The following is a 55,482-nucleotide window of genomic DNA, read 5'->3' on the forward strand; positions in this document are numbered from 1 at the left end:
TCAATTTAACTTGCATGCGCGGGCGACGGCTCGGCGCAGTGGTTATATTGTTTACCTGAAAGAAGCCGAAAAAATTTCGGACTTTTTACGGGTGATTGGCGCCACGTCAGCAATGTTAAAGTTTGAAGATATTCGCATTGTGCGCGATATGCGGAACTCAGTTAATCGTTTAGTCAACTGTGAAAATGCCAATATTAATAAGACGATTAAGGCGGCGAGTCAGCAAGTTGAAAATATTAAATTTTGGCAAGATAATTTTGGCTTAGAAACGTTACCCCCGAAGCTTAAGGAAATTGCGGAATTACGTTTAGCTAACCCAGAGATGTCTCTAACCGAATTAGGACAGCTAGTACCCAGTGGCTCAATTTCTAAGTCCGGAATTAATCACCGCTTACGCAAACTTAATGATTTGATTAAAAGTAAAAGAACTGCTGGATTAGAAGTTTAAGGAGATAAATTAATGCGTGTTTTAGTGGTAGGAGCTCATGGTCAAATTGGACGATTAGTAGTTCAACAATTACAGTCAGAACCACAAATTCAGGTTGTGGCAGGTTTAAGACAGTCTGCGCAAATCGCTGCTTATCAGGCTCAAGGTGTGGCTACGCAATTCATTGATTTGGCCGGTGAGTTAAATCAATTGGTGCAAGCAACCCACAATATTGATGCAGTGGTGTTTGCCGCGGGTTCTGGTGGCAAAACTGGGGCGGATCAAACCATGATGATTGACTTAGATGGGGCGATTAAAATGATTCAAGCTGCTCAGTTAGCGCAGGCCAAACGTTTCGTGATGGTTAGTGCTCTCCAAGCTGACAATCGTGGATTATGGTCTTATCAACGGCAGGCGTTATCAACGGGAAATTATTATTACGCTGCTAAATATTATGCTGATCAATGGCTACTGCACAGCGGCTTGGATTATACGATTATTCGCCCGGCAGTTTTAACTAATGCTGTTGGGCAAGGACGTATCCAACTAGCACCACGGTTGAGTTTACAAACTGATGCGGGCTTGCGCTCTATTGCCCGCGCTGATGTAGCGGCAACCATTGTGGCTTGTTTAAAAAATCCGCTCACGATTAAGCAAGCATTTGACCTCAGTAGTGGGGAACAACCAATTGAGCAAGCAATCGCCAGTTTTTAAGCAAAATTATTAATTGAAAAATTACAGCTAGGATCAAAGTTGTCTAACCATTAGACACTAGAGGTCCTAGCTTTTTTAGTAATTTAAGCAGTAATTGTGCCAAAAAATATTGCGAAAAGGTTTGAAATTGATTAAGTGTCAGTTTATTTTATGGTTCAATTAAAAATATTTTGTATTTTAAGTAATACTTTCGTTTTTGAATTTGTTCACATATGTTATTATTAAACTAAAATAAAGTTTTTGTGTATTTTTTAATTAATGAATTGAAGGGATAATTTTTGAAAAAAGACAAATTAATTTATTTAATTCAAGCAGAAATCAGTAGCCTTAACCAAAGTATCAATGAAAATAATCTATCAACTATTGTGGTGCGGATGCAGGAACAATTAAATATTTTATCAGCCATTGATAAAGCTACTTTTTTGGATGCTGACGTGCCTCTATCGGCACGGGATTTGCCAGCAGAATTATCAGCTGGCGGTCCTAAAGCACAGGAGGTAACGGGATATTTTAAACAATTATTACGCGGAGGAATGCTTGATCTAACTCAACCTGTTCCAGTTCCGGAAGCAGTTGTCCGACAATTAAATTTACGTTCAGGAGATCTTGTCCGCGCCACTTTGACATCAGAAACTGTTAATGTGCAAAACACTTTAGAATCACCATATCAGTTTGAAGTTTTGGATCGTAGTCGTGAAGTCGAGTTGGCTGTGCGAGAAGTTAAGTCGCAATTATTAGTGCAACAGCAATCTGATTCTGATCAATTGTATATTGAATTTAATGATGATTCTGGAACGCAAAAGATTATTTTATTAACTGATGAAGATATTGAACCTTTTCAATTGGCAGCAGGAGATGTGGTTGATTATGCCCACGAAATTAATAATCCAGCATCTGGCAAAATCATTTGGAAATATTCAAATACTGAAAATATCACTAGGCCCGTGCTCGAAGCGAACACTGCTAAACATAAACGGCGCAAGTTTAAGCCCCTTTTTAAGGGATTAAAGATTTTAACTATTGGTAGTAAATTGGCGGAAACGAAAGATACAATTACTTTAAGAGCTGGCGATTATCGCTCCTTAACTGGTCAGGAAGCACCGCAAGTTTTAGCAGAGCAGATTCAGGATGCAGATTTAATTGTGGTCTTTAATAAGAATCTTAGTTCCACTGAATTAAAAACTGTGCGGCAAATTTGTAAAGAATATCAGAAAGTGACGACTTATACCAAAGACTTAACCGGAACGCCCTTAGCCACCCGATTATCATTAATGAAAAAGCAGCTGAATAAATAAAGTTGAGATATTTTTTGGTTTTAAATAATTAAAATCTAATCAAATGATTATAAATAGATTAAAATGATTTTGATTATGGGCGAAAAGTAAGCGTTAATAAAATATTGCTGACTAATTTAATTCTTGGACTATAATATCAGTTATAAGGGAGGTATTTATTATGTTGAAGAATTTATCAGATACAGAATTACAAAAAGTTACCGGTGGTGCACAAGCTTCTACGTTTACAATGGCAAGTGAGCCTAAGCCTAGTATGGGTAGTTGGATTTGGCATTTAATTCATCATAAATAATGAATGTTAGTTGTTAGCTTATGGGCAGACTTTTTTAATAATTTTTTGATGGTTTATTGTACCTTAAATTTAAATCACTATTTTAAAAAAATATATTTTATAAAGTATTTATTCTTAGATATCTTCCTTTCTTTATTGTTAAGTTTTATGGGAAGTCTGATAGGAAATTTTTACTTTGTATTATGGGTAGTTAGTATTTTATTATTATCTTTTTTTAGCAAAAAAAGTCTGGATATTTACTATACAAAATGTTCAATTGAAATTTTCTGCATCATTTTGGTTATATTTATTGATGTATTGTCTTATTTCATTTTAAAGCCATTTAGATCATTCTTTTATAATAATGATTTGTTATCTATAGGTTTAGATTTTTTGATGCTGGTGTTATTGCTCATACTCATATTTATAGATTATAAATTAGGTTTTAAACTAGAAGAATTTTTAAAACTTATTAATGGTCTGAATTTATCCAAATACTTTTTTATCTTTGTTCTGACGCTTTTTGCCATTGTAGAGGTTATCTTAGTTACTACTGAGAGAATCAAGTCCACTTATACTGCATTATCATTAATTTTGTTATTATTTGTGGTCTTTGCGACATGGACAATAGTTTACGCTTGGCTATTTTTTAAGGCTTATGTAGCGCGGCAACAGGCCGAGCAGAGGGTTAGAGAAGATCGCCATCTGCGTGCTGATTTAGCTAGTATTGAACAGCAATATTCAGAGTTACGCAAATTTAAGCATGACTACCAAAATATGTTATTGGGTTTAGAAGGTTTTGTCAAAAATGGTAATAATCAACAATTAACTGATTATTATCAAGAACTACTAAAGCAACAACCGATTAAGCAAGATTTGAAGCAGATGACCATTGCGAATATTGATTATTTAAAAAATGATCCAATTCGTGGCTTAGTTATCCAAAAGTTTTTAACAGCTCAACATGTTGGCGTTCAATTACGGCTTGAATTAACTCAAGAAATTCGATTACAACAAGTTAATATTTTGACAGTTGTTAGAGTTCTGGGAATTTTATTAGATAATGCGATTGAACAAGCACAAAAAGAAAAAGATCAAGTGATTGGCTGTTCGTTTGTGGCATCTACTGGTCAAGTCGAGATTGTGGTTGATAATGCAGCATCGAATATTAAAAATGTGCATCAATTATTTGAACCCGGGTATACAACGAAAGCTGCTCATCAAGGTTTGGGATTAACTAATGTCCGGCAGTTAATTAGAGATGATGAACAACTTTGGTTAGATACGCAACTAGGTGAGAACCACTTATGTATTACATTAATAATTACAGAGGAGGGATAGTGATGCTCCCAGTATATTTGCTTGAAGATAATCAAGAACAGCAAATACAGTACGCTAAGATTATTCGTAGTGCAATTAGTGATAATCATATGGACATGGAGTTGATTTGTCAGACACTATCGCCACTGGAATTATTATCAATGGCTCAAGAAAGCGATAGCAATTACGGCTTATTTTTCTTAGATATGGAAATTAATAACAATACGCATGCTGGTCTGCAATTGGCGGTAGAAATTCGTCACTTATTACCACAAGCTAAGATTGTTTTTATTTCTATCCATGATGAATTAGCCGTGATGACTATTGAACGGCGAGTAGCACCATTAGATTTTATTGATAAAGATCATGGTTTGGATAGCGTTGAAACCAAAATACGCGAAGATTTACATTTAGCCATTTTGGACTATCAAGCGATAGAACAACCACAACAGCGAATGTTTTCTTACCGAATTGGTAGTCGTTATTTCACGGTTCCGTTAGATCAGGTATTATATCTGACGACGGCAGAAGTTGCTGCTGGTCATGTCTTGTTGCATACCAAAACGCGGGAAACTGAATTTTTAGGTAGTTTGAATAATTTGGCACATCGTTATCAAGAGCTGTTTCGGAGTGATAAGAGTTATTTAGTCAATTTGCAACAACCTTGTAAGTATGATAACAAAACTAAACAATTAAGGTTTCAAGATGGTAGTAGCGCATATGTTTCTTTGCGTCGGGCGCGAGAATTGATTAAATATTTGCGTTAATTAGTGAAGAATTGCAGTAATAAAAAATGTTCGTGTAATCTGTTAAGATTTGCGAACATTTTTTGTGTAATTATTGCTTAATTACAATGATCTACTAAAATAAAAGTTATTAAATTGGAAAGGGTGAAGTTAGATGTTCTGGCCTTGGTTACATTTAATTGTCGTACTAATTTTAATAATTGCAGTCATTAGTGGTTTACGAAAAAATGGGCAACATCCCAAATTATGGGCAATGATTGCGCGGCTAGGTTATTTAGTATTGTTAATCAGTGGAGTAGTCATGTTACCTTATCCGTGGCATGAACATCCATTATTAACAATTATCAAACTTTTGGCAGCGTTGGTCTTAATCGGAATTATTGAAATGGCTTTTGCGAAAAAGCAGCAACATAAATTAACTAGTAACTGGTTATGGCTGATGCTATTGGGAGCTGTCATTGTCATTACCTTAGGCTTTTGGCTCACTAGTGGTTTTCCATTATTTTAAAAAGTGAGGATTATTTTGTATGAAAGTAACTAGAAGTAGCCAACGAAATGTACGGCACATTGCAGTTTTAGTTGGTTATTTTTTATTGTATTCGTTGGCGCAAACGCCTATTGCTATCCCCTTATTGCAACGACAAGTGTCAAGCTTAGAATTGATCCTACTGCTTGTCTTATTGTTCATCTTGATGGGAGCATTGATTGCTGCATTGTGGAATAAATACCGCCACTTACCAGCTTTGCGAACAACTTGGCCACCTGTCAAACATGCGGGGCTTACTTTTGTCGGCTTATTTATTATAATGTTCTTGATTGGTCTTTTAAGTAATTTGTTTCCGACCTCTGCTAATCAACAAGAACTGGATTTATTGGCTAAAAAATCGCCAATTATGTTGAACTTGTTTACGATTATTTTTGGTCCCATTATCGAAGAATTCATTTTTCGTGGATTATTTTTTAAATATTTTTTTCCAAAGTTAAAAAATAATGGACAAACGGTCTTAGCAATTGTTTTGTCAGGTGCAATCTTTGGGGTGATGCATGCTCCGGCTTTTAGTTTAGTAGTCATTCCCTATATTTTAGCTGGTTGTTTGTTAGCGACCACGTATGTTTTGTATCAAGGCGATATGCGCTATAACATTGCTCTACATTTTTTGAATAATTTAATTGCATCATTGTAAGGAGAATCGTATGAAAATTTTACCAATTGGCTCAGTAGTAACCTTAAAGGGTGATCAGGAAACGCCCTTAATGATCGTGAACCGTGCAGCACTGTTTGAAGAAAAGAAAAATCAAATTGGTTATTTTGATTATTCGGGTGTTTTGTATCCCAATGGTGTCGATGAAACCGAAGATTTTTGCTTTTTTAATCAAGAAGATATCAAAGAGGTACTTTTTGAAGGGTATCGTAACCAAGAGGAACAAGAATTTGTTCAGCAGTACGATCAATTGGTGGCGCAAAGTGGCTATCCTAAGTTAAAGAGTACGTTATAGTTATGACGGCAATTGAGCAGCAGAAGGCGCAGTTACGTCAAGAACTTTTAAAACGGCGGTCGCAGCTATCACCGAGCTATCGAAAACAAGCAACCAAAGCTATCACGAACTTGTTAATTAATTTGCCACAGTTTCAAATGAGTCATACAATTTTTACTTATTGGTCCGTGGGTTCAGAATTGGCGACGCAGCCTTTGGTTAAGGTGGCGCAAAGTGAGCAGAAGGTGATAGCCTTACCGCGAGTTTATGCACAACATCAGATACAAGCGCAACTGTTTCAAGGACAACAAGCACTACAAAAAAGTTTTTTAGGAGTTTTAGAGCCACCAATCACAGCGCCTATTATTGCTCCAGCAGAATTAGATTTAGTGATTGTACCGTGTTTAACTTGCTCCTTAGCGGGCAAACGTTTGGGTTATGGTGGCGGTTATTATGATCGTTATTTACAACAACAGTCGTTAACAGCAACGACAGTGGCATTATGCTTTGCGCAGTTGCAAAGCGCACAAGTACCAGTAACGCCGCTAGATTATCCTGTTGATTTTGTGATTACTGAACAAGGTGTTAGTAAAGTGATTGAATAAAAAAAACACGGCCATCAGGTCGTGTTTTTTATAATGATTAATTTGCCCAATTATTTATTTGAATTGTTAGTCATAATATCATCAATCAAACCATAATCTTTAGCTTCTTGAGCGGTTAAATAGTTATCACGTTCAGTATCGCGTTCAATGGTTTCGATATCTTGGCCAGAATTATCTGCTAAGATTTTATTTAAACGTTTGCGGGTTTTTAAAATCTCTTCAGCCACAATTTCAATTTCGGTTTGTTGACCTTGAGCGCCGCCAGAAGGTTGGTGAATTAAGACCGTGGAGTTTGGTAAAGCAAAGCGTTTGCCCTTAGCACCAGAAGATAATAAGACACTAGCCATTGAAGCAGCCATTCCCATAGCAATGGTTTGCACATCGGCTTTGACAAAATTCATAGTATCCATAATTGCTAAGCCGGCGGTTACAGAGCCACCAGGAGAGTTGATGTACATATAAATATCTTTTTCAGAATCTTGAGCATCCAAGAATAACAGTTGGGCAATGACCGTATTAGCTAAATCATCAGTAACTTCGCCCGATAACATAATGATGCGGTCTTTTAATAAACGAGAATAAATATCGTAGGCACGTTCACCACGTGAATTTTGTTCAATAACTGTAGGAACTAACATAAAAAAGCCTCCTATTGCTTATTAGCACTCTATACATTACTCTGCTAATTTATCATATATTTAAAAAAAGTCAACTCTCATGACTTCATTTTCAGATTGCTTAATAGTAATAAATTGATTATTAAAAAAAGGACTCTAAGAGTCCTTCATGTGCGAACTTGAAAAAAGTTCTGATTGAATATCTTAATACCGATTGATCAATTCAACAAATGCATCAACAATGGATTGTAAGAATTGCTTTGTATTGTCATTATTAACTTGACCATTGTCATCTAAGTAATTCATTACATTGCCTAGGTAAGCTTCAGGCTGTTGCAAAATTGGCATGTTTAAGAAGACTAATGATTGGCGTAAGTGGTGATTAGCACCAAAAGCACCAGGGGCACCAGGTGAAACACTAACAACTGCAGCAGGCTTCTTATCCCAAACGCTTTGTCCATAAGGACGAGAACCGACATCAAGGGCGTTCTTTAAAACAGCAGGCGTGCTGCGGTTATATTCTGGGGTAACGAATAAAATAGCATCCATGTCTTTAACATCATTACGGAAACGGCTGTAACTAGCTGGCTCTTCTAATTCACCATCTTCAAAATCTTGGTTGAAGATTGGCAAGTCACTGATATCGATTAATTGTGCATCGTAGCCTTCAGGAAACATTTCTTTCATTGCATTAGCGATTGCCTTGGAAAAAGATTGCTTACGTAAACTACCGACGATAACTCCAATTTTTTTAGTCATAATTTTTCCTCCCAAATTTTATTACAAGAACATAGTATACATAACATTATTGGAAAAGAAAGTTTTTTGCTTCAAGAAAAAGAACGATTAGATACCATTGCAAAGCTAAAAATACCGTCATTAATGGATTTGTCCACCATTTTTAGTACTTGAAATTTATTTTCCAAAATCACTTGAAACTAATCAATAGATTTAAGTAGTAAGCACCCAAAATGAAACTTATCATTTTACTATGAGGTAAGATCTGCAGTTAAAATGTTGAAAATAATTAATAAAAAATCTATTTAGGTATTGCCAAATGTTCTTTCGTCGTGTAATATATTTCATGTATTGCGCCGCTAGTGTAATGGATAGCACACAAGATTCCGGTTCTTGGGATCTGGGTTCGACTCCCAGGTGGCGCATGGTTGGTGGTTCGTTACAATTTTGTAATGAACCACTTTTTTTCTGTAAAAAAATAGTTTTGTTTATTGCAAATTAAAAATTAAGTTGTTATAATCTTGTTGTGAGTTGGAAATGATACTCACATATATTTTTTGATTGGATGGGTCTTAATATGCCACACAGGGACAAAATTAGTCCCGCGGCAAATGCATCGTCAGTCAACGATGAACTTGGTTGGATCGAAGCCATTGCACCAGATTTTTTAAGTACCTTGCGAAAGCGTTATCGAATTTTGCAGGAAATTCGCTGGATGCAACCAATTGGTCGGCGGATCTTGGCAAGTGAGTTGGATCTTTCAGAACGAGTTTTGCGGCGGGAAACAGATTTGTTTAAAACTAGTGGCTTAATTAGCTCCTCTAAATCAGGGATGATGTTAACCGAAAAAGGCGAAGAGATTGTTGCTCACCTCGATGTGGTTATTGGTAAGTTAAATGATACTTCCGTTATTGCAACGCGTTTAGCTTCCTTTTTAGGAATTGAACAAGTTATAATCATACCGGGTGATAGTGAACATCATCGACGGGTCTTGGAACTAATGGGTCAAGAGTTAAATCAGATGATGGATCATTTTTTGCCTAGCGGACGTTCAACCATCGCGGTAATGGGTGGTACAACAATGGCTGCTGTGGCGCAGGCATTGACTCCTAAGTTGTCACAGGAACGGAATTTATTGTTTGTACCTGCCCGTGGTGGTTTGGGAGAAGGAGTTTCAATTCAGGCCAACACGGTCTGTGCTGAAATGGCACATCATGCTAAGGGACATTATCGTGCACTCTATGTTCCTGAAGATATCAGTGCTAAAAGTGTGGCCCCTTTACTGGAAGAACCTGTAGTTAAGTCGGTTTTGGATTTGATTAACCAAAGCGATGTGGTAATTCACAGTATTGGTCGTGCCAAAACGATGGCCAATCGGCGCAACATGTCGTCGAAAGAAATTGAGTTATTGGAAAACAAACAAGCTGTTTCAGAAGCTTTTGGTGTTTTTCTGGATGCTCAAGGTAACGTCGTCTATAAGATACCGAAAATTGGTTTACAGGTTTCGGATCTAATTAATGTTTCACATGTGCTAGCAATTGCTGGTGGTGCTAGTAAAGCTGCTGCAATTTGCTCATATATGAAAATTGCTCCTCAGCAGACGGTTTTAATTACTGATGAGGCAGCCTCAGAAGCGATTTTAAGGGATAAAAACCTTTAAAATAAAATATTTTATTTTTCCTGAAGGAGGAAATCTTACATGACTACAAAAGTAGGTATTAATGGTTTCGGACGCATTGGACGTTTAGCTTTACGTCGTATTTATGAAGTTGCAAATGATGACTTGGAAGTTGTTGCAATTAACGACTTGACATCACCAGATATGTTGGCTCATTTATTAAAGTATGATACAGCTCATGGTAACTTCAAACATGAAGTTTCAGCTACTGATGATGCAATCGTAATCGATGGTAAGAAGATTCCTGTTTACGCAGAATCAGATGCCCGCAACATTCCTTGGGTTAAGAATGACGGCGTTGAATTAGTACTTGAAAGTACTGGTTTCTACACATCAAAAGAAAAGTCACAAGCTCATATTGATGCCGGTGCTAAGAAAGTTTTGATTTCTGCTCCTGCTGGTGATTTAAAGACTGTTGTTTATGGTGTAAATGACGACACAATCACTAAAGATGATCAAATTATTTCTGCTGCTTCATGTACTACAAACTGCTTGGCACCACTTGCTAAAGCAATGAACGATGCTTTTGGTATCCAAACTGGTACAATGACAACAATCCATGCTTACACAGCTACTCAAAAGTTACAAGATGGTCCTGATCGTGGTGGTAACAAGCGTAATGCCCGTGCTGCTGCTCAAAACATCATTACTCACTCAACAGGTGCTGCTAAAGCTATTGGTTTAGTTATTCCTGAATTAAAGGGTAAGCTTGATGGCCATGCACAACGTGTGCCAGTTATTACAGGTTCTTTAACTGAATTAGTTGCTATCTTGGATAAGAAAGTTACAGCTGATGAAATTAATGATGCTATGAAGAAAGCTACTGATGGTAACGAATCATTTGGTTACAATGGTGACGAAATTGTTTCTTCCGATATCATTGGTACAGAATTTGGTTCTGTCTTTGACCCAACTCAAACACAAGTTGTTGAAGGTTCAAACGGCGAACAAATCGTTAAGACTGTTGCTTGGTACGATAATGAATCAGGCTTTACAGCTCAAATGATCCGTACTTTGCAAAAATTTGCAAGTATGTTGTAATACCTTAGCTCATAGTAGATGAATTACTGAAGAAGGCGGAGGGAGGATTTCTCCTTCTGCCTTTTTTGATTGAAATGATGCAATCGTAATTAAAAATATAATTTGAGATAAAATCCTTAATAGTTTGAATTGTTGAAGAGAGCATTTTTCTAAGTAAATTAGGAGGCCAATTATGGCAAAATTAATTGTTTCTGATGTTGATGTCAAAGACAAAAAGGTCTTAATGCGGGCAGATTTTAATGTTCCGTTAAAAGACGGTAAAATTACTAATGATAACCGGATTGTGGCAGCTTTGCCAACAATCAAGTATATCTTAGACAATGGTGGTAAGTTGATTCTATTGTCTCACTTAGGTCGTATTAAGAGTGACGCTGATAAAAAAGAATTAAGCTTACGTCCAGTTGCCGAACGTTTAAGCGAATTATTAAAGAAAGATGTCAAGTTTGTTCCTGAAAACGAAGGTCAAGCTGTTGAAGATGCTATTGCTGCAATGCAAGATGGCGATGTAATCTTGCTAGAAAACACACGTTTCCAAGACATTGATAATGATTTTGGCAAGCGTGAAAGCAAGAATGATCCTAAGTTAGGTGAATATTGGGCTTCTTTGGGCGATGTATTTGTTAACGACGCTTTTGGTACAGCTCACCGTTCGCATGCTTCTAACGTCGGGATTGCTACTGCTATGAAAGCAGCCAACAAACCGGTTGCTGCTGGTTTCTTGATGGAAAAGGAAATTAAGTTCTTAGGTAATGCCGTAGAAAATCCAGTTCATCCATTTGTGACAATTTTGGGTGGTGCTAAGGTTTCTGATAAAATTGCTGTGATCGAAAACTTAATTCCAAAATCCGACCATATTATTGTTGGCGGTGGCATGGCTTATACTTTCTTAGCTGCTCAGGGTCATAAAATTGGTAAGTCATTATTTGAAGAAGACCGTGTGCCAATGGCTAAAGAATTATTAGCTAAAGCTGGCGATAAGATTGTCTTGCCAGTTGACCATGTTGTTGCTACTGAATTTTCTAATGAGGCACCGCATGAAGTTACTGAAGGTGTCGATATTCCCGATGATATGATGGCTTTGGATATTGGTCCGAAGACTATTAAGTTATTTGAAGATACTTTAAAAGGTGCTAAGACTGTGGTTTGGAATGGACCAATGGGTGCTTTTGAAATGAGTAACTTTGCTAATGGTACTCTGCAAATTGGTCGGGCTTTAGGCGACTTGCAAGATGCTACAACAATCGTTGGTGGGGGCGATTCAACTGCTGCTGCCCAACAATTAGGAATTGCTGATAAGTTAAGCCATATTTCTACTGGTGGTGGTGCTTCCTTGGAATACTTGGAAGGTAAAGAATTACCAGGTATTGCTGCTATTTCTGATAAATAATTTAAAATTAAGGGAGAATTTAGTTATGCGGACACCAATTATCGCGGGTAACTGGAAAATGAATAATGCTCCAGCAGATACCACGAAGTTTGTTAATGCAGTTAAGGATCAATTACCTGATTCTAGTAAAGTTGAATCAGTCATTGCTGCTCCTGCTGTTGATTTACCAGCTTTATTAGCAGCTGCTAAAGGTAGTAATTTAAAGACTGCTGCTGAAAATTGTTACTTTGAAAATTCCGGTGCTTTCACCGGTGAAACTAGTCCTCAAGTTTTGGCTGAAATGGGCATTGATTATGTTATTATTGGTCATTCTGAACGTCGGGATTATTTCCATGAAACTGATGCAGAAATTAATAAGAAAGCACACGCAATCTTTGCTAACAAGATGTTACCAATCATTTGCTGTGGTGAAACTTTAGAAACTCGTGAAGCTGGTCAAGCAGAAGAATGGGTTAAAAACCAGGTTACAGCTGCGTTGAAAGATTTATCAGCACAACAAGTATCCCAATTAGTGATTGCTTATGAACCAATCTGGGCGATTGGCACGGGTAAGACGGCTACTTCTGATCAAGCTCAAGAAATTTGTCACGTTATTCGCCAAACTGTTGCTGATTTATATGATGAAACAACAGCTGAAAACGTCCGGATTCAATATGGTGGTTCAGTAAAGCCTGCTAACGTGAAAGAATTAATGGCTAAACCTGATATTGATGGTGGTTTAGTTGGTGGCGCCAGCTTAGATCCAGAATCTTATTTACAATTAGTTAATTATCAAGATTAAGCAGTTTAATTAATTTAGTTTAAATGTTAAAATTAAGTGTGTTGATCATTTAACAAAAGGAGAATATTAAATGTCTGTTATTACTGATGTTTTAGCTCGTGAAATTTTAGATTCACGTGGCAACCCAACTGTTGAAGTTGAAATGTATACTGAATTAGGTGGCTTTGGTCGCGCTAGTGTTCCTTCTGGTGCTTCTACCGGTGAACACGAAGCTGTTGAATTACGTGATGGCGACAAGTCCCGTTTTATGGGCAAGGGCGTTTTGAAAGCTGTTAAAAATGTTAACGACGTAATTGCCAAAGAAGTTATTGGTATGGACGTTACTGATCAACGCGCTATTGATCAAAAAATGATTGAATTAGATGGTACTCCAAACAAGGGTAAGTTAGGTGCTAATGCTATTTTAGGTGTTTCTTTAGCTGCTGCTCATGCTGCTGCTGATGAATTAGGTTTACCTTTGTACGAATATTTAGGTGGACCAAATGGCCATGTTTTGCCAACACCAATGATGAATGTTATTAATGGTGGTAAGCATGCTAACAACAATGTTGACTTCCAAGAATTCATGATTATGCCTGTTGGTGCTAAGAGCATCCATGAAGCTATTCGGATGGGTTCTGAAACTTTCCATAACTTAGCTTCTATTTTAAAGGAACGTGGCGACTCTACAGCTGTTGGTGATGAAGGTGGTTTTGCACCAAACAACATGAAGAACAATGAGGAACCATTCCAAGTTTTAGTTGAAGCTATTGAACGCGCTGGTTACAAGCCTGGTGAAGATATTGCCATTGCTTTTGACTGTGCTTCATCTGAATACTACAATACCGAAACTGGTAAGTATGATATGAAGGGTGACGGCAAGTCTTATACGGCTGAAGAAATTGCTGACTTGTTATCAGACTTAGTTGACAAGTACCCAATCGTTTCCATTGAAGATCCTTTGGATGAAAACAACTGGGAAGATTGGCAAATGTTGACCAAGAAGTTGGGCGACAAAGTCCAAATCGTTGGTGATGACTTATTTGTAACCAATACCGATTACTTGAAGAAGGGTATTGATATGGGTGTTGCTAACTCTATCTTAATCAAGGTTAACCAAATTGGTACTTTGACCGAAACCTTTGAAGCAATCGAAATGGCTAAAGAAGCTGGCTACACAGCGATTGTTTCTCACCGTTCTGGTGAAACTGAAGATACCACGATTGCTGACTTAGTTGTTGCTACAAATGCGGGTCAAATCAAGACTGGTTCTATGAGCCGGACAGATCGGATTGCTAAATACAATCAATTAATGCGGATTGAAGAACAATTAGGTTCCGCTGCTGAATATAAAGGTGCTAAGAGTTTCTACAGCATCAACAAATAATCAGTAAAAAATAAAAGCAGTGTTGGTGCGTTCACGTACCGGCACTGTTTTTTTGTATAAAAAAACTTAATTTTCAACTTACCGTCGAAAATTAAGCTACATAATCATACAATTTTTCTATTGCTAAATCTTTAAGGGTACAAAAACACTTTTGGCTTCATTGAATTTATATTACAAGTTTTTCTATTGCTAAATCTTTAAGGGTACAAAAACACTTTTGGCTTCATTGAATTTATATTACAAGTTTTTCTATTGCTAAATCTTTAAGGGTACAAAAACTTGCTTGTGTGATATGGGCTAGTGGTCTGAGTTTTTCTATTGCTAAATCTTTAAGGGTACAAAAACACAGGAAGGAGAGGCGATTACATTTAGTGAGTTTTTCTATTGCTAAATCTTTAAGGGTACAAAAACTTTTGCATTTTTAATTCTCCTCAGGTTCATGTTTTTCTATTGCTAAATCTTTAAGGGTACAAAAACCAAACCTCCACGTCCATATAACTATCTTCTGTTTTTCTATTGCTAAATCTTTAAGGGTACAAAAACTTGACTTAACCGAGTCAAAGGCCCCTTGACGTTTTTCTATTGCTAAATCTTTAAGGGTACAAAAACACTTTTAAGCGTCATATTTTGCAATGCTAAGTTTTTCTATTGCTAAATCTTTAAGGGTACAAAAACCCAGTAGGGGTTGCCGGCTGATTGTCTGAAGTTTTTCTATTGCTAAATCTTTAAGGGTACAAAAACACCCAAAACTCACATCCGTTTATAATTTATGTTTTTCTATTGCTAAATCTTTAAGGGTACAAAAACGCACACGCTGTATAGCTCAATTTGTAATGTGTTTTTCTATTGCTAAATCTTTAAGGGTACAAAAACAAAATTCGGACGGCAAAGGCTGCCATTAGAGTTTTTCTATTGCTAAATCTTTAAGGGTACAAAAACCTAGTAAGGCTGGAATAGCAAATTCTACTAGTTTTTCTATTGCTAAATCTTTAAGGGTACAAAAACACCCAACCAAATAGTGAACCCACAACAAAAGTTTTTCTATTGCTAAATCTTTAAGGGTACAAAAACCGAAATATCAGTCTGAAATAAAGCCGACTAGTTTTTCTATTGCTAAATCTTTAAGGGTACAAAAACGGATAACTTGCCACCCATCCAGCACTACTAGTTTTTCTATTGCTAAATCTTTAAGGGTACAAAAACCCTTGCTGGCGTAATCAGTGTTAAAGCCGTGTTTTTCTATTGCTAAATCTTTAAGGGTACAAAAACGGCAACGCTGGTGCAACCATAGGAAGTTCTGTTTTTCTATTGCTAAATCTTTAAGGGTACAAAAACCTCAAATTTGCTCTGAGATTTTAGATACCCTGTATTTGAATTATAACATAGCAAGTAAAAGATCTTTAATACAATTTTATCTTGCGAAAATTTATTATTTTGATTATAATGAAAACGTTAAAAAATATAAGCAAGGGGTGCCAATTTGGGCTGAGACAGATTTTTAATCTGAACTCTTTGAACCTGTAAGTTAGAACTTGCGTAGGGATGTGCTATTAAAATTAAGACTATTGATTAATAGGCGTCTCAATTGAGGCGTCTTTTTTAATTGCATTTTTACGAGAGCAATTAATTTAGAAGTTCTGTGCATATTAGGAGGAATTTTAGATGAAGTTATCATTGTTAGATGATTTACGTAAACAGAATCCGGTTGTATTGAACATTTCTAATTTCGTGACTGTTCAAGATGTGGCCAATGGTTTGAATGCATTGGGAGCATCACCAATTATGTCAGAGGAAATTGCAGAAACCAAAGAAATGGTGGGAATCAGTAATGCTGTTTCTTTGAATTTAGGTGCTTTTACTCAAGAACAAATTGAACACTTAAAGACGATGGGCCAAGCGGCTAACGCTGCTCAAAAGCCCGTTATTTTGGATCCAGTGGCAGTCGGTGCTATTAATTATCGTAAGCAAGTCGCTTTAAAGTTGTTACAAGATTTTCAGGTATCGGTTATTCGAGGTAATGCTGGGGAGATTGCAGCCTTGGCAGATTTTGATTGGCAAGCTAAAGGGATTGATGCAGGTGCTGGAACTGGCGATGTGATTGAAATTGCCAAAACTGCTGCACAAAAGTTTCATTGTGTTGTTTTGATGAGTGGTGCAACGGACTATATTACCGATGGTCAGCAGGTAGTGGCTGTACACAATGGTACGCCACTATTTGCGGCCCATGTTGGCTCGGGAGATATGTTGACTAGTATCGTTGGCGCTTTTTGTGCAATTAGTTCAGATAATTATTTTGAAGCAGCACAAACGGCGGCATTAGTTTTTGCAGCAATTGGTGAATTAGCAGTCGGTAATCAAAAAGTTGGTCCCGGTAGCTTTACTGTAAATTTATTAGATCAATTAGCTTGGGCGACAACTGATCAAATTAATTCAATCGCTCAATATGAGGAATTATAATATGATTGAAAAAATTAATTCTTTTCCACAAACATTAACGATTGCTGGAACAGATTCTGGTGGTGGTGCTGGGATGATGGCTGATTTTAAAACGATGCAAGCATGCCATGTTTTTGCCACAGGTGTCGTAGTGGCTGTCACAGCTCAAAATACTTTAGGCGTACAACAATCGTTTATGTTGCCTGAAGAAATGGTCAATGCCCAGTTTGCTTCGTTGGCCGCGGATTTTCAAATTCGTGCTTGTAAAACAGGGATGTTAGGTGACGCTAACCATGTAGAATATGTTGTGAATAATTTAAAAAAATATGATTTTGGGCCGTTGATTGTTGATCCGGTCATGATTGCTAAAGGTGGAGCTGCCTTATTGACTGATGATGCGATTGAGGTTGTTAAGCAACAGTTATTACCGTTAGCAACAGTAGCTACACCTAATTTGCTGGAAGCGCAACGGCTAGTTGGACATGAAATCAAAACTTCAGCTGATTTTCAACAGGCCGCTTTAGAAATTCAGGCTATGGGCACCAAAAATGTGCTGATTAAAGGCGGTCATGCTCAAGGTGATGCAGTGCGGGATTATTGGTTATTTCAAGATGGAACGGATTTGTGGTTAAGTGCCCCCCGTATTGCAACCAAGCGAACTCACGGAACCGGTGATACTTTATCATCATGTTTATGTGCCGAGTTAGCAAAACAAAGACCGCTCAAACAAGCAGCAAAAATTGCTAAAGACTTTACGCAAACTGCAATTAAGAATACTATTCAAGTCGGTCATGGACATGGTCCGCTGAATCACTGGGCGTATCAGGAGGAAAAACAAAATGACTAATTTTCAAGCAAGTATTTTAAAAGCATATTTTATTTGTGGAACGCAAGATCTTTTGCCTACTAAAACTTTACCTGAAGTAGTCGAACAAGCTTTAAAATCTGGCATTACTGCATATCAATTTCGCGATAAAGGTCCGCAAGCTATTAGTGATAAGCAACAACGTTTGTTAATGGCTCAACAATTGCGTCAACTATGTAGTCAATATCAAGTCCCCTTCATCGTTGACGATGATGTTGAATTGGCACAAGAAGTTCAAGCTGACGGTATTCATGTCGGTCAAAGTGATGAAAGAATTCAACAGGTTATCAAAGAAGTTGGTGGTCAGATGATTGTGGGACTATCTTGTTCGAATGAACAAGAAATAACATTGGCTAATCAAATTCAGGGAATTGATTACTACGGCTGTGGTCCAGTATTTGCTACAAACTCTAAGGCTGATGCTTCACCCGTGATCGGAATAAAAGGCTTAATTCAATTGAATCAACTGGCGCAACGACCGATTGTCGCCATTGGCGGCATTGCGGCAGATAATGTACGGGAAGTAGCTCAAACTGGAGTGGCAGGTAGCTCTGTTATTTCAATGATTGCTCAAAGTCAAGATATTGCAGCAAGTGTGCAATTATTAAAGGCAAATTAGCGTAAAAATCAACCATAGTAATTACTGATAATTTGACGGATAACAACCAATCAATTATGTAAGGGACAGTAATGAAAAAGATTTTTTGAGAATCTGGAAGAAATTGACTAAAAGTTGATTATGCCAAAGCAAATGCTTGTTTCCAATTAATCATTGGATAGGTATTTGCTTTTTTATTTGGTAATTATTTAAAAATAATTGACGAATGAATTAGGCTAGTTAGGTTGCAACTAGTAAATGCTAAATCTTTATGTTATGCTATCAGTAGTGCCATAACGGAGGTTATAAACGTGTACAGTTTACTAACAAATATTTTAGTTATTGATTCTATTTTGATTGTTATTGCCGTTATGATGCAACCACAAAAACAGCAAGACGCGTTGAATGCTTTATCTGGCGGAGCAGGTGATTTGTTTAACACGCAGAAGAAACGTGGCTTTGAAGCATTTATGGAAAAAGTTACGACAATCTTAGCAATTATTTTCTTTGTTTGTGCGCTTGCATTGGCTTTTATGTCATCAAAATAAACTTAAATCCTCCTGTTTTTACAGTGGGATTTTTTTATTGAGTTTGCGAGGTGTAAAGATGAAGCGAGTTCCTCCCAAAACGTTGTTTGTTGATCAAGGTGAACGAACGGTTATTTTTTTACATTCATATACAGGTAGTCCCAATGATTTTTTGTCATTGACTCGGGTTTTAGCCAAACAAAATATCAGTTCTTACTTACCGCTATTTACAGGTCATGGAACTTTAAATGCGGTCGATATTTTACAACAAGGTAATCCAACAGCTTGGTGGGCGGATACTAAAGCTGCCATTGATTTTGTCCGTCAAACAAAGCGAGGTCCTATTAGTATTGTTGGGTTATCATTGGGGAGTTTGTTTGCCCTGAAGGCGTTAGCAACGATGCCAGATTTAAAAAGTGGTGCGGTGTTAGGTTGTCCGATTTTTAATAATGATTTAACTAATGTCTCAGCTGGATTTTATCAATATGAAACCTATTTAGAACAACAACAAGAATTAAGCGTTGGCCAAAGAGCCATGCGCAAACGCCAAGTGGAACAATTACTACCGCAGGCGTTGGCAGGAATTAAGCAAACTGCTTTGACAGTCCGCCAACAATTAGACAAAATTAAGCAGCCTTTATTTATTGGTCATGGTCAAAAGGACCAAATGGTTGATATTCAGTCAGCCAAACGTTTAGCAGCTGTTTTGCCACCAAAACAAGTAGTGACACACTTTTATCAAAACGCCGGCCATGTCATTACAGTTAATCAAGCACGGCCCCAGTTAGAACAAGATTTAGAAAACTTTTTATTGGTAAATTAGGAGTAAAAATTGAATGGCTTTAGAAAAAAATAAATTAATTTCAGATGTTTTAGAAGTGTTTCGCAATTATCCGGATCGTAAATATACTGCTCAAGATATAGTAGATTTATTGAGATTACACGGTTCTGAATCTTATAATCACGTTTTAAAAGCGTTAGCTGTGTTAGAGGGTGAAGATAAGATCACTGCTCATGATCGTAACCAATTTAAGATGACACCCATTGATCAAAAAGTTAGTGGGACTTTTCGGGCTAATGACCGCGGCTTTGGTTTTGTTCGGTATGACGATGAAGAACCAGATATCTTTATTGCGCGAACCAATACCTTGAATGCGATCAATGATGACGAAGTTGAAGTCCAGATTTTAAAACCTGCTAATCCTTGGGGAGATAATGGAGCTGAAGGCAAGATTACTCAGATTTTAGATCACGGCCTGAAACAAATCGTTGGTGAATTTATGCCTTATAGCGATGTGCAAGTTAAAAAGACCGGGTTAGTCGGTTATGTCAAGAGTCATGAAAAAAAGATGGCCAATAATCCGGTTTTCATCAAACAAACGGGAATCACGCCCCAAATGGGCGACATGGTACAAGTAGAGATTACTAATTATCCAAGTGCCGACTTTCCACGCAGTATGGCAGGCATTGCACTGAAAACTTTGGGTAATAAAAATGCTCCCGGTGTCGATGAATTGTCCATTGTTTATCAAAATGATGTGAAAGATGAATTTCCAGAAGCAGTTTTGGCAGCTGCTCAACAAGTTCCAGATCACCTAACCGAAGCGGATTGGCAAGGTCGAGTAGATAATACTGAGCAAGTAACTGTAACGATTGATGGCGATGATTCGAAAGACTTTGACGATGCCGTCACTTTATGGAAATTGGAAAATGGCAATTTTCATTTAGGAGTACACATTGCTGATGTAACCCATTATGTTAAGCCCGGCAGTCCTTTAGATCAAGAAGCTTACGAACGTGGGACAAGTACGTATCTCGTCGATCGGGTTATTCCAATGCTGCCATTTCGTTTGTCGAATGGTATTTGCTCTTTAAATCCGGGTGAAGATCGTTGTGTTTTGACCTGTGACATGGAGATTAATCCGCAGGGAGAAATTATCAATCATAAAATTTATCCTAGTGTTATTCGCTCACATGCGCGTTTGACGTACAATAATGTGAATAAAATTTTAAATGGGGATGCTCAAATCCGCGCCCAATATGCCGATTTGGTACCAATGCTGGAAGAAATGGCGCAATTACATGAGATTTTATTTGCTATGCGACATCAGCGTGGGGCAATTGATTTTGAAGAAACAGAAGCCAAAATCATCGTTGATGATCAGGGACATCCTACAGATATTAAACTACTGGAACGTGGTACAGCGGAAAAAATGATTGAATCCTTTATGCTGGCAGCCAACGAAACAGTTGCAGAACATTTTAATAAGTTACACGTTCCGTTTTTGTATCGGGTGCATGAACAACCGGATCCGGAAAAGGTAAAGAATTTCTTTGAAATTGCTAGTTCGTTTGGTTTATCAGTTCCGGGTGATGCTAAGCATGTTACCCCCAAGATGTTTCAAACCGTTTTAGAAAAAGTAGCTGGTAAACCCCAAGAAGCAGTAATTACCACGATGTTATTACGGAGTTTACAACAAGCTAAGTATTCTCCGGATCCATTAGGCCACTTTGGCTTAGCGGCCACTTATTATACGCATTTTACGTCCCCAATTAGACGTTATCCTGATCTAATGGTACACCGGATGATTCATAGTTATGCTGACGAGGGTACCAGCGAAGATATTCAAAACCAATGGGCAGAACAATTACCAGAGGTTGGTGTTCACACTTCAGCTTGTGAGCGAAAATCGATTGATGTAGAACGAGCAGTTGATGATTTGAAAAAAGCTGAGTTTATGGCTGATAAAGTGGGACAAGAATTTGAAGGTGTCATTAGTGGTGTTACCAGTTTTGGCATGTTTGTTAGCTTAGAAAATACGGTAGAAGGTTTGATTCATATTTCTAATATGCTAGATGATTATTATGAATATAATGAAAAAGCCTTATCCATGATTGGCAAACGCACCCATAAAGTGTACACAATGGGTGATAGTATCAAGGTAAAATTGATTCGTGCAGATGCTCAGCAACGCCAAGTGGACTTTGAGCCAGTGCTAAGTCCAGAGGAACAAGAACGGGCCGATGCAGAAAAAAAACGCCGTGAACAGGAACATCAAAAATTCTTGCAACGGCATAAAAATTCAGGACGACGTTCTCAAAAAAATACTAAACAGCGCTCGGGCAAATACGAACGAAATAATCAAAAGTCCCGTCATTAGGGGGATTGATAGTTATGAAGAAGCATCATCAAAAAGCAGCGAATGAAGTTGCTAACAACAAAAAAGCGCGTCATGATTATAATATTTTATCCACGTATGAAGCTGGGATTGCTCTAACAGGTACCGAAATTAAGTCAGTGCGCGCTAGTCGGGTTAATTTACGGGATGGATTTGTGCAATTTCGACGAGGAGAATTGTGGTTAGCTAATGTTCATATCAGTACTTATGACCAAGGTAACCAGTTTAATCATGATCCCTTACGCGATCGTAAATTATTACTACACAAAAAAGAAATTAAAAAAATTAGTGGTGAATTGTCTAAAAAGGGAATTACAGTAGTTCCACTAAAAATGTATCTCAAACACGGTTTCGCTAAAGTTTTAATTGGTGTGGCTGAAGGTAAAAAACAATACGATAAACGAGAAACTATTAAACGCCGTGATCAAGATCGAGAAATGCGGCGCAATTTAAAAAATGTTTTACGATAAAAGATGATATATAAATAAATTTATTCGAGGAGTTAATGATGAAACGTGCAGTAACCATTCATTATTTAATCCAGCATTTGGAAGAATTGCTCAAAGCAAAAGCGACTAATGTTTTGACCGTTAGTGACTTAACTAATAATTTGTCGATTAGTCGCAGTACTTTTTATCGTTATTTTCCGAATGGAACTGCTTCTATTTACCAATCACTGATTCAAGAGCACTTGGCAAAATTGCAGCAGCGAACTTTTAGTGATTGGCATCAACTGGTGAGTTACTGCGTATTTTATTTAAATAATCATCAAACAAGTTGTCGTTTAATTTATCGGGTGCTGTGCCAGCAAAATTTATTAAATTGGTTTTATCATGAAATTTTAAATTTTTTAAATACGTATTCGACGGATAATTTAGCTATTTTGGAAGTTTTACAAAATAATTGGGATGAATTAGAGTTAATAACTAGCGCAATTTTTCACCAATTAAATAGCTGGTTGGAAACAGATTTTCAAATTGAAGTAACTATGGTGTTAAAAAGGTTAGATGTGGTCGGCTATCTGTTAACATGTCAAGCCATTAATGAAGCAATGTGATCTAAATGTATCAAAGTAAGGCGTTTAGGGTAAATTGTTTCTTTTTTTATCATTTATTCTTTTGTATATTATATTTATATCATGATATAAATAAAAAAATCAGGAGGAATGGATTTTTAAAGAATTCAATTTAAAATAGAGTTTGGACGAAAGTTTCGGTCAATTAGAAAAAACGAATAACCTCTGAGAGGAAGATGGGAATTTTTTCTAGCCAGAACTTCTAACAACAATAAGAGGCAGACACCAGCTTGGTAAAGTTTTGGAGAAAACCTACTTGTTGGTCCAAACTCTATTTTTTTGGAATTGGGTACTTGACATTTAATTTTTAGGATTTATAATTTCACTATATGTTAATATTTTTTAATCTAAAAGATGAGTAAATTAGATTATTCTTACAGAGAGACATTGGTAGGTGTGAAATGTTAGGTAATCTAGTTGAATATGGTCTTTGATTAAGATTAATTGCCGAGTTCAAGGAATAAGGTAATTATGGTGATGGCCATTAGCACATAATGAAGAATAATAACCTAATCGTTTCGAGGTTGTGTACAGACCAAGGTTATTGTTATTCATAAGCGGTTTTATTTTTAAGATCGAAAACCAGGTGGTACCACGTCTTTGTCGTCCTGCAAGTCAATAATTGACTTGCAGTTTTTTAGTTTGGAGGAAAAATTAATGACTCATCAATGGAAAAGTTTTTGGGGAATCTTGCTCTGTACTTTGGCTTTAGGAACACAGGCTAATTTACAGATAGCGCAAGCTAAAACCAAAAACACGTTGAATTGGACAGAAAGTTCTGAATTGGCTACTGCAGATATTTCGCAAGCTTCTGACACCTTAAGCTTTGACGTTTTGTTGAATACGCAAGAAGGTTTATATCGTTTGGATGCTCATGGCAAGGCGCAACCAGCTTTGGCTACTAAAACCAAAGTTTCAGCTGACGGATTAACCTATACGTTTAATCTTCGACCAAATGTCAAGTGGTCCGATAATACGCCCGTTACCGCTCAAGATTTTGTGACTTCGTGGCGGCGGACGGTAGATCCCAAAACGGGTTCTAGTGATGCGTTTTATTTAAATCAAGTACAAAATGCGAAGCAGATTAATGCCAATAAATTACCAGTTGATAAATTGGGAATACAGGCTTTAAGTAAGCATAAATTACAGGTGAAATTAACTCAGCCAGTACCATACTTTAAGAAGTTGTTAGCGTGGCCGTTGTTCTTCCCTCAAAACCAAGCAGCAGTTAATCGTTGGGGGAAAGATTACGGTACCACTTCTGCTAAAACGGTTGCGGACGGACCATTTATCTTAAAAGGTTGGAATGGCAGTAGTGATAATTGGCGTTTAGTTAAAAATCCGCATTATTGGGATAAAAAACATGTTCGTCTACAACAAGTTAAGGAGGATGTCGTTAAGGATCCACAAACCGGGTTAAATTTGTATCAATCCAATAAAGTGGATGAAACAATTCTTTCAGGCACGCAAGTTCCTAACTTAAAAGGCCAAAAAGATTTCTTAGTGCGCAAATCGTCTAATATGACTGATATGAATTTGAATCAAAACAAAGTACCAGCCTTTAAGAATCAAAAAGTACGGCGGGCCTTTTCTTTAGCAATTAATCGGCATCAATTGGTTAAAGGTGTTTTAGAAGATGGTTCTTTAGCGCCCAAAGGTTTTGTACCACAAGGATTAGGATCTTATCAAAACAAAGATTTTGCACAAGTTAGTCAAGTTCCTAATTCGACGAGCTCTAACTTAAAACAAGCTAAAAGTTTATTGCGTCAAGGATTGAAGCAAACTAATACCAAGCAATTGAACTTAAGCTTATTGATTGATGATACGACTACTTCTAAGCAAACGGGTGAATTTATTCAAGGCTCATTAAATAAGTTACCCCATGTCAAAATCACATTGAAGACTTTGCCCAAGGTGCAGCGTTTAGCTCGGGAACATCAAGGTGACTATGATTTAGTGATTACTAGTTGGCAATCAGTATTTTCAGATCCTATTAACTTTTTGGATATTTGGGAAAGTGATTCATCTTATAATACTTCTAAATTCCATGATGCTCAGTTTGATCATGATTTGGATTTGTCGGAAAACAAGTTTTCTCAAAATAAAGCCCAACGTTGGCAATATCAAGTCAAAGCTGAAAAGCGTTTAATGAAATTACAAGGAACAGTGCCGTTATATCAAGGTGTCAAAGCGCAATTGTTGAATACCAAAGTTAAAGGTTTAGTTTACAATGGTTCTGGTGTTCCTTATGACTTTAAGACCACTTATTTCAGTTCAAAGAAGGATTAGTGAATGAAGTACGCAATTAATCAACAACAATTACTAGATGATTTCTTAACTTATGTAAAAATAAATACGCAATCTGATGCTTCGCAAGCCTTAGATCAAGTGCCGACCACTGCCGGTCAAACGCAGTTAGCACACTTATTAATGCAGCAACTGCAGGACTTAGGTTTGCACGAAATTAAATTAAATCCGCAAAATAGTTTTGTGACAGCTTTATTACCAGGAAATACGCTGGCCATGCCCGCTATTGGTTTTATTGCACACTTGGATACTGCGGCTGACTATTCTGGAGCTCATGTGCAACCGCAGGTTCATGCCAATTATCAAGGACAGGTAATTGAGTGGGCTAACGGATTAAAGTTAGATCCACAGCAGTTTCCTAATTTGCAGAATTATATCGGTCAAACTTTGATTACTGCTGATGGAACAACGCTCTTGGGAGTTGATGATAAAGGTGGGATTGCGGGATTAATCGCAGCTTTGCGGTATTTGGTTAACAATCCTCAGTTGTTACACGGACCGATTAAAGTGGCTTTTGGTCCAGATGAAGAAATTGGGCGCGGTGCAGATCGCTTTGATGTACCGGATTTTGCGGCTGATTTCGCCTATACGTTGGACAATGGTTTAGTCGGAGATATTGAATATGAGACATTTAATGCTGCACAAGCCGTAATTGATATTTCCGGAGTTAGTGTTCATCCTGGACAAGCCTATGGTCAAATGGTTAATGCGATTAGTTTGGCTGAACAAATTGATCAACGATTGCCCCAAAAAGAACGGCCAGAATTAGTTCGAGGCTATGATGGCTTTTATTTATTAAATCAATTTCAGGGTGACGTTTCCCATGCGCATTTGGTTTATATTATTCGTGATTTTTCGCGAAGTGCTTTTGAACAGCGCAAACAAGATCTGCAAAATATTGTCGCCCAATTAAATGCTCAATTTGCTCAACCACGGATTCAGTTAACACTGACGGATCAATATTACAATATGGTAGACATTATTAACCAAGATCGTTATCCAGTGACCTTGGCGCAAGGGGCTTTAAAGAATTTACAAATAGATCCACATGTGAAACCTTTTCGTGGTGGGACAGACGGTTCTAAGATTACCTATTTAGGTATGCCGACGCCCAATTTGTTTAATGGTGGCGAAAATTTTCATGGCCCGTATGAATTTGTAACAGTAGAGGCCATGGCCCAATTAGCTCAGACAATTATTGAAATAGCTAATCTCTACGCTCAAGATCATAAGCATGTGACAGATTAGTCTGCAACCGATGCAGTGGCCAATTTTTGATTGAACGTTGATTTTTGGATAATCGGCTGGTTTGGTTTAAAACAGCAGCTAATAAAAGTCCAATTTGCGCATCTACTTGAGGACTGATTTGGAGTAGGTAGCCTTCATGACCATTTTTTAAATAAATGTTATCAACAGACATGATTAAATGATGGTGAAAATCATGGACCAAGTAATTATTGGTTAATAAATTACCAGAAACTAACCAATGTAAACTAGGAGCAATCATTAACTGGCGGCGATGATTAGTGATATGAATTAATTTAGTGATTAAAATATCGGCTAATTTAATTTGGTAATTAGCCCATGGATGCGTGCTAGTTTGAATGATATCACCCAACTTAGTTTGGCGCGGTGTTAATAGTTCATAATTAATTTTCCAACGGGGAGCTGTGCGAATAAGATAGTAGCACAGCTCTTGTTGTTGATTAGTAACTTGAATGACTCCTGGTAAATTAGCGGCATTAAATTGGAGATAATAAATCATTTTAAATTGGCTGCTTGCTGTTTATTTAAAGCAATCGCATGGTAAATAGCTTGCGCAACGCCATTTTGACTATTACTGCTGGTTTGGTATTGTGCTAGTTTCTTAATTGGCGCAATTGCATTGGCCATGGCGACACCAATTCCTGCCGCCTGGATCATTGATTCGTCATTTAAATTGTCACCAATCGCCATGACCTCACTCATCTGTAAACCTAGCTTATGAGCAAAAGTGGTTAGTGCGCGGCCTTTTTGGGCCTTAACATTATTGATTTCAATATTATTGGGTGATGAGGAAGTAATGACAATTTCGGAATTTTGTTGTAATTGTGCTCTTAATTGTTGCAATTTTTGCGGATGACGGTCACTAAAGACTAACAGTTTCATCACATTGATTTGAGGATCATGCAAAAGTGCGTCAAAACTTTTCACATAATTGATGTTCATTAATTCGGCCCGTGAAGTAGCACGTGCTACGGCCATTTTATATAAGAGATTGGGGTTTAATTTGACCAATAAATTAGCCGTATGTTGAATACGCTGAATGCGACTATTGGAATAAATTCCTTGATCGGTAATGATTTCAAAATAGAGTTTACTAGTTTTAATATGCGTTAAACATTGTTTTAAATTAGAACGATCAATGGGGATTTTGACGACAGGTTCACGGTCTTGATTATAAACTAAGGCTCCATTTAAAGTGATAAAGTCCGGTTTGACCGTTAAATTGCTGACCAACGGAGCCGCTTCACTTAAACCACGACCAGTGGCGACAACAAATTGAATTCCTGCTTGGTTTGCAGCTTGAATTGCGGTAATATTTTCTTTAGAGACAATTGATTCACTATTTAATAACGTTCCATCCATATCTGAAGCAATTAGTTTAATTGTCATAAGTTCCTCCTATATCAATAATCAAATTTTACCATAATAGGTGGTGTGAAGTTGAAGCAATTAATAAAAAATGATTGGCAACAAATTCTAGAACCGGAGTTTGAAAAAGATTACTATCGACGCTTACACCAATTTTTAAAACGTGAGTATCAAGAGCAAACTGTGTATCCAGATATGTATAATATTTTTCAAGCTTTTGATTGGACCTCATTTAAACAAACTAAAGTGGTTATTTTAGGTCAAGATCCCTATCATGAGCCAAATCAAGCTCACGGACTGAGTTTTTCGGTTTTGCCGGGAAACAAAGTACCGCCATCTTTACAAAATATTTATAAAGAATTGCAAGCTGATTTAGGTTATCCACCAGTACAACATGGTTATTTAAAATCGTGGGCTGATCAGGGCGTTTTGTTGTTGAATTCTGTTTTGACGGTTCGCCGTGGCCAGGCTTATTCCCATCAAGGTAAGGGATGGGAACAATTAACTGACCAGGCAATAAAAGCGCTCTCGCAAAAAGGTGGTGTCGTCTTTATTTTATGGGGAAAGGCTGCTAAATCAAAGATGAACTTAATTGATACTAATAAAAATACCATTATTAGTTCAACTCATCCCAGCCCTTTTTCCGCTAATTATGGTTTTTTTGGCTCACGACCATTTTCTAGAACCAATGAAGCTTTAAAAAAGTATGGTGAAACGCCAATTAATTGGCAATTACCACAAACAGTCACAGAAAATTAGGAGGATTGAATCATGGAATTATTTGAATCGTTGAAGCAAAAGATTAGTGGTCAAAATAAGAAGATTGTTTTTCCAGAAGCTACTGATGAACGAATTTTAAAAGCTGCTGTGCAATTACGACAAGATCAATTATTAGAACCGGTTTTTTTAGGTGACCCTACTCAAGTTCAAGCGAAGGCGAACGAATTAGTCTTAGATATTTCAGGAATTAAGATTTTAAATCCGCAAGATTATGATCAATTTGATGAAATGGTCACAGCTTTTGTCGATCGGCGTAAAGGTAAGAATACTGCTGAACAAGCACAACAAATGTTACGCGATCCTAATTATTTTGGTACTATGTTAGTTTACTTAGATCAAGTAGATGGCATGGTCTCTGGAGCAATTCATCCAACTGGTGATACGGTGCGCCCAGCTTTGCAAATTATCAAAGTTAAACCAGGTTTAACGCGGACTAGTGGGGCCTTTATTGTTCAAAAAGAGCAGCAACGTTATTTGTTTGCTGACTGTGCAATTAACATCAATCCAAGTGCAGAAGAGTTAGCCGAAATTGCGGTTACTTCAGCTAAAACTGCCAAACTATTTGACATTGATCCTAAAGTTGCGTTATTGAGTTTTTCAACTAAAGGTTCAGCGAAGAGTGATGAAGTAACTAAGGTTGCTCAAGCAACTAAATTGGCTCAAGCACAAGCACCCGATGTTCCTATTGATGGTGAATTGCAGTTAGATGCAGCTATTGTGCCTTCAGTTGCTGCGCAAAAAGCTCCTGGTTCTAAAGTTGCTGGTCAGGCAAACGTCTTTGTCTTTCCAGAACTACAATCAGGTAACATTGGTTACAAAATTGCCCAACGGTTTGGTGGCTTTGAAGCTATTGGACCGATTTTGCAAGGTTTAAATAAACCGATTTCTGACTTATCTCGGGGAGCCAATGTTGAAGACGTATATAAATTAGCTATCATTACGGCCGCCCAAGCATTATAATCAAATAATGGAAAAAATAACTTATAGTGCATCCGAAACGATCCAGTATGGTTGTCAATTAGCGCAACTTTTATTACCTGGTGATTTATTGCTCTTAGATGGCGATCTGGGAGCTGGCAAAACGACTTTTACACAAGGAATTGCCCAAGGGCTAGGGATTAAGCGCCCAGTTAAAAGTCCGACTTTTACGTTGATTCGCGAGTATCCGCAAGCTAAATATCCGTTGTATCATATGGATATGTACCGCTTGGAAAATGCCTCGGCTGATGATTTAGGTTTGCAGGAGTACTTTGATGGTTCGGGGATCGTAATTGTAGAGTGGTCACAGTTCATCAAAGAACAATTGCCACCGAATTATTTGCGGATTAATATTGAGCGGATGGATGAAGTAACCAGAAAATTGCAATTTCAACCACAAGGTACGCGTTACCAAACGCTGGTACAAAAACTTGCGACAATTAATTAACTAAAAAATCTCTGTTGAATAAAAATATTTGACAGAGATTTTTTATTAATCTTTTAATTGAATTAAATCTTGTAATGCGTCAGCTCCAAATTGTGCTTGTGTTTGTAATAAAATCTCAGCACAAGCTAATGTATCATCTAAGGCATGATGGTGATGTTCTAAATCAATTCCTAAGGCTTCACAAACGGTATTTAAACGATGATTTGGTAAATCGGGAAAAAATTTACGAGAAGTTTTGAGGGTATCAATTACGTGATAACATGGCGGAGTGATTTGATACTTTTGTAAGCAGTTTTTTAAAACGCGGGTATCAAAGGCAGCATTATGCGCCGTGATTAAATGCTGCTGATTAAATAATACTTTAATGTGCGACCAGACTTGCTCAAAGGTCGGTGCTGTTTGGACATCTTGTGGGCGAATGTGATGAATCGCAATATTACGCCGATTAAAGGGTGCCTGGGGATTGATCAATGTATAAAAAGTATCGATAATTTGATTGTTTTCAATTAAAGCGAGCGCTAAAGAACAAGCACTATCAGCTTGATTATTGGCCGTTTCAAAATCCATTGCCACAAAATCCATGGAAAAACCTCACAATTACAAACTTATTTTTAAAATTCATTATATACTATAATGGTGTTATTAGGGAAAACAGTTAGTTAGGAGATTGATCATGCAAGACAAAGTAAGAAATCAATTTTTAGATGATCTACAATTAAAAAAACAATTATTAGCATTACCAGTGGAAATTAAAGTTGCTGATTCCCTGAGTAACTATACATTTACTAAAACCGGTGGTCCGGGCGATTATGTTGCTTTTCCACAAACTTTGGCGGAATTACAATTATTGACTGACTTTGCGCGAGAAAAACAATTGCCGATAACGGCTTTAGGTAATTCCAGTAATTTAATTATTAAAGATGGTGGTATTAAAGGTTTAGTCATTATCTTAACTAAATTAAACCAAATTGCAGTGCACGAGCAGCAAATCACCGCTCAAGCGGGAGCCAGTTTAATTGAAGTAACTAAAGCTGCGAGTCAAGCGGGGTTAAGTGGCTTAGAATTTGCCGCGGGTATTCCGGGCAGTGTCGGCGGAGCCGCTTTTATGAACGCCGGAGCTTATGGTGGTGAAGTTAGTACAGTAATTACACAGATTCAAGAAATTTTACCTACGGGTCAATTAGTAACTATTAAAAAACAAGATTTAAATTTTGCTTATCGCCATAGTGTGGTACAGGACAATCACGGCATTGTGATAGCTGTGACGTTTACGTTAGTACCTGGCGATGCACATAAAATTCAAGCTAAAATGGACGAATTAAATGCTTTAAGGCGGGCTAAGCAGCCACTAGAATATCCGTCTTGTGGGAGTGTTTTTAAACGTCCAGAGGGTTACTTTACCGGTCCCTTAATTATTAAGGCGGGTTTACAAGGGAAGATTATTGGTGGTGCGCAGGTTTCACAGAAACATGCGGGCTTTATTATTAATTTGGGAACAGCGACTGCCAGTGATTATTTGGCGTTAATTAAATTAATTCAAGCCACTGTGCAAGAAAAATTTGGTGTTGCTTTAGAAACTGAAGTGCGGATTATCGGTGAAGATCAGAGGTGAAAGTAAGCGTGCAAAATTGGTTAAGCCATCTTTTTACGTTAAATTCTTTAACAAATGTTATTGATATTTTATTTGTGTGGTTTTTAGTTTATAAATTATTAATGATGATTCGGGGCACTAAGGCCATTCAGCTATTAAAGGGACTATTTATCATTTTGATCATTAAACTAGTCAGTTGGTTCTTTAATTTACGGACGATTGCCTATTTGACAGATCAAATTTTTAATTGGTCAGTCATAGCAGTTATCATTATTTTTACTCCAGAGATTCGTCGCGGCTTAGAAAAATTGGGCCGTTCGCCATTGTTTTTTTCCATGCGTGACGAACAAAAAGATTTAAGTAACAATTTAATTGATGCCTTGGATAAAGCAATTCAGTATATGTCCAAACGCCGAATTGGGGCTTTAATTACGTTAAAAATGAATACTGGCTTAGAAGAATATGTAGAGACCGGAATCAAACTTGACGCTGATGTGACCGGCGAGTTATTAATTAATATTTTTATTCCTAATACGCCTTTACATGATGGTGCAGTTATCATCAATCAAAATAAAATTGAAGTTGCTGCGGCGTATTTGCCGTTGTCGGAAAGTAATGCCATTCCGAAAAAATTAGGCACTAGGCACCGAGCGGCCGTGGGGATTAGTGAAGTAACTGATGCTTTGACGATTGTGGTTTCGGAGGAAACTGGTGGGGTGATGATTACGCATAAAAACCATATGATGTTAGATCTTAGCCGGGATGATTACTTGAACTATTTACGGGCCCAATTAGCTCCCACAACGCCACAATCCAATTCAATTTTTAAGAAATTTTTGGCACATTTCCAGAAAGGAAATAACTAATGAAAAAGTGGCGCAAATTCATTGATTCTAAATATTTTTATTTGTTATTATCCTTTTTGGTAGCCTTATGGCTGTACTGGAGCGTCTCCTTACCTAGTATTGGCAGTACCCGAAATGGGGTAACTGCTGGCAATGTGGTTAATGCTAACAAAACTGTTACCTTTAATATGAAATTACAGGTAAATTCCGATGCGGAAAATTATTTTATTACTGGTTATCCTAAACAAGTACGCGTCAAATTGGAGGGCCCCTCAGCCCTAGTTACGGCGACCAAGAACACACATAATTTTACGGTGTATATTAATCTGCACAATTTAAGTGTGGGTCATCATCGTGTTTTAATTCATCAAAGTGGTTTAAATCGCGATCTAAAATACTCTATCAAGCCGCATTATGTCGAAGTTGATATTGAGCCGAAGGCTCAACAAGTATTTCCGATTCAAGCTAAATATAATGCGAAGCAAATTGCTCCGGGTTATATCGGTGGCGATGCTAGTGTGGATCCGCAGGTGGTTCAAGTCGTTGGTGCGCGCAGTGAAGTTCAGCGAATTAGTCAAGTGGTGGCCCATGCTAAGTTACCTCATGGTACATCAACCGATTTTCATCAAGAAGTTTTATTGCAAGCGTTAGATGCTCAAGGGCGCACGTTATCAGTCCTGTTAACTCCACAGACTACCCGGGTTAAAGTTCCCGTCAGTTTACCGAGTAAAAAAGTAAACTTAAAATTTGTACCAAAAAATCTACCCGAAAATAAAAATTATCATATCACTTCGGATGTCGCTGCAGTACGCGTTTATGCTAAGAAAACGGTATTGGATAATCTTAATGAATTAGAAATTCCAATCGACGTTTCTAAGATGGGAACTAAAAAATCAAAAGTTATTACAATTAATCAAGTAAAATCTGATATTATAGATTCGAGTCCACGAACTATTAAGGTCTATTTAAAAACTGGTGATGATCAATCTTCAACAGTTAATCCAGCTTCAATAAATAATTAGAATAAGAGGATAAAAATGGTTAAATATTTTGGTACTGATGGTGTCCGCGGTATTGCGAATAAAGAATTAACACCGGAGCTAGCTTTTCGCTTGGGACGTGCTGGTGGTTTTGTATTGTCCCAACAAAAAGATAGTGACGAAGATCGAGCAGTAGTTTTGGTGGCACGTGATACTCGTAAATCGGGACAAATGTTAGAAACAGCATTAATTTCCGGATTATTATCAGTCGGGATTGAAGTTTTAAATTTAGGAGTGATTACGACTCCAGCAGTGGCTTACTTAGTTAAAGTCCAAGGAGCTGATGCCGGCATTATGATCTCGGCGTCACATAACCCAGCCAGCGATAATGGTATCAAATTTTTTGGTCCAGATGGTTATAAGCTCAAGGATGCTACTGAAGAAGAGATTGAACACTTCTTGGATCAACCAGAAGATTCTTTGCCGCGGCCTTCAGCTGAAGGCATTGGTACTTTGGAGGACTATAAGGAAGGCTCTTTGAAATACTTAGAGTTCTTACGGCAGAGTATTTCTGATGATTTATCAGGAGTAAAAGTGGTGTTAGATGGTGCTAACGGTTCAACTAGTCAATTAGTCAGCAAGTTATTTGCAGATTTGAACGTTGATTTTACCACGATTGCTACTAATCCTGATGGGGTTAATATTAATAATGGTGTTGGTTCTACGCATCCGGAAAAATTAGCGCGAGAAGTGGTTAAGCAGGGGGCGCAAGTCGGATTAGCTTTTGATGGTGACGGTGACCGCTGTATTGCTGTTGATGAAAAGGGGAATATTGTTGACGGTGATAAAATTATGTTTATTCTGGGCAACTATTTTAAAGCCCACGGTCGTTTGAAAAAGGATACTATTGTTACTACAGTGATGAGTAATTTGGGCTTATACAAAGCTATTGAAGCGAACGGTATGAAGTCCGTTCAAACGGATGTTGGTGATCGCCATGTGGCTGCTGAAATGGTTCAGAATGGCTATAACTTAGGTGGCGAACAATCAGGTCATGTGATCATTTTTGATTTGCATAACACGGGTGATGGGATGTTAACCGGTATTCAGTTGTTAAACGTTGTTAAACAAACTGGTCAACAATTGTCGCAACTAGCAGCGCCAGTAAAAACTTATCCACAAGTATTAATTAATGTGAAAGTGCAAAATAAAAATGATTGGCAAAATTATCCTGCCATTCAAGAGGCCATTGATACAGTTGAAAAGGAAATGAATGGTGATGGCCGAGTTTTAGTTCGCCCTAGTGGAACTGAAGCTTTACTCCGGGTAATGATTGAAGCTGCTACTAGAGAAGATGCCCAACGTTTTGGCAACCAAATTGCGAGTGTTGTTCAAAAAGAAATGGGATTGGATGCTTAAATTATTTTGATTGATTAAACAGGCTAGACTCCGTGAAAACTAAAATAGTAATTTACGGAGTCTAGCTTTTTTATTGCTCTCATAGAGATTAGTTAATTGTTGACAACTACTAGATTTAGTAGTAACCCAAAGTTGAGCTACAATATGTGTGGGGTATGTGCTATTATAGATAAGGATTTTTTAAGGAGGGCAAACATGATGATAGTTTTAAGTGGTATGATTGGGGCAGGTAAAAGTAGCCTAGCAACGCTTGTTTCAGAGCATTTAGGAACACAAGCTTTTTATGAACAAGTTGATGATAATCCCGTCTTACCCTTGTTTTATGATGATCCTAAAAAGTATGCATTTTTATTACAAATTTATTTTTTAAACAAGCGTTTTGCTTCTATTAAGCGAGCTTTGTCTGATGATAACAATGTTTTAGACCGTTCAATTTATGAAGACTCTTTATTCTTCCATATCAATGCCGATATGGGACGAGCTACTAAACAAGAAGTGCAAGTTTATGATGAATTATTAGATAATATGATGGAAGAGTTGCCATATGCTGCTCATAAAAAAGCGCCTGATTTATTAGTACATTTGGATGTTTCTTATGAGAAAATGTTGGAGCATATTAAAAAGCGGGGGCGTTCTTATGAACAACCTGAAAATGACCCTTCACTAATTGATTATTATCATAATTTGTTAGGACGCTATGATCGGTGGTACGAGGATTATCATTATAGTCCTAAAATGAAGATTAGTTGTGATCAATATGACTTTGTTGAAAATGAAGAGGATCGCAAAAAAGTTTTACAGTTAATTGATAATAAGTTACAAGAGCGTGATTTGTTATAAAAAAATTTGAGACAGTTTGGAGAACTCCAGGAAAACCTGTCTTTAAACAAAGATGATGGAGGATTTATTTTGAAAAAATATTTTGCAGAGTTTTCAACTCATGATTGGATTTTAAATGCGCTAATGGCAGCAATCTATGTGGTATTGACCATTACCCCACCTTTAAATTCTTTAGCCTACGGCAATATTCAACTACGCATCTCAGAAGTTTTAGTCATGTTACCTTTTTACAATAAAAAGTTTATTCCCGGCTTAACCTTAGGCTGTTTTATTACTAATTTATTTAGCCCGACGGCGGCGGTGGATATTTTTGTCGGAACTTTTGCGTCGTTACTAACTTTCTTATTAATAATTCATCTTCACAAAGGCTATTGGGTCCCCGTGATTGCTGGCATTGTTAACGGTGTGATTGTGGGGTTGGAACTCAACATTATGACGAAGGCACCATTATTTTTAACGATAGTATATATTTTTATTGGTGAGTTTATTGCAGTATTGATTGGATATATTTTGTTTTCCATTTTGTGGAAAAATCGGCAATTTAAAAAGTTGCTTTCCTAAAGCAGTTGAAAAACTGCTTTTTTTATTACGATAATATGTTTTGGCGACTTATTTTGTTATAATTAGGCATATCAACCTGATTTAAGGGAGTATGAAATAATGAATATTGGGATATTTACGGATACTTATTTCCCCCAAGTTAGTGGTGTAGCAACGTCTATTCAAACTTTAAAGAATGACTTAGAACGTAAGGGAGATACAGTTTATATTTTTACAACCTCTGATCCGCATGTTGCTAAAAATACTGTGGAACCTAATATTTTTCGTTTAGGCAGTATTCCGTTTATTTCGTTTACCGATCGGCGTATTGCGTATCGTGGAATGTTTCATGCATTAAAATTGGCAAAAGAATTAGATTTAGATATTGTGCATACGCAAACGGAATTTTCACTGGGACTGATTGGTAAGTTTGTTGCGCATAGCTTAAAAATTCCGTGTGTGCACACGTATCACACGATGTATGAAGATTACTTGCACTATGTTTTGAATGGTCATTTATTAAAGCCAGCACACGTTAAGCAAATGTCCAAGTTATTTATTTCCGGAATGTCTGGTGTGATTGCGCCTAGTCAACGAGTTTATGATACTTTACGCGGTTACGGTATTAAAACACCGATGCAAATTATTCCAACCGGAGTTGATTTGTCGGCTTTTACCCAGCAACTTGACCCACAACCGTTGTTACAACGTTGGCAACTAACTGATCGGCATCCTATTTTATTGACGCTCAGTCGTATTGCCAATGAAAAAAAGATTGAATTATTAATTCAACAGTTACCACAATTAATTAAATATTATCCCGAACTAATTTTAGTCATTGTTGGTGGTGGCCCCGATAAGGCTGATTTAGTTCAACAGGTTCAACAGTTAAATTTACAACAACACGTTTTATTTACTGGTGAAGTTGATCATGATCACGTGGCGCCATATTATCAAATGGCAGATTTGTTTGTTTCCGCTAGTGATACGGAATCACAGGGCTTAACATTTATTGAGGCATTAGCTTCTGGTTTAAAGTGTGTGGTGCGTTCGAGTCCTTACACTGATAATTTACTTGATGATCCAGCACTTGGAGTCACTTATGAAGATCCCAAACAGTTCGCTAATTTAGTGTTACAATACTTGGATCATCCAAGAGCTTTTGATGATCCGGAACCACGAAAGAAAAAATTACATGAAATTTCAGCCGATTTATTTGGTGATCAAGTCTTAAACTTTTATCAAGATGCTTATAAATATTTTTTACGTAAAAAATTAGCTAATGAGCCATTAAAGGACGGTCAATATTACGATGATTAAAATCACGATGTTTTCGTCATCACAAAAAGTAGCAGGTCAAGGAGTTGGCAGTGCTTATACTGAGTTGATGCAATTATTAAACACTTCTTTAAGTCAAGATTTTCAAATAAATGTCAATGACTTTGTCCACACCAGCGATATTAGTCACTATCATACCGTTGATCCGCAGTTTTATGCTTCTACTTTTATGAAAAATCGCGGCCGAAAAATTGGCTATGTTCATTTTTTGCCAGAAACACTACAAGGTAGTTTGCGAATTCCTAAAATGGCGCAAGGGCTAGTTAGCAAATATATTATTTCATTCTATCAACGCATGGATCATTTGATTGTGGTTAATCCGAGTTTTATTCCTAAGTTAGCACAACATGGGATTGACCCACAAAAAGTGACGTATATTCCAAATTTTGTCTCGAACATGGAATTTTACCGGTTTTCTGACAAAAAACGGAATCAAGTTCGGGCTCAATTGGGTTTGGCTCCAACTGATTTCATGGTTTTTGGCGATGGTCAAGTGCAAAAACGTAAAGGTATTGATGATTTTTATCGCTTAGCGGTGGAAAATCCTGATGTCCAATTTATTTGGGCCGGTGGTTTTTCGTTTGGCGCAATTACTGACGGCTATGACCGTTATAAACAGATGATTCGCCAAGCACCAAAAAATTTAACTTTTACAGATATTATTCCGCGTACGCAATTAAATGAATATTTAAATGCGGCTGATTTATTTTTATTACCTTCGTATGATGAATTGTTCCCAATGTCGGTGCTAGAAGCCTTTAATACAGGCACACCAGTAATGTTGCGTGATTTGGAACTTTACCAAGCAATTATTGCTGATAAATATCGTCCAGCTCAGGACTATGCAGCCATGAATCAAGCTTTACGAGAATTGCAACATGATCCAGAACAATTAGCGACTTTAGCACAAAAAGCGATTAGTGCTGCTCATTATTATTCACAAGAACATTTGAGCCGAATTTGGCATGATTTTTATTTAAACCAATTTCAACAGATGAGGAACGATTAATGAATCGTAAAAATTTTGGAGCAATGTTAGTAATGCTCGCGATTGGCGGGGGAATCTTTGCTTTTGAAATTCATAAAACTAACTTGCAATCATTGTTGCATCAAGCAACCACTATCAATTGGTGGTGGCTACTGATCGCTTTTGGATCAATGTTTTGTTCGTTCTTTTTTGAGGCTTTAGTTTTAAAAGTTTTGTTGCAGAATCGTGATGATGAGTTACATCATTGGTGGAATATTTTAAGAATTCCTTGGATCCAAGCTTTATTTAACGCGATTACACCTTTTTCTTCGGGGGGACAACCCGCACAAATCGTTTCTTTAGTTCAATCAGGGGTCGAGGTAGGCCGTGGCAGTTCAGTCCTATTAATGAAATTTGTTATATATCAAACGATTGTTTTAATTAACTTTATCATTGCAATGCTTTTTCAATTTGACCAAATTGCGCACCATTTTGCCGGATTAGCTATCTTGATTGTTTGTGGTTTTTTGTTACACGTTGTGACAATTGGTGTATTATTAATGATTATGTTTTATTATCGTTTTACGCGCCAAGTAACATTATTAATCATGAAATTTGTCGGTTTGTTTGTTAATACAACCAAAGTACAGTATTGGACAACTAAGGTGCTTAATAAAATTGACAATTTTTACCAAGAAAGTTTAATTTTAAAAAAAGAACGGCGAAAAGTTTGTAAAGCAGCTGTTTTGACTTTTATTCAATTAATTTTTTATTATTTAGTGGTTTATTTCACTTTGTTGGCTTTACACGTTCAACATGTTAATATCATTAACGTTTTAATTACACAAGTAATGATTGTCATGATCACATCCATTTTTCCTATTCCGGGTGGTACAGGTGGCGCTGAATATAGTTTTCGCACTTTATTCTCACAGTACATTAGCTTGCCAAGTCAACTGGTTTTAGGCATGTTTATTTGGCGCTTTATAACTTATTATCTAGGCATGTTTTTAGGAATTATTGCCATTGCATTTAAACCAATTAATGAACGTACTCAGTATTCGGTACGTGGAGGAAAGATTTCAGAATGAAGAACTTCGGAAAAAAATTAGCAAAAACTTTCAACACTAAGCTAGGCTTTTTTACTTTAGCGGTAGTTTTGTGTTGGATTAAAACTTATTTGATTTGTTTGAATAAGTTTAATTTAGGAATCAAGACGAGCATGCAGGCGTTTTTGTTATTCTTAAATCCTATTCCAACAACCATTTTATTATTAGGAATTGCGCTTTATTTGAAGGGGCGTAAATCATACATTTACATGATGATTATTGATCTAATTACGTCAACTTGGCTCTTTGCTAATATTTTATATTATCGAGAATTTTCGGATTTTTTAACTTTGACGTTAATTAAGGGTTCTAGTTCTGTTTCGAATAATCTGGGTACCAGCATTGTAGGAATTATTAGACCAACTGACTTTTTAGCTTTTGCAGATGTTTTAGTATTAATTATTTTGTTAGCTTTTAAAGTTGTGAAAATAGATATTCAAAAGTTAACTACGAAAATCCCTTTGACAATTACAGGGATTGCCATTGTTAGCTTTGGGATTAACTTAACTTTGGCGCAACAGGATCGTTCAGGCTTATTAACCCGGACGTTTGATAATAATTATATTGTGAAATATTTAGGCTTAAATGCTTATTCGGTTTATGATACAGTCAAAGCTGCGAAAACTAGCGCAGTCAAAGCTAGTGCTGATAGTTCTGATATGAAGACAGTTAAGAACTATATGAGTAACAATTATGTTGCTCCGAATGTGCAATATACCGGAGTAGCTAAGGGTAAAAATGTTTTTGTGATTCATTTGGAAAGTTTCCAACAATTTTTATTAGATTTTAAATGGGATAATCAAGAAGTTACTCCTAATTTGAATAAGATTTATCATGAAAGTAATACCTTGAGTTTTGATAACTTCTTTAATCAAGTAGGACAAGGTAAGACTGCAGATGCCGAAATGATGATGGAAAATTCTTTATTTGGCTTGCCTGAAGGGGCAGCGATGGTAACTGACGGTACATCGAATACCTTTCAAGCTGCGCCAGCTATTTTAGATCAGCATGGTTATACAACCGCATCTTTTCATGGCGATGTACCTAGTTTTTGGAATCGCGATAACACTTATAAATCCTGGGGGTATAACTATTTCTTTAGCTCCAATTACTATAAGCAAAAGAAAAATTATAATGTTGGTTATGGCATGAAAGATAAGATCTTTATGAAGGATACTGCTAGTTATATCCAACAGTTGCCGCAACCTTTTTATGCTAAAGTGATTACCGTTACGAACCACTATCCGTATTTGTTAGATAAAAAGAATCAGACCATTTCTAAAACTAATACCGGTGATAAAACTGTTGATGGTTATGTACAAACAGCACATTATTTAGATCAATCAATTGGTGAATTTATGAATTGGTTGAAAGCTACAGGCTTAGATAAAAATAGTATGGTAGTCTTTTATGGAGATCACTACGGTATTTCAGGTAATCATAAGAAGGCTGTTGCTAAGTTATTGGGTAAGGACAAATTTAACGATTTTGATAATGCCCAATTTCAACGGGTACCATTTATGATTCATATGAATGGTTTGCAAGGTGGAGTTAATCACACGTACGGTGGTGAAATCGATGCATTACCAACAATTTTGAATTTATTGGGTGTTAATAATCGTAATAATATTCAATTTGGTTCTGATTTATTGTCGAATAAACATCCACAATTAGTTGCCTTTCGGAACGGAGACTTTGTATCCCCAGAATTTACAAAGGTCAACGGTGCTTACTACTATACTAAGAATGGTAAAGCGGCAAAAGACTTGACCCCAGAACAAAAAAGTCGTGTTGATGCTATGTCTAATAAAGTAGCAACTGAATTATCATTGTCGGATAAGATTATTACTGGTGATCTGCTGAGGTTCTACACACCAAAGGGGTTTGACAAAGTAAATAAAAAAGATTTTAATTATTCTAAAAAGAAATCCTTAAAGAAATTAAAGGCTCAGAATAAAAAAGATAAGTCTAGCTTGGAATATAAGAATAATAATAAATCATTAATGAATCTCTATCACACAGACGCTCCAGAGCTAGCTAATTAAGAAAGGAGTGGCTAAGTTTGGATACTGATCAATTTGAAGAAGAATTTCAGGAACAAGTTCAAGACCTAAGGCAACACAAAGTAAGGATGACTGAACAGAGATTGCTTATTTTGAAATATATGATGACCCATCAAAATCATCCTACAGCGGAAATGGTTTATAACGATCTCAAAGATGAGGTCACTTCCAATGTTAGTATTGCTACTGTCTATAATAATCTCAAGTTTTTGTCTAAAATAACTCCAATTAATGAATTGACCTATGATGATAGGTCAATTCATTTTGATTATTATCACCAAGAACATTTTCATGCAATTTGCCGAATTTGTGGGCAAGTTTACGATATTAATTATCATGATTATGAATCTTTAAAACGGCGGTTAATCAAGGATTCAGGGTTTGAAATAGAAAAAATCGAATTAAATATCCAAGGAATTTGCAAAAAATGTCAAAAAGGGGTTGCAAAAGGGTAAAAAAGTTGATAATATATTTTCTGTTGTCAATGAGTCATGCGCGTCACTGTTAAGCAAATAAAAAAAACAGTTGACAAGCTCATGATAAGATGATAAACTAAATAAGCCGCTTAATCAAGTGGTAATCAACAAAAAGTTAAGTAGATCTTTGAAAACTGAACAAAGTTTCTTTAAAAGCCAAGTGCTGGGTTCTTGAAAAAGAACCTGTCAATTTAAAAGTAATAAAGAAGACAAAGAACGTTAGAGTTCTAAGTCTGAGTCAACAAACTAACAAAAAATGAGAGTTTGATCCTGGCTCAGGACGAACGCTGGCGGCGTGCCTAATACATGCAAGTCGAGCGAGCAGAAGTAACGGAATACCTTCGGGTAGGAAGATATGGACGCGAGCGGCGGATGGGTGAGTAACACGTAGGTAACCTGCCCTTTAGCGGGGGATAACAATTGGAAACAGTTGCTAATACCGCATAAAGTGCTTAATCACATGATTAAGGAATGAAAGACGGTTTCGGCTGTCACTAAAGGATGGACCTGCGGCGTATTAGCTAGTTGGTGAGGTAAAGGCCCACCAAGGCGATGATACGTAGCCGACCTGAGAGGGTAATCGGCCACATTGGGACTGAGACACGGCCCAAACTCCTACGGGAGGCAGCAGTAGGGAATCTTCCACAATGGACGAAAGTCTGATGGAGCAACGCCGCGTGGATGAAGAAGGTTTTCGGATCGTAAAATCCTGTTGTTGAAGAAGAACGTGCTTGAGAGTAACTGCTCAAGTAGTGACGGTATTCAACCAGAAAGTCACGGCTAACTACGTGCCAGCAGCCGCGGTAATACGTAGGTGGCAAGCGTTGTCCGGATTTATTGGGCGTAAAGGGAGCGCAGGCGGTTTGAAAAGTCTGAATGTGAAAGCCCTCAGCTTAACTGAGGAAGTGCATCGGAAACTGTCAAACTTGAGTGCAGAAGAGGAGAGTGGAACTCCATGTGTAGCGGTGAAATGCGTAGATATATGGAAGAACACCAGTGGCGAAGGCGGCTCTCTGGTCTGTAACTGACGCTGAGGCTCGAAAGCATGGGTAGCGAACAGGATTAGATACCCTGGTAGTCCATGCCGTAAACGATGAGTGCTAAGTGTTGGGAGGTTTCCGCCTCTCAGTGCTGCAGCTAACGCATTAAGCACTCCGCCTGGGGAGTACGACCGCAAGGTTGAAACTCAAAGGAATTGACGGGGGCCCGCACAAGCGGTGGAGCATGTGGTTTAATTCGAAGCAACGCGAAGAACCTTACCAGGTCTTGACATCTCCTGAAAGCTGTAGAGATACAGGGTTCCCTTCGGGGACAGGAAGACAGGTGGTGCATGGTTGTCGTCAGCTCGTGTCGTGAGATGTTGGGTTAAGTCCCGCAACGAGCGCAACCCTTGTTACTAGTTGCCAGCATTAAGTTGGGCACTCTAGTGAGACTGCCGGTGACAAACCGGAGGAAGGTGGGGACGACGTCAAATCATCATGCCCCTTATGACCTGGGCTACACACGTGCTACAATGGATGGTACAACGAGAAGCGAACTCGTGAGGGCAAGCAGAACTCTAAAAACCATTCTCAGTTCGGATTGCAGGCTGCAACTCGCCTGTATGAAGTTGGAATCGCTAGTAATCGTGGATCAGCATGCCACGGTGAATACGTTCTCGGGCCTTGTACACACCGCCCGTCACACCATGAGAGTTTGTAATACCCAAAGCCGGTGGGGTAACCCTTCGGGGAGCTAGCCGTCTAAGGTAGGACAAATGATTAGGGTGAAGTCGTAACAAGGTAGCCGTAGGAGAACCTGCGGCTGGATCACCTCCTTTCTAAGGAAAAATAAACGGAAAGCAGTTGGCAAGAAACTTTGTTTAGTTTTGAGAGGTCTACTCTCAGGGCACCAAGAGACAAGCGCGAAAGAAATCGGGCCTATAGCTCAGCTGGTTAGAGCGCACGCCTGATAAGCGTGAGGTCGATGGTTCAAGTCCATTTAGGCCCATAGAAATAGTACGGGGGTTTAGCTCAGCTGGGAGAGCACCTGCTTTGCAAGCAGGAGGTCATCGGTTCGATCCCGTTAACCTCCATTGACAGGAAACTGTCAAGGACATTAGTACTTTGAAAACTGAATATTATGAGAAGAAAGACACCGAGAATCGAGAGATTCGAAGAAAGTAAGAAACAGTAGTAAATAAGGTTAAGATAATAAGGGCGCACGGTGGATGCCTAGGTACTAGGAGCCGAAGAAGGACGCAACGAACAGCGAAATGCTCCGGGGAGTTGTAAGTAAACGAAGATCCGGAGATATCCGAATGGGGGAACCCGGCTAAGGTAAAGCTTAGTCACACTGCGACGAAAGTTGTAAGTGAGGAAGACATGGTGAACTGAAACATCTAAGTAGCCATAGGAAGAGAAAGAAAAATCGATTTCCTGAGTAGCGGCGAGCGAAACGGAAAGAGCCCAAACCAGAGAGCATGCTCTTTGGGGTTGTAGGACTGGGACGTGAGATAGTCGAAGATAGCTGAATCAGTTGGGAAGCTGAACCAGAGATAGTGATAGTCTAGTAGGCGAAATCAGAGACACTCTACCAGTATCCTGAGTACGGCGGGGCACGTGAAACCCCGTCGGAAGCAGGGAGGACCATCTCCCAAGGCTAAATACTCCCTAGTGACCGATAGAGAACAAGTACCGTGAGGGAAAGGTGAAAAGCACCCCGGAAGGGGAGTGAAATAGATCCTGAAACCGTGTGCCTACAAGTAGTCAGAGCTCGTTAAAGAGTGATGGCGTGCCTTTTGTAGAATGAACCGGCGAGTTACGATTGCGTGCGAGGTTAAGTTGAGAAGACGGAGCCGTAGCGAAAGCGAGTCTGAATAGGGCGAAAGAGAGTACGTAGTCGTAGACCCGAAACCAAGTGACCTACCCATGTCCAGGTTGAAGGTGCGGTAAAACGCACTGGAGGACCGAACCCACGTAAGTTGAAAATTGCGGGGATGAGGTGTGGGTAGCGGTGAAATTCCAAACGAACTTGGAGATAGCTGGTTCTCTCCGAAATAGCTTTAGGGCTAGCCTCGGAGAAGAGGATCTTGGAGGTAGAGCACTGTTTGGACTAGGGGCCCAACATGGGTTACTGAATTCAGATAAACTCCGAATGCCAAAGATCTTTCTCCGGGAGTCAGACGGTGAGTGATAAGATCCATCGTCGAAAGGGGAACAGCCCAGATCACCAGTTAAGGTCCCAAAATCCATACTAAGTGGAAAAGGAAGTGGAACTGCACAGACAACTAGGATGTTGGCTTAGAAGCAGCAACTCATTTAAAGAGTGCGTAATAGCTCACTAGTCGAGTGGTTCTGCGCCGAAAATGTACCGGGGCTAAGTATGGTACCGAAACTGTGGATGTGCATCGAAAGATGTACGTGGTAGGAGAGCGTTGTAAGCACGAAGAAGCCAGATCGAGAGGACTGGTGGAGAGCTTAGAAGTGAGAATGCCGGTATGAGTAGCGAAAGACCAGTGAGAATCTGGTCCACCGGATGACTAAGGTTTCCTGGGGAAGGCTCGTCCGCCCAGGGTTAGTCGGGACCTAAGATGAGGCCGAGAGGCGTAATCGATGGAAAACAGGTTGAGATTCCTGTACTGTTCAGTGTTGTTTGAACGATGGAGGGACGCAGGAGATGAATTGTGAGCATGCAGCTGGAAAAGCATGTCTAAGCAGCGAGTCTGGATATGAGTCAAATGCTTATAACCGCGAAGGATGAGTTGTGATAGGGAGCGAAATTAAAGTAGCGAAGCACAATAGTCACACTGCCGAGAAAAGCTTCTAGTGAGACACTGAATACCCGTACCGCAAACCGACACAGGTAGTCAAGGAGAGAATCCTAAGGTGAGCGAGAGAACTATCGTTAAGGAACTCGGCAAAATAGCCCCGTAACTTTGGAAGAAGGGGTGCTGGTGTAAGAGCCAGCCGCAGTGAAAAGGCCCAAACAACTGTTTATCAAAAACACAGGTCTCTGCAAAATCGTAAGATGACGTATAGGGGCTGACGCCTGCCCGGTGCTGGAAGGTTAAGAGGATGAGTTAGACTTCGGTCGAAGCCCAGAATTGAAGCCCCAGTAAACGGCGGCCGTAACTATAACGGTCCTAAGGTAGCGAAATTCCTTGTCGGGTAAGTTCCGACCCGCACGAAAGGCGTAATGATTTGGGCACTGTCTCAACGATAGACTCGGTGAAATTATAATACCCGTGAAGATGCAGGTTACCCGCGACAGGACGGAAAGACCCCATGGAGCTTTACTGTAGCTTGATATTGAGGCGCTGGTGGGATACTACCCTTGTTATATGAAAGCTCTAACCCGCGCCGTTGAAGCACGGCGGGAGACAGTGTCAGGTGGGCAGTTTGACTGGGGCGGTCGCCCGATAGCGAGGAGGAAACACCTGGAATCATGCCGAACACAGAAGTTAAGCTTCTCAGCGCCGAAAGTAGTTGGTGGGAAACTACCTGCGAGGATAGGTCGTTGCCATGCTGCTCTTATTCCGGTTTAGCTCAGTTGGTAGAGCATCTGACTGTTAATCAGGGTGTCGTCAGTTCGAGTCTGACAACCGGAGTTATAGTCGGATGTTTAACCGGCTTTTTTTATTAGTTTCGGATTGTTCGCCAGCTTAGCTCAGTTGGTAGAGCATCGGTATCGTAAACCGAGGGTCACAGGTTCGAATCCTGCAGCTGGCAGTATTATTATAAACAAAATAAAAAACGTTATATTAAGTTATAGCGTTTTTTATTTTGTCCATATTTATTTGATTAAACAGCTTTAACCATTTTATGGTGTTTGATACCAGCATCTAAAAATTGATTGCCTTCGACCTGATATCCTAAATTAGTATAAAAATTTTGAGCTTGATCTTGCGCATTTAAGACGAGAGTTTTAATTCCTTGCGTTTGAGCGTGTTGTTCAATCATCTGCATTATTTGACTGGCAAATCCTTGATGCCGAAAATTTTGGCGAACAGCAACTCGTTGAATATGCCATTGGGTTGGCGTTCCTTTTAAAACGCGCGCTGTGGCAATTGGCTGGTCGTTATGTTCATCGTAACCTACATAATATTGACAATTTGCTTCATCCTGATCAATTTCTAGATCAGCCGGAACATGTTGTTCTTGAATAAAAACTGTTTTTCTTAAAACTAAACTATCTTGATAAATTTGATCATTTAAATCGTCCGTGAATTTGATAATCATTTTTTCTTCCTTTCTTAACGCAAATTAGTTGACGAATTTGTTTTTTTAGCTCAATAATTTAATTGGATATTAAATTGCAAGACTTAATAATATTAGTTCTGTTTAACCATTGTGAAAATAGAGCTAATGTTTTTAATTTTACCATAAAGTATTTAGAAAGGAGGTTCTTATGAGTTCAATTACAGCATTTTTAACCAGTCAATCAACGATTCAATTAGCTCAAGATTTGTTAGGACATGAATTACAGTATCACTCTGCCTATGGTTTAACTGCTGGTTTGATTGTTGAGACAGAAGCATATTTAGGTACGCCGGATTCTGCTTCACATGCATATCGTGGTCATCATTCTCGCGCTAATCAAGCACTTTATCAAGATCCAGGAACCATTTATATTCATTCACAGCGCGGACATTACTTATTGGACATTGTTGTTCAAATGTCAGGACAACCAGAAAGTATTTTGATTCGGGCTCTGCAACCGACCAAGGGGTTAACTATTATGCGAGAACTACGGCAACAGACAACGACGACTAATTTAACGAATGGACCTGCTAAGTTGACCCAAGCGTTAGGAATTACGTCGCGTGATTTAAACCAAACCCCCTTGAGTTTCAAGACGCTGAGTTTAAGTGATCAACGAATTAAAACGCCCAAAATTATTAAAACTTCTGCGCGGATTAATGTTAGTCAACGTGGTAATTGGGCACAAAAACCTTTACGTTTTTTTGTTGCGGGTAATCCTTATGTTTCTAATTGTCGCAAAAAAGATTGTTTATTTACTAGTTTGGGCTGGAATCGCTAAATTGGGCATTGTTTTTTGACATTATCTATTAGAAAGATTAAAATGTTAGGGCATTGTTTAATATTTAGGGAGAATATTTATGGATACAAAAAAGGAAAAGACGTTCTTTGGTCAGCCTATGGGGTTAAAGACCCTATTTATGACTGAATTTTGGGAACGATTTAGTTATTATGGCATGCGGGCAATTCTGTTGTACTACATGTACTATGCGATCAAGCTCGGTGGCTTAGGCTTTAAGCAAGAAACTGCTGCGTCCATTATGTCTATTTACGGGTCATTGGTTTATATGACCAGTGTTTTAGGAGGTTATATTAGTGATCGTATTCTAGGTAGTCGGCGAACCGTCTTTTGGGGCGGGGTTTTGATCATGTTTGGTCATATCTTCTTGTCGTTGCCGCTAGGTTCTACCACGTTATACTTGTCGATTTTGTTCATTACAATTGGTACTGGTTTGTTAAAACCCAATGTTTCGGACATGGTCGGTGATTTATATAGTGCTGAGGATAACCGCCGTGATGCTGGATTTAGTATTTTTGTCATGGGAATTAACTTAGGTTCCTTAATTGCGCCCGCAGTGGTTAGTCAAGCTTGGAAGAGTTTTAACTTCCATGTTGGCTTTTCACTAGCTGCGATTGGGATGTTCTTTGGTTTAATCACGTATTATATTCAAGGAAAGAAATATTTACCAGCAGAAACGTTGAAACCCACTGATCCTATTACTGATGCTGAAAAAAGTAAACTTTATAAAAAGGTCATTGTCTTTGTCATAGCAATTGTCGTTATTGTTTTATTAATGATGGTCATGAAGTTAGCTAGTTTACAGAACTTTATTAGTTTAATCAGTATTTTTGGCATTATTTTACCAATTGCATACTTTATTATTATTTTAAGTAGTAAAAAGGTGACTAAGATTGAAAAATCGCGCGTTTATGCTTATATTGGCTTATTTATCGCTGCGGTAATCTTCTGGGCCATTGAAGAGCAAGGTTCTTCTATTTTGGGCTTGTTTGTTGCTAATAATACGCAATTGCATTTGGGGAGCTTTGAATTGAATCCAAGCTGGTTCCAAATGTTAAATCCATTCTTTATTATTATCTATACACCATTATTTGCTTCACTTTGGACTAAACTAGGTAAAAAGCAGCCTTCGTCACCGACTAAGTTCTGGTTAGGCTTAGTCTTTACCGGTATTTCCTATTTAGTTTTGGTTCTACCGTTAATGGGCGGTTCACACGGCAAAGTTAATCCATTATGGTTAGTTTTGAGCTGGGGCATTGTAGAAATTGGTGAAATGTTAATCTCACCAATTGGTCTTTCAGTTACGACTAAATTGGCGCCCAAAGCTTTCTCATCCGAAATGATGAGTATGTGGTTCTTAGCAGATGCTGCGGGACAAGCTATTAATTCCCAATTAGTTAGATTTTATCCACACCACGAAATGGCTTACTTTGGTGTAACGGGGTTAGTAGCAATTGCCTTTGCTATTCTCTTGATTTTCTTTACACCAAAAATCAAAAAATTAATGTCCGGAATCAATTAATAAAAGTTCACCTTTTGGTGAACTTTTTTCGTTTTTTAAAAGAATTATTGGTATAATATTCGTGGAATGTTTCGGAAGTTATCAATAGAAAAATAAAAAATTTGTTATAACCTCTTGCAAAATGGAACAAAATTGGTTATTATATTTAATGTCCTATTGATATGTTGGAAGGGTAGCGAAGTCTGGCTAAACGCGGCGGACTGTAAATCCGCTCCTTCGGGTTCGGTGGTTCGAATCCACTCCCTTCCATTGATTGGGTTATAGCCAAGTGGTAAGGCAATGGACTTTGACTCCATTATGCGCTGGTTCGAATCCAGCTAACCCAATAATTGACTGAAACGTTGGTTTCAGTCTTTTTTTATTTTTAATTTGAGGGGGGTAATCTCCGTGTCCGAAGTACCAATTTATGTTCAGATTCATAACCAAATGAAATCCGAGATTGCCCAAGGAAAGTGGCAAGTAGGCCAAAGAATTCCGTCAGAGCGCTGGTTAGCACAGCATTTTGCTGTGAGTCGCATGACCGCACGGCAAGCCATTCAGACCTTGGTTGATGAAGGAATCTTGTCACGTAAGGTTGGTTCTGGGACTTATGTTGCTAGTCAAAAAGTTCAAGAAAAAATGTCCGGAACGACTAGTTTTACAGATATTATGAAATCACAGGGCAAAAAGCCGGCTAGTCGCGTCGTCTCCTATCATCTTGCCGAACCAACGCTCAGTGAGAAAGAGCATTTACAATTAGCCGATAAAATTGATGTTTTACGAATGGAACGCATTCGCTTAGCCGATGGCGTGCCCATTTGTTTTGAAATCACTACTGTACCGTGGAATCTCGTTCGGGATTTAAGTCAACAGCAAATTACACAATCGCTGTATCACGCTTTAGAGCAAAAGGGCTTAAAGCTCGGACATGCTCAACAGAATGTGTCAGCAATGTTAGCCTCAGAAAAAGTAGCTGAGCTTTTAAAGGTCAAGCGGGGTGCTCCTGTGCTAAGATTACGGCAGGTTACCTTCTTAGATGATGAGCAACCGTTTGAATATGTTCGTTCACAGTATGTGGGTGAGCGCTTTGAGTTTTATTTAGAAAGATAAAAGATAATGGAGAATTATTGTGAAATCTAGTTCAATTCAACGTTTTAGTTGGTATTTAATGATTTATTTTTTAATACAACCAATTTTGGATGTGATTACCGGTTGGCAAATGAAAGTATTGCCTAACTTTAGTTTGACACTGGGCGTAGCGATTCGTGCAATTATGCTAGTTTTAATTGTTGGCTTTATTTTAAAAGTTGCGCACCAGCGTGATGATTGGCTGGATCGTTATGTGCCGTGGTTCTTAGGACTATTATTAGTATTAGTTGTGATTAATTTGGTGGTTAATTATTTCAATAAGCCCGCTTTTTCGTGGTTTACAGAAATTTCGGCGTGTTTTAAAAGTCTGCATTACTTAATTATTATTTTGGGCATGTACTACGCGTTTAAGAATTTATCAGCACAGCAATTAAAGCGTTCGGTGCCGGTTTTTGTTTATTGGGCACAAATGATGATTAACGTGGTCATGATTGTAGCAGTTATGACCAACACGGCTTTTCATACCTATCCCCAGGGAAAACTAGGAACGAGTGGTTGGTTTAATGCTGGCAATGAGTTAAGTGCAATTTTGGCAATTGCCTTTCCGATTGTTTTGCTATATGCGCTAGAAAAATCTCAGCAGCAGCATAATTATTGGTACTTTGGCGGCGTGATTCTATCCGTCAATTCTATTACAATGCTCGGAACGAAAAGCTGTTTCTATGGGATGATTTTAGCGCTCATTTCGGCTTTCTGTTTGCAGTTAATACGAATCTTTGTGACGCATGAAAAAAAAGCTGTCAATATCATTAATACGGTTCTAATTGCCGTTTTATTGGGGGGAGTTTTAGCAATTTATCCGCATTCACCAGTTCATGATAATAGTGTGATTCAAAATCGAATTATTCGCGAAAATCAACAAAATAAAAAGAAAATGTTGTCTGATAAAAAGCACAGAAAGCATATGGATCATTACGAGCGTTTCTTATTGCAAAATAAGGAATTAAGTAATCCGCTACTAGCGAAGTTATTAAGCGGCCGGACCAATTATTATCGCCTAAATAGTTATGAATATAAAAAATCTGCCTTGGCCCAAAAATTATTTGGGATGGGCTACGGGGGTAATTATCGTAAGCATCCGCGAACTGTGGAGATGGATTGGTTAGACTTCTTCTTCCAATTTGGAATTATTGGTTTTGTGATTACCATTTTGCCGTTAGTCGGCATTATCTTCTATTTATTGTTTGAATTCTGCCGTTACTTTTTCCAACCAAAAATTCAAACCAATTTATTATATTTTGTGGCCTTTGGCTTGGGAATTTTTATGTCAATCTTTTCAGGGCATGTTCTCAATGCGCCCGGAGTTAGCATGTATTTTGGTTGGGTCACAGCATACTTGTTGTTTGTCTTACAAAAACCCAAACCACAACATCTAGCTTCTCGAAAAACTAAAGTTATGTTTCCTTAAAGCTAAAACTTTTTCTAAGTAATCAAAAATTCCGTTCTTAAAAATTAATTTAGGAACGGAATTTTTTTGCGTCGTTGGCGTAATTTGAAAGGTAATGATGCTGTTACAAAAATTAAAAAGATATTATTAGGACACTATTAAGTGCGGAACTACTCAAAGATTTTTAGGGTTAATGTTGTTTCTTAACTAATTTTAAAAAGCGCGGTAAAGCTAAGAAACGTTTAAAACGACTAGGATGGCTTAATAAGCGATAGAGCCATTCTAAGTGCCAGTTTTGAATTAATTGCGGGGCGCGTTTGACCGTTCCAGATAAGACGTCAAAACTGCCTCCCACGCCAATCCAAATTGCAGGCGTCAGTTGGCGGTGGCGATAAATAAATTCTTCCTGTTTGGGAAATCCTAAAGCGACAGCCACGATATCAGGTTTAGTTTGTTTTATTTCTTGGACAATGGGTTGTTCATCTTGAAAATACCCGTCATGTGATCCGACAAGTTTTAGTTGGGGATATTTTTGGTGAATATTTTGGACGGTTTTAGTAATAATTTCGGGTTTAGCACCTAATAAATATACTTTTAGGCTACATTTATTGGCAATTTCTAGTAAACTAGTAAGTGTATCAAAGCCAGTAATTCGTTCGGAGAGTGGTTGATGCATCATTTGTCCTGCTTTAATAATCCCGATACCATCAGGAGTGATGTAGTCGGCTGTTTGAATTAATTTGCGATATTCTGGATGATCGTAAGCATAAACTGCAATCTCAGGGTTAGCAGTAACAATAAAGGTATTTTGATGATTAGTGATACGTTGCTGGAGTAACTTTATAAAATTTTGATTAGTAGTACTAATAAAAGGCAAATCTAAGATTTTAATTTGTTTTAGCAATTTTTCTAAACTCCTTTTTTAATACCTTTAGTTTACGATAACTAGATTTGTTTAACAATTTATTGTGAGGATTTAATTTATGAAAACTTTACACGTGAACGCCGGGAATGAAAATGGCGGCGGACGAACGATTATTATTAATATTCTACGGGGCTTGAATCAACGAGATATTGATTCGCAGCTCTTAGTTTTTGAACGGGGTCCAGTTTCTGATCTAGCAAATGAATGGCAAATTCCCACTACTATTATGAACCAAGATGGGCAGTTGGATTTGCGGGTGCTCGGGCGTCTCAAGAAGTTCATTAATGATAATCAAATTGATATTGTGAATACGCATGGCCCCCGGGCTAATTTTTTAATGAGTTTGATTTATAAACATGTGCATGCGAAGTGGATCATTACGGTTCATAGTGATCCTTATGTGGATTTTGCTGACAATTTCAAGGGGAAGTTAATGACTTCTTTAAATTTACGGGCCTTGAAAAAAGCTGAGCTATTGATGCCAGTAACTGCTAAATTTAAGCCAATTTTAGAACAAGTGGGGATTGCCTCAGACAAAATCAAGCCGGTCTTTAATACAATGTATTTTCGCGAAAAAGCGCCCCAAACGACGCGACAAGATCCGTTTACGCTATTGAATGTCGCTCGTTTGGTGCCTGTGAAAAACCAACAATTACTCTTAAAAGTTTTAGCAGAGCTAGATTTTGACTGGCGCTTAAAGCTAGTGGGCGATGGAACTTCGCGGCCCCAATTGGAACACTTAGTACAAGAACTAGATTTGGCACAAAAAGTCGAGTTTATTGGCTTTCAAGACAAGACAGAGCAGTATTACCAAAACGCGGACTTATTTGTCCTACCATCATTATCGGAAGGCTTTCCACTAGTTTTACTAGAAGCAGCTAATAATGGTTTACCCGTGGTCGCTAGTGATGCTGGTTCGGATGCGCAAGCTGTTCAACCGGGTCTGGGGTGGATTACCCCTATTAATGATTTTGAAAGCCTAAAACAGGCGTTAATTCAAGCTCATGACTTGTGGCAAAAAGATGAATTACGCGCTTTGGGCCAGAAATATTATGAATATTGTGCTGCCAATTTTTCTAACGAACGTTTGGCTCAAACAATCAGTGAAATTTATCAAACTGTGTTAAAGTAATTGTATTTGAGAAATGAGGTTTTAAGATTGCGTCCATTACAAAAAGAAATTATTGCTTTTGAAAAAGTTGCGCCCCAGATTGATCCTGAACAAGAAGTACGGCGGAGTGTGGACTTTTTAAAGCATTTTTTACAAAAAAATCAATTAAAAACATTAGTGTTAGGAATTTCTGGTGGTCAAGATTCGACTTTAACAGGTCGCTTAGCCCAGTTAGCTGTTAGTGAATTACGAGCAGAACAACCCCAATCTAGTTACCAATTTATTGCCGTTCGTTTGCCTTATGGGCAACAAGCTGATGAATCAGATGCTTTACAGGCTTTAGATTTTATTCAACCGGATAAGACTTACCGGGTGGATATTAAGCCAGCGGTAGATGCAGTCGTGGCTAGTATCACACCTAATGGCTTAGCCATTAGTGATTTCAATAAGGGCAATATTAAAGCGCGTCAACGCATGATTGTACAATATGCGATTGCTGGTGAAACTAAGGGCGTTGTAGTGGGAACCGATCACGCCGCGGAAAATATTACGGGTTTTTATACTAAATACGGTGATGGCGCCGCCGATGTTACGCCTTTATTTAGGTTAAATAAGCGCCAAGGCCGTCAATTATTGCAATACTTGCAAGCCCCGGCCAATTTATATACTAAAACCCCGACGGCTGATGGTCGGCCAGGTTTAGCTGATGAAGTTGCTTTGGGGGTAACGTATCAAGAGATTGATGATTATTTGGAAGGCAAAGAAGTCACAGCAGCAGCGGCCCAAAAGATTGAAAACTGGTATTTGAAGACTGCTCATAAGCGGCAGTTGCCGTATACAGTTTTTGATCAATTTTAAGGAGGCAAAGACATGGTTAATAAAGCACAACAGCGGGCGATCAAGTATGCACAAA

52 protein-coding genes, 7 tRNA genes, 2 rRNA genes, 1 CRISPR repeat array, 1 riboswitch and 2 other annotated features (1 of these 65 only partly in view) are annotated in these 55,482 nt (G+C 38.1%); of the genes, 54 read left to right on the plus strand and 7 right to left on the minus strand.

Going from position 1 to position 55,482, the window contains the following annotated elements; genetic code table 11:
- From whiA to AC3B6B_RS08835, 10 genes are all read left to right on the plus strand, one after another.
- A protein-coding gene (gene whiA / locus AC3B6B_RS08790) for a DNA-binding protein WhiA (protein WP_489758273.1) crosses the window boundary here: on the plus strand, nt 1-448 show its 3' portion. Its footprint begins 503 nt before the window's first position; 448 of the gene's 951 nt are visible here — the last part of the coding sequence; its start codon lies off the left edge, out of view; the stop codon is at nt 446-448.
- A gap of 12 nt (nt 449-460) precedes the next feature.
- Entirely contained in the window at nt 461-1,141 is a 681-nt protein-coding gene (locus AC3B6B_RS08795; RefSeq protein ID WP_489758274.1) for an SDR family oxidoreductase, read from the plus strand.
- Nucleotides 1,142-1,419: 278 nt separating this feature from the next.
- A complete protein-coding gene (locus AC3B6B_RS08800) occupies nt 1,420-2,436 on the plus strand; it encodes a hypothetical protein (RefSeq protein ID WP_489758275.1) in 1,017 nt (338 codons plus the stop codon).
- Between the two features lie 160 nt (nt 2,437-2,596).
- A complete protein-coding gene (locus AC3B6B_RS08805; protein WP_489758276.1) occupies nt 2,597-2,728 on the plus strand; it encodes a bacteriocin in 132 nt (43 codons plus the stop codon).
- 387 nt (nt 2,729-3,115) lie between these two features.
- Nucleotides 3,116-4,048 (plus strand): sensor histidine kinase, encoded by a 933-nt coding sequence (locus AC3B6B_RS08810; protein ID WP_489758277.1) that lies wholly within the window; start codon nt 3,116-3,118, stop codon nt 4,046-4,048.
- Nucleotides 4,049-4,050: 2 nt separating this feature from the next.
- The gene (locus tag AC3B6B_RS08815; protein WP_489758278.1) at nt 4,051-4,794 is read left to right on the plus strand and encodes a response regulator transcription factor; all 744 of its coding nucleotides are present in this window, start codon (nt 4,051-4,053) and stop codon (nt 4,792-4,794) included.
- 133 nt (nt 4,795-4,927) lie between these two features.
- Complete coding sequence (locus tag AC3B6B_RS08820; RefSeq protein WP_489758279.1) at nt 4,928-5,281, plus strand: YisL family protein; 354 nt, start codon at nt 4,928-4,930, stop codon at nt 5,279-5,281.
- Nucleotides 5,282-5,300: 19 nt separating this feature from the next.
- On the plus strand, nt 5,301-5,957 hold the full coding sequence (locus tag AC3B6B_RS08825; protein ID WP_489758280.1) for a CPBP family intramembrane glutamic endopeptidase: 657 nt from the start codon (nt 5,301-5,303) through the stop codon (nt 5,955-5,957).
- A 10-nt stretch (nt 5,958-5,967) separates the two neighbouring features.
- A complete protein-coding gene (locus AC3B6B_RS08830; RefSeq protein WP_489758281.1) occupies nt 5,968-6,270 on the plus strand; it encodes a DUF4176 domain-containing protein in 303 nt (100 codons plus the stop codon).
- Nucleotides 6,271-6,272: 2 nt separating this feature from the next.
- Nucleotides 6,273-6,854, plus strand: a complete 582-nt coding sequence (locus AC3B6B_RS08835) for a 5-formyltetrahydrofolate cyclo-ligase (RefSeq protein WP_489758282.1) — start codon at nt 6,273-6,275, stop codon at nt 6,852-6,854.
- 50 nt (nt 6,855-6,904) lie between these two features.
- On the opposite strand, the gene clpP is transcribed toward AC3B6B_RS08835, so the two are convergent.
- Together clpP and AC3B6B_RS08845 are read right to left on the minus strand one after the other, a co-directional pair.
- Nucleotides 6,905-7,492: an ATP-dependent Clp endopeptidase proteolytic subunit ClpP gene (gene clpP, locus AC3B6B_RS08840; protein ID WP_489758283.1), complete on the minus strand. Its 588-nt coding sequence runs from the start codon at nt 7,490-7,492 to the stop codon at nt 6,905-6,907.
- A 183-nt stretch (nt 7,493-7,675) separates the two neighbouring features.
- On the minus strand, nt 7,676-8,230 hold the full coding sequence (locus AC3B6B_RS08845; protein WP_489758284.1) for an NADPH-dependent FMN reductase: 555 nt from the start codon (nt 8,228-8,230) through the stop codon (nt 7,676-7,678).
- Between the two features lie 332 nt (nt 8,231-8,562).
- Here AC3B6B_RS08845 and AC3B6B_RS08850 point away from each other — a divergent pair.
- The 16 genes from AC3B6B_RS08850 (at nt 8,563) to pepT (ending at nt 26,697) form a co-directional block, all read left to right on the plus strand.
- A tRNA-Arg gene (locus tag AC3B6B_RS08850) sits at nt 8,563-8,634 on the plus strand.
- Nucleotides 8,635-8,786: 152 nt separating this feature from the next.
- Nucleotides 8,787-9,869 (plus strand): sugar-binding transcriptional regulator, encoded by a 1,083-nt coding sequence (locus AC3B6B_RS08855; protein ID WP_489758285.1) that lies wholly within the window; start codon nt 8,787-8,789, stop codon nt 9,867-9,869.
- Between the two features lie 39 nt (nt 9,870-9,908).
- A complete protein-coding gene (gap, locus tag AC3B6B_RS08860; protein ID WP_489758286.1) occupies nt 9,909-10,928 on the plus strand; it encodes a type I glyceraldehyde-3-phosphate dehydrogenase in 1,020 nt (339 codons plus the stop codon).
- 172 nt (nt 10,929-11,100) lie between these two features.
- A complete protein-coding gene (locus tag AC3B6B_RS08865) occupies nt 11,101-12,315 on the plus strand; it encodes a phosphoglycerate kinase (protein ID WP_489758287.1) in 1,215 nt (404 codons plus the stop codon).
- Between the two features lie 25 nt (nt 12,316-12,340).
- A complete protein-coding gene (gene tpiA, locus AC3B6B_RS08870) occupies nt 12,341-13,096 on the plus strand; it encodes a triose-phosphate isomerase (RefSeq protein ID WP_489758288.1) in 756 nt (251 codons plus the stop codon).
- A gap of 70 nt (nt 13,097-13,166) precedes the next feature.
- Nucleotides 13,167-14,462 (plus strand): phosphopyruvate hydratase, encoded by a 1,296-nt coding sequence (gene eno, locus AC3B6B_RS08875; RefSeq protein WP_489758289.1) that lies wholly within the window; start codon nt 13,167-13,169, stop codon nt 14,460-14,462.
- A 111-nt stretch (nt 14,463-14,573) separates the two neighbouring features.
- Nucleotides 14,574-15,797: a CRISPR direct-repeat array (repeat unit 36 nt; unit sequence GTTTTTCTATTGCTAAATCTTTAAGGGTACAAAAAC).
- A gap of 123 nt (nt 15,798-15,920) precedes the next feature.
- A riboswitch (TPP riboswitch) is annotated at nt 15,921-16,022 on the plus strand.
- A gap of 102 nt (nt 16,023-16,124) precedes the next feature.
- Nucleotides 16,125-16,919 (plus strand): hydroxyethylthiazole kinase, encoded by a 795-nt coding sequence (gene thiM, locus AC3B6B_RS08880; RefSeq protein ID WP_489758290.1) that lies wholly within the window; start codon nt 16,125-16,127, stop codon nt 16,917-16,919.
- Between the two features lies 1 nt (nt 16,920).
- Complete coding sequence (gene thiD / locus AC3B6B_RS08885; protein ID WP_489758291.1) at nt 16,921-17,745, plus strand: bifunctional hydroxymethylpyrimidine kinase/phosphomethylpyrimidine kinase; 825 nt, start codon at nt 16,921-16,923, stop codon at nt 17,743-17,745.
- Nucleotides 17,738-18,382, plus strand: a complete 645-nt coding sequence (gene thiE / locus AC3B6B_RS08890; RefSeq protein WP_489758292.1) for a thiamine phosphate synthase — start codon at nt 17,738-17,740, stop codon at nt 18,380-18,382. Before thiD ends, thiE begins: the two co-directional genes overlap by 8 nt.
- Before the next feature lie 290 nt (nt 18,383-18,672).
- On the plus strand, nt 18,673-18,909 hold the full coding sequence (gene secG / locus AC3B6B_RS08895) for a preprotein translocase subunit SecG (protein ID WP_489758293.1): 237 nt from the start codon (nt 18,673-18,675) through the stop codon (nt 18,907-18,909).
- A 58-nt stretch (nt 18,910-18,967) separates the two neighbouring features.
- Complete coding sequence (locus AC3B6B_RS08900) at nt 18,968-19,711, plus strand: alpha/beta hydrolase (RefSeq protein ID WP_489758294.1); 744 nt, start codon at nt 18,968-18,970, stop codon at nt 19,709-19,711.
- 13 nt (nt 19,712-19,724) lie between these two features.
- Nucleotides 19,725-22,049 (plus strand): ribonuclease R, encoded by a 2,325-nt coding sequence (gene rnr, locus AC3B6B_RS08905; RefSeq protein ID WP_489758295.1) that lies wholly within the window; start codon nt 19,725-19,727, stop codon nt 22,047-22,049.
- Nucleotides 22,050-22,063: 14 nt separating this feature from the next.
- Nucleotides 22,064-22,537, plus strand: coding sequence for an SsrA-binding protein SmpB (gene smpB, locus AC3B6B_RS08910; RefSeq protein ID WP_489758296.1), 474 nt, complete (start codon nt 22,064-22,066; stop codon nt 22,535-22,537).
- Nucleotides 22,538-22,575: 38 nt separating this feature from the next.
- Entirely contained in the window at nt 22,576-23,124 is a 549-nt protein-coding gene (locus AC3B6B_RS08915; protein ID WP_489758297.1) for a TetR/AcrR family transcriptional regulator, read from the plus strand.
- Nucleotides 23,125-23,479: 355 nt separating this feature from the next.
- Nucleotides 23,480-23,756, plus strand: a binding site (T-box leader).
- 43 nt (nt 23,757-23,799) lie between these two features.
- Entirely contained in the window at nt 23,800-25,431 is a 1,632-nt protein-coding gene (locus AC3B6B_RS08920) for a peptide ABC transporter substrate-binding protein (protein ID WP_489758298.1), read from the plus strand.
- 3 nt (nt 25,432-25,434) lie between these two features.
- Nucleotides 25,435-26,697: a peptidase T gene (pepT, locus tag AC3B6B_RS08925; protein WP_489758299.1), complete on the plus strand. Its 1,263-nt coding sequence runs from the start codon at nt 25,435-25,437 to the stop codon at nt 26,695-26,697.
- Here the strand turns inward: pepT and AC3B6B_RS08930 are convergent.
- Complete coding sequence (locus tag AC3B6B_RS08930; RefSeq protein ID WP_489758300.1) at nt 26,657-27,214, minus strand: hypothetical protein; 558 nt, start codon at nt 27,212-27,214, stop codon at nt 26,657-26,659. The genes pepT and AC3B6B_RS08930 overlap by 41 nt on opposite strands.
- Entirely contained in the window at nt 27,211-28,104 is an 894-nt protein-coding gene (locus tag AC3B6B_RS08935; RefSeq protein ID WP_489758301.1) for a Cof-type HAD-IIB family hydrolase, read from the minus strand. The genes AC3B6B_RS08930 and AC3B6B_RS08935 overlap by 4 nt, the downstream gene beginning before the upstream one ends.
- Before the next feature lie 51 nt (nt 28,105-28,155).
- Between AC3B6B_RS08935 and AC3B6B_RS08940 the strand changes: the two genes are divergently transcribed.
- The 3 genes from AC3B6B_RS08940 to tsaE are packed head-to-tail and all read left to right on the plus strand — an operon-like array spanning nt 28,156 to nt 30,289.
- A complete protein-coding gene (locus tag AC3B6B_RS08940; RefSeq protein ID WP_489758302.1) occupies nt 28,156-28,842 on the plus strand; it encodes a uracil-DNA glycosylase in 687 nt (228 codons plus the stop codon).
- A 12-nt stretch (nt 28,843-28,854) separates the two neighbouring features.
- Nucleotides 28,855-29,823 (plus strand): phosphate acetyltransferase, encoded by a 969-nt coding sequence (gene pta, locus AC3B6B_RS08945; protein WP_489758303.1) that lies wholly within the window; start codon nt 28,855-28,857, stop codon nt 29,821-29,823.
- A 7-nt stretch (nt 29,824-29,830) separates the two neighbouring features.
- Nucleotides 29,831-30,289 carry a tRNA (adenosine(37)-N6)-threonylcarbamoyltransferase complex ATPase subunit type 1 TsaE gene (tsaE, locus tag AC3B6B_RS08950; RefSeq protein ID WP_489758304.1) on the plus strand — a complete coding sequence of 153 codons (459 nt, stop codon included), beginning with the start codon at nt 29,831-29,833 and terminating at the stop codon, nt 30,287-30,289.
- 45 nt (nt 30,290-30,334) lie between these two features.
- Here the strand turns inward: tsaE and AC3B6B_RS08955 are convergent, their stop codons facing one another.
- Complete coding sequence (locus AC3B6B_RS08955) at nt 30,335-30,871, minus strand: 3'-5' exonuclease (protein WP_489758305.1); 537 nt, start codon at nt 30,869-30,871, stop codon at nt 30,335-30,337.
- Between the two features lie 91 nt (nt 30,872-30,962).
- On the opposite strand from AC3B6B_RS08955, the gene murB reads away from it, so the two are divergent.
- The 17 genes from murB (at nt 30,963) to AC3B6B_RS09040 (ending at nt 47,166) form a co-directional block, all read left to right on the plus strand.
- The gene (gene murB / locus AC3B6B_RS08960; RefSeq protein ID WP_489758306.1) at nt 30,963-31,901 is read left to right on the plus strand and encodes a UDP-N-acetylmuramate dehydrogenase; all 939 of its coding nucleotides are present in this window, start codon (nt 30,963-30,965) and stop codon (nt 31,899-31,901) included.
- 8 nt (nt 31,902-31,909) lie between these two features.
- Nucleotides 31,910-32,746, plus strand: coding sequence for a diadenylate cyclase CdaA (gene cdaA, locus AC3B6B_RS08965; protein ID WP_489758307.1), 837 nt, complete (start codon nt 31,910-31,912; stop codon nt 32,744-32,746).
- A complete protein-coding gene (locus AC3B6B_RS08970; protein ID WP_489758308.1) occupies nt 32,746-33,747 on the plus strand; it encodes a CdaR family protein in 1,002 nt (333 codons plus the stop codon). Before cdaA ends, AC3B6B_RS08970 begins: the two co-directional genes overlap by 1 nt.
- Nucleotides 33,748-33,762: 15 nt before the next feature.
- Nucleotides 33,763-35,124: a phosphoglucosamine mutase gene (gene glmM, locus AC3B6B_RS08975; RefSeq protein ID WP_489758309.1), complete on the plus strand. Its 1,362-nt coding sequence runs from the start codon at nt 33,763-33,765 to the stop codon at nt 35,122-35,124.
- Nucleotides 35,125-35,322: 198 nt separating this feature from the next.
- Nucleotides 35,323-35,964, plus strand: coding sequence for a deoxynucleoside kinase (locus AC3B6B_RS08980; protein ID WP_489758320.1), 642 nt, complete (start codon nt 35,323-35,325; stop codon nt 35,962-35,964).
- Between the two features lie 69 nt (nt 35,965-36,033).
- Nucleotides 36,034-36,525 (plus strand): QueT transporter family protein, encoded by a 492-nt coding sequence (locus AC3B6B_RS08985; RefSeq protein ID WP_489758310.1) that lies wholly within the window; start codon nt 36,034-36,036, stop codon nt 36,523-36,525.
- Nucleotides 36,526-36,624: 99 nt separating this feature from the next.
- Nucleotides 36,625-37,824 (plus strand): glycosyltransferase family 4 protein, encoded by a 1,200-nt coding sequence (locus tag AC3B6B_RS08990; RefSeq protein ID WP_489758311.1) that lies wholly within the window; start codon nt 36,625-36,627, stop codon nt 37,822-37,824.
- Nucleotides 37,817-38,851, plus strand: a complete 1,035-nt coding sequence (locus tag AC3B6B_RS08995; protein WP_489758312.1) for a glycosyltransferase family 4 protein — start codon at nt 37,817-37,819, stop codon at nt 38,849-38,851. The genes AC3B6B_RS08990 and AC3B6B_RS08995 overlap by 8 nt, the downstream gene beginning before the upstream one ends.
- Entirely contained in the window at nt 38,851-39,900 is a 1,050-nt protein-coding gene (locus AC3B6B_RS09000) for a lysylphosphatidylglycerol synthase transmembrane domain-containing protein (RefSeq protein WP_489758313.1), read from the plus strand. The genes AC3B6B_RS08995 and AC3B6B_RS09000 overlap by 1 nt, the downstream gene beginning before the upstream one ends.
- Nucleotides 39,897-41,963: an LTA synthase family protein gene (locus AC3B6B_RS09005; RefSeq protein WP_489758314.1), complete on the plus strand. Its 2,067-nt coding sequence runs from the start codon at nt 39,897-39,899 to the stop codon at nt 41,961-41,963. Before AC3B6B_RS09000 ends, AC3B6B_RS09005 begins: the two co-directional genes overlap by 4 nt.
- 17 nt (nt 41,964-41,980) lie before the next feature.
- Complete coding sequence (locus AC3B6B_RS09010; protein ID WP_489758315.1) at nt 41,981-42,436, plus strand: Fur family transcriptional regulator; 456 nt, start codon at nt 41,981-41,983, stop codon at nt 42,434-42,436.
- A 273-nt stretch (nt 42,437-42,709) separates the two neighbouring features.
- Nucleotides 42,710-44,276, plus strand: a 16S ribosomal RNA gene (locus AC3B6B_RS09015).
- A 96-nt stretch (nt 44,277-44,372) separates the two neighbouring features.
- A tRNA-Ile gene (locus AC3B6B_RS09020) sits at nt 44,373-44,446 on the plus strand.
- Between the two features lie 12 nt (nt 44,447-44,458).
- Nucleotides 44,459-44,531, plus strand: a tRNA-Ala gene (locus tag AC3B6B_RS09025).
- A gap of 122 nt (nt 44,532-44,653) precedes the next feature.
- Nucleotides 44,654-46,674: ribosomal RNA gene (locus tag AC3B6B_RS09030) — 23S ribosomal RNA — on the plus strand.
- Together the 16S and 23S rRNA genes with 4 tRNA genes alongside form the textbook arrangement of a ribosomal RNA operon.
- Before the next feature lie 58 nt (nt 46,675-46,732).
- Nucleotides 46,733-46,963 (plus strand) — a sequence feature (most likely nonfunctional fraction of RNA operon).
- A 9-nt stretch (nt 46,964-46,972) separates the two neighbouring features.
- A tRNA-Asn gene (locus tag AC3B6B_RS09035) sits at nt 46,973-47,045 on the plus strand.
- A gap of 48 nt (nt 47,046-47,093) precedes the next feature.
- A tRNA-Thr gene (locus AC3B6B_RS09040) sits at nt 47,094-47,166 on the plus strand.
- Between the two features lie 72 nt (nt 47,167-47,238).
- Here AC3B6B_RS09040 and AC3B6B_RS09045 read toward each other — a convergent pair.
- Nucleotides 47,239-47,676 carry a GNAT family N-acetyltransferase gene (locus AC3B6B_RS09045; protein ID WP_489758194.1) on the minus strand — a complete coding sequence of 146 codons (438 nt, stop codon included), beginning with the start codon at nt 47,674-47,676 and terminating at the stop codon, nt 47,239-47,241.
- Nucleotides 47,677-47,845: 169 nt separating this feature from the next.
- Here AC3B6B_RS09045 and AC3B6B_RS09050 point away from each other — a divergent pair, with 169 nt between their 5' ends.
- The 6 genes from AC3B6B_RS09050 to AC3B6B_RS09075 all read left to right on the plus strand — a co-directional run bounded on the left by AC3B6B_RS09050 (nt 47,846) and on the right by AC3B6B_RS09075 (nt 52,554).
- The gene (locus AC3B6B_RS09050; protein ID WP_489758195.1) at nt 47,846-48,478 is read left to right on the plus strand and encodes a DNA-3-methyladenine glycosylase; all 633 of its coding nucleotides are present in this window, start codon (nt 47,846-47,848) and stop codon (nt 48,476-48,478) included.
- A 79-nt stretch (nt 48,479-48,557) separates the two neighbouring features.
- On the plus strand, nt 48,558-50,018 hold the full coding sequence (locus AC3B6B_RS09055) for a peptide MFS transporter (protein ID WP_489758196.1): 1,461 nt from the start codon (nt 48,558-48,560) through the stop codon (nt 50,016-50,018).
- A gap of 166 nt (nt 50,019-50,184) precedes the next feature.
- Nucleotides 50,185-50,267, plus strand: a tRNA-Tyr gene (locus tag AC3B6B_RS09060).
- Nucleotides 50,268-50,272: 5 nt separating this feature from the next.
- Nucleotides 50,273-50,344: transfer RNA gene (locus AC3B6B_RS09065), tRNA-Gln, on the plus strand.
- A gap of 61 nt (nt 50,345-50,405) precedes the next feature.
- Nucleotides 50,406-51,107 carry a GntR family transcriptional regulator gene (locus AC3B6B_RS09070; RefSeq protein ID WP_489758197.1) on the plus strand — a complete coding sequence of 234 codons (702 nt, stop codon included), beginning with the start codon at nt 50,406-50,408 and terminating at the stop codon, nt 51,105-51,107.
- A 19-nt stretch (nt 51,108-51,126) separates the two neighbouring features.
- Nucleotides 51,127-52,554 (plus strand): O-antigen ligase family protein, encoded by a 1,428-nt coding sequence (locus tag AC3B6B_RS09075; protein WP_489758198.1) that lies wholly within the window; start codon nt 51,127-51,129, stop codon nt 52,552-52,554.
- Nucleotides 52,555-52,723: 169 nt separating this feature from the next.
- On the opposite strand, the gene AC3B6B_RS09080 is transcribed toward AC3B6B_RS09075, so the two are convergent.
- The gene (locus AC3B6B_RS09080; RefSeq protein ID WP_489758199.1) at nt 52,724-53,437 is read right to left on the minus strand and encodes a WecB/TagA/CpsF family glycosyltransferase; all 714 of its coding nucleotides are present in this window, start codon (nt 53,435-53,437) and stop codon (nt 52,724-52,726) included.
- Between the two features lie 79 nt (nt 53,438-53,516).
- Here AC3B6B_RS09080 and AC3B6B_RS09085 point away from each other — a divergent pair, with 79 nt between their 5' ends.
- Nucleotides 53,517-54,590 carry a glycosyltransferase family 4 protein gene (locus tag AC3B6B_RS09085; RefSeq protein ID WP_489758200.1) on the plus strand — a complete coding sequence of 358 codons (1,074 nt, stop codon included), beginning with the start codon at nt 53,517-53,519 and terminating at the stop codon, nt 54,588-54,590.
- Nucleotides 54,591-54,617: 27 nt separating this feature from the next.
- Nucleotides 54,618-55,427: an NAD(+) synthase gene (gene nadE, locus AC3B6B_RS09090; RefSeq protein ID WP_489758316.1), complete on the plus strand. Its 810-nt coding sequence runs from the start codon at nt 54,618-54,620 to the stop codon at nt 55,425-55,427.
- Nucleotides 55,428-55,482 lie beyond the last annotated feature (55 nt).

This window comes from Bombilactobacillus sp. ESL1197 (assembly GCF_058107145.1).

Bases quoted from the DNA above. Each gene is read 5' to 3' on its own strand.
- AC3B6B_RS08955 (WP_489758305.1), bottom strand. From the start codon at position 30,871: ATGGATTTTGTGGCAATGGATTTTGAAACGGCCAATAATCAAGCTGAT.
- thiD (WP_489758291.1), top strand. From the start codon at position 16,921: ATGATTGAAAAAATTAATTCTTTTCCACAAACATTAACGATTGCTGGA.
- clpP (WP_489758283.1), bottom strand. From the start codon at position 7,492: ATGTTAGTTCCTACAGTTATTGAACAAAATTCACGTGGTGAACGTGCC.
- AC3B6B_RS09000 (WP_489758313.1), top strand. From the start codon at position 38,851: ATGAATCGTAAAAATTTTGGAGCAATGTTAGTAATGCTCGCGATTGGC.
- pepT (WP_489758299.1), top strand. From the start codon at position 25,435: ATGAAGTACGCAATTAATCAACAACAATTACTAGATGATTTCTTAACT.
- AC3B6B_RS08930 (WP_489758300.1), bottom strand. From the start codon at position 27,214: ATGATTTATTATCTCCAATTTAATGCCGCTAATTTACCAGGAGTCATT.
- eno (WP_489758289.1), top strand. From the start codon at position 13,167: ATGTCTGTTATTACTGATGTTTTAGCTCGTGAAATTTTAGATTCACGT.
- AC3B6B_RS09085 (WP_489758200.1), top strand. From the start codon at position 53,517: ATGAAAACTTTACACGTGAACGCCGGGAATGAAAATGGCGGCGGACGA.
- AC3B6B_RS08980 (WP_489758320.1), top strand. From the start codon at position 35,323: ATGATAGTTTTAAGTGGTATGATTGGGGCAGGTAAAAGTAGCCTAGCA.
- AC3B6B_RS08815 (WP_489758278.1), top strand. From the start codon at position 4,051: ATGCTCCCAGTATATTTGCTTGAAGATAATCAAGAACAGCAAATACAG.
- AC3B6B_RS08795 (WP_489758274.1), top strand. From the start codon at position 461: ATGCGTGTTTTAGTGGTAGGAGCTCATGGTCAAATTGGACGATTAGTA.
- tpiA (WP_489758288.1), top strand. From the start codon at position 12,341: ATGCGGACACCAATTATCGCGGGTAACTGGAAAATGAATAATGCTCCA.
- gap (WP_489758286.1), top strand. From the start codon at position 9,909: ATGACTACAAAAGTAGGTATTAATGGTTTCGGACGCATTGGACGTTTA.
- smpB (WP_489758296.1), top strand. From the start codon at position 22,064: ATGAAGAAGCATCATCAAAAAGCAGCGAATGAAGTTGCTAACAACAAA.
- AC3B6B_RS08845 (WP_489758284.1), bottom strand. From the start codon at position 8,230: ATGACTAAAAAAATTGGAGTTATCGTCGGTAGTTTACGTAAGCAATCT.
- AC3B6B_RS08970 (WP_489758308.1), top strand. From the start codon at position 32,746: ATGAAAAAGTGGCGCAAATTCATTGATTCTAAATATTTTTATTTGTTA.
- AC3B6B_RS08835 (WP_489758282.1), top strand. From the start codon at position 6,273: ATGACGGCAATTGAGCAGCAGAAGGCGCAGTTACGTCAAGAACTTTTA.
- AC3B6B_RS08855 (WP_489758285.1), top strand. From the start codon at position 8,787: ATGCCACACAGGGACAAAATTAGTCCCGCGGCAAATGCATCGTCAGTC.
- glmM (WP_489758309.1), top strand. From the start codon at position 33,763: ATGGTTAAATATTTTGGTACTGATGGTGTCCGCGGTATTGCGAATAAA.
- AC3B6B_RS09005 (WP_489758314.1), top strand. From the start codon at position 39,897: ATGAAGAACTTCGGAAAAAAATTAGCAAAAACTTTCAACACTAAGCTA.
- AC3B6B_RS08915 (WP_489758297.1), top strand. From the start codon at position 22,576: ATGAAACGTGCAGTAACCATTCATTATTTAATCCAGCATTTGGAAGAA.
- AC3B6B_RS08820 (WP_489758279.1), top strand. From the start codon at position 4,928: ATGTTCTGGCCTTGGTTACATTTAATTGTCGTACTAATTTTAATAATT.
- AC3B6B_RS08995 (WP_489758312.1), top strand. From the start codon at position 37,817: ATGATTAAAATCACGATGTTTTCGTCATCACAAAAAGTAGCAGGTCAA.
- pta (WP_489758303.1), top strand. From the start codon at position 28,855: ATGGAATTATTTGAATCGTTGAAGCAAAAGATTAGTGGTCAAAATAAG.
- AC3B6B_RS09055 (WP_489758196.1), top strand. From the start codon at position 48,558: ATGGATACAAAAAAGGAAAAGACGTTCTTTGGTCAGCCTATGGGGTTA.
- thiE (WP_489758292.1), top strand. From the start codon at position 17,738: ATGACTAATTTTCAAGCAAGTATTTTAAAAGCATATTTTATTTGTGGA.
- AC3B6B_RS08920 (WP_489758298.1), top strand. From the start codon at position 23,800: ATGACTCATCAATGGAAAAGTTTTTGGGGAATCTTGCTCTGTACTTTG.
- thiM (WP_489758290.1), top strand. From the start codon at position 16,125: ATGAAGTTATCATTGTTAGATGATTTACGTAAACAGAATCCGGTTGTA.
- AC3B6B_RS09050 (WP_489758195.1), top strand. From the start codon at position 47,846: ATGAGTTCAATTACAGCATTTTTAACCAGTCAATCAACGATTCAATTA.
- AC3B6B_RS08830 (WP_489758281.1), top strand. From the start codon at position 5,968: ATGAAAATTTTACCAATTGGCTCAGTAGTAACCTTAAAGGGTGATCAG.
- rnr (WP_489758295.1), top strand. From the start codon at position 19,725: ATGGCTTTAGAAAAAAATAAATTAATTTCAGATGTTTTAGAAGTGTTT.
- AC3B6B_RS08805 (WP_489758276.1), top strand. From the start codon at position 2,597: ATGTTGAAGAATTTATCAGATACAGAATTACAAAAAGTTACCGGTGGT.
- AC3B6B_RS08935 (WP_489758301.1), bottom strand. From the start codon at position 28,104: ATGACAATTAAACTAATTGCTTCAGATATGGATGGAACGTTATTAAAT.
- AC3B6B_RS08825 (WP_489758280.1), top strand. From the start codon at position 5,301: ATGAAAGTAACTAGAAGTAGCCAACGAAATGTACGGCACATTGCAGTT.
- AC3B6B_RS08990 (WP_489758311.1), top strand. From the start codon at position 36,625: ATGAATATTGGGATATTTACGGATACTTATTTCCCCCAAGTTAGTGGT.
- AC3B6B_RS09045 (WP_489758194.1), bottom strand. From the start codon at position 47,676: ATGATTATCAAATTCACGGACGATTTAAATGATCAAATTTATCAAGAT.
- AC3B6B_RS08900 (WP_489758294.1), top strand. From the start codon at position 18,968: ATGAAGCGAGTTCCTCCCAAAACGTTGTTTGTTGATCAAGGTGAACGA.
- tsaE (WP_489758304.1), top strand. From the start codon at position 29,831: ATGGAAAAAATAACTTATAGTGCATCCGAAACGATCCAGTATGGTTGT.
- AC3B6B_RS08865 (WP_489758287.1), top strand. From the start codon at position 11,101: ATGGCAAAATTAATTGTTTCTGATGTTGATGTCAAAGACAAAAAGGTC.
- murB (WP_489758306.1), top strand. From the start codon at position 30,963: ATGCAAGACAAAGTAAGAAATCAATTTTTAGATGATCTACAATTAAAA.